Annotated in this window: 59 protein-coding genes (1 of these 59 cut by a window edge); 31 read left to right on the forward strand and 28 right to left on the reverse strand. The window is 70.4% G+C overall.

The window, feature by feature from the left end; all coding sequences use genetic code 11:
- Positions 1–92 precede the first annotated feature (92 nt).
- The 3 genes from ACFVS6_RS16390 to ACFVS6_RS16400 all read right to left on the reverse strand — a co-directional run bounded on the left by ACFVS6_RS16390 (position 93) and on the right by ACFVS6_RS16400 (position 1,602).
- Positions 93–452, reverse strand: a complete 360-nt coding sequence (locus ACFVS6_RS16390) for a hypothetical protein (RefSeq protein WP_389704365.1) — start codon at positions 450–452, stop codon at positions 93–95.
- Positions 453–542: 90 nt separating this feature from the next.
- Positions 543–878, reverse strand: a complete 336-nt coding sequence (locus ACFVS6_RS16395) for a hypothetical protein (protein WP_389704367.1) — start codon at positions 876–878, stop codon at positions 543–545.
- Between the two features lie 286 nt (positions 879–1,164).
- Complete coding sequence (locus tag ACFVS6_RS16400; RefSeq protein WP_389704368.1) at positions 1,165–1,602, reverse strand: hypothetical protein; 438 nt, start codon at positions 1,600–1,602, stop codon at positions 1,165–1,167.
- Positions 1,603–2,135: 533 nt separating this feature from the next.
- On the opposite strand from ACFVS6_RS16400, the gene ACFVS6_RS16405 reads away from it, so the two are divergent.
- The 21 genes from ACFVS6_RS16405 (at position 2,136) to mobF (ending at position 22,497) form a co-directional block, all read left to right on the forward strand.
- The gene (locus ACFVS6_RS16405; protein ID WP_389704369.1) at positions 2,136–2,882 is read left to right on the forward strand and encodes a DUF2786 domain-containing protein; all 747 of its coding nucleotides are present in this window, start codon (positions 2,136–2,138) and stop codon (positions 2,880–2,882) included.
- Positions 2,883–2,948: 66 nt separating this feature from the next.
- On the forward strand, positions 2,949–3,191 hold the full coding sequence (locus ACFVS6_RS16410) for a hypothetical protein (RefSeq protein WP_389704370.1): 243 nt from the start codon (positions 2,949–2,951) through the stop codon (positions 3,189–3,191).
- Between the two features lie 17 nt (positions 3,192–3,208).
- Positions 3,209–3,670 (forward strand): DUF6197 family protein, encoded by a 462-nt coding sequence (locus tag ACFVS6_RS16415; protein WP_389704372.1) that lies wholly within the window; start codon positions 3,209–3,211, stop codon positions 3,668–3,670.
- Between the two features lie 99 nt (positions 3,671–3,769).
- Positions 3,770–5,716: a ParB N-terminal domain-containing protein gene (locus ACFVS6_RS16420; RefSeq protein WP_389704373.1), complete on the forward strand. Its 1,947-nt coding sequence runs from the start codon at positions 3,770–3,772 to the stop codon at positions 5,714–5,716.
- A gap of 70 nt (positions 5,717–5,786) precedes the next feature.
- Entirely contained in the window at positions 5,787–6,209 is a 423-nt protein-coding gene (locus ACFVS6_RS16425) for a hypothetical protein (RefSeq protein ID WP_389704375.1), read from the forward strand.
- Between the two features lie 137 nt (positions 6,210–6,346).
- On the forward strand, positions 6,347–7,564 hold the full coding sequence (locus ACFVS6_RS16430) for a hypothetical protein (RefSeq protein WP_389704376.1): 1,218 nt from the start codon (positions 6,347–6,349) through the stop codon (positions 7,562–7,564).
- A 374-nt stretch (positions 7,565–7,938) separates the two neighbouring features.
- Positions 7,939–9,084 (forward strand): hypothetical protein, encoded by a 1,146-nt coding sequence (locus ACFVS6_RS16435; RefSeq protein ID WP_389704377.1) that lies wholly within the window; start codon positions 7,939–7,941, stop codon positions 9,082–9,084.
- A gap of 60 nt (positions 9,085–9,144) precedes the next feature.
- The gene (locus tag ACFVS6_RS16440; RefSeq protein WP_389704378.1) at positions 9,145–9,399 is read left to right on the forward strand and encodes a hypothetical protein; all 255 of its coding nucleotides are present in this window, start codon (positions 9,145–9,147) and stop codon (positions 9,397–9,399) included.
- A 472-nt stretch (positions 9,400–9,871) separates the two neighbouring features.
- Positions 9,872–10,504, forward strand: a complete 633-nt coding sequence (locus ACFVS6_RS16445; protein WP_389704380.1) for a hypothetical protein — start codon at positions 9,872–9,874, stop codon at positions 10,502–10,504.
- 66 nt (positions 10,505–10,570) lie between these two features.
- Entirely contained in the window at positions 10,571–10,930 is a 360-nt protein-coding gene (locus ACFVS6_RS16450; protein WP_389704381.1) for a hypothetical protein, read from the forward strand.
- A gap of 126 nt (positions 10,931–11,056) precedes the next feature.
- Positions 11,057–11,935 carry a hypothetical protein gene (locus tag ACFVS6_RS16455; protein WP_389704382.1) on the forward strand — a complete coding sequence of 293 codons (879 nt, stop codon included), beginning with the start codon at positions 11,057–11,059 and terminating at the stop codon, positions 11,933–11,935.
- Positions 11,936–12,057: 122 nt separating this feature from the next.
- Complete coding sequence (locus ACFVS6_RS16460) at positions 12,058–12,456, forward strand: DUF6409 family protein (RefSeq protein WP_389704384.1); 399 nt, start codon at positions 12,058–12,060, stop codon at positions 12,454–12,456.
- 329 nt (positions 12,457–12,785) lie between these two features.
- Positions 12,786–13,862, forward strand: coding sequence for a DUF3560 domain-containing protein (locus tag ACFVS6_RS16465; RefSeq protein ID WP_389704386.1), 1,077 nt, complete (start codon positions 12,786–12,788; stop codon positions 13,860–13,862).
- Positions 13,863–13,935: 73 nt separating this feature from the next.
- Positions 13,936–14,634, forward strand: a complete 699-nt coding sequence (locus tag ACFVS6_RS16470) for a hypothetical protein (protein WP_389704387.1) — start codon at positions 13,936–13,938, stop codon at positions 14,632–14,634.
- 59 nt (positions 14,635–14,693) lie between these two features.
- Positions 14,694–15,122 (forward strand): DUF6197 family protein, encoded by a 429-nt coding sequence (locus ACFVS6_RS16475; protein ID WP_389704389.1) that lies wholly within the window; start codon positions 14,694–14,696, stop codon positions 15,120–15,122.
- Positions 15,123–15,164: 42 nt separating this feature from the next.
- Positions 15,165–15,566: a DUF6181 family protein gene (locus ACFVS6_RS16480; RefSeq protein WP_389704391.1), complete on the forward strand. Its 402-nt coding sequence runs from the start codon at positions 15,165–15,167 to the stop codon at positions 15,564–15,566.
- Positions 15,563–16,168: a DUF6349 family protein gene (locus ACFVS6_RS16485; protein WP_389704393.1), complete on the forward strand. Its 606-nt coding sequence runs from the start codon at positions 15,563–15,565 to the stop codon at positions 16,166–16,168. The genes ACFVS6_RS16480 and ACFVS6_RS16485 overlap by 4 nt, the downstream gene beginning before the upstream one ends.
- Positions 16,169–16,370: 202 nt before the next feature.
- The gene (locus tag ACFVS6_RS16490) at positions 16,371–16,649 is read left to right on the forward strand and encodes a DUF6211 family protein (protein WP_389704395.1); all 279 of its coding nucleotides are present in this window, start codon (positions 16,371–16,373) and stop codon (positions 16,647–16,649) included.
- 38 nt (positions 16,650–16,687) lie between these two features.
- Positions 16,688–17,344 (forward strand): hypothetical protein, encoded by a 657-nt coding sequence (locus ACFVS6_RS16495; RefSeq protein ID WP_389704397.1) that lies wholly within the window; start codon positions 16,688–16,690, stop codon positions 17,342–17,344.
- 2 nt (positions 17,345–17,346) lie between these two features.
- Entirely contained in the window at positions 17,347–17,520 is a 174-nt protein-coding gene (locus ACFVS6_RS16500; protein ID WP_389704398.1) for a hypothetical protein, read from the forward strand.
- Between the two features lie 534 nt (positions 17,521–18,054).
- A complete protein-coding gene (gene mobF / locus ACFVS6_RS16505) occupies positions 18,055–22,497 on the forward strand; it encodes a MobF family relaxase (protein ID WP_389704399.1) in 4,443 nt (1,480 codons plus the stop codon).
- Between the two features lie 19 nt (positions 22,498–22,516).
- On the opposite strand, the gene ACFVS6_RS16510 is transcribed toward mobF, so the two are convergent.
- From ACFVS6_RS16510 to ACFVS6_RS16565, 12 genes are all read right to left on the reverse strand, one after another.
- Positions 22,517–22,924, reverse strand: a complete 408-nt coding sequence (locus ACFVS6_RS16510) for a hypothetical protein (protein ID WP_389704401.1) — start codon at positions 22,922–22,924, stop codon at positions 22,517–22,519.
- A 392-nt stretch (positions 22,925–23,316) separates the two neighbouring features.
- A complete protein-coding gene (locus ACFVS6_RS16515; RefSeq protein ID WP_389704403.1) occupies positions 23,317–24,264 on the reverse strand; it encodes a thiopeptide-type bacteriocin biosynthesis protein in 948 nt (315 codons plus the stop codon).
- An 11-nt stretch (positions 24,265–24,275) separates the two neighbouring features.
- On the reverse strand, positions 24,276–25,421 hold the full coding sequence (locus ACFVS6_RS16520) for a lanthionine synthetase C family protein (protein WP_389704405.1): 1,146 nt from the start codon (positions 25,419–25,421) through the stop codon (positions 24,276–24,278).
- Positions 25,418–28,360 (reverse strand): lantibiotic dehydratase, encoded by a 2,943-nt coding sequence (locus ACFVS6_RS16525; protein WP_389704407.1) that lies wholly within the window; start codon positions 28,358–28,360, stop codon positions 25,418–25,420. Before ACFVS6_RS16525 ends, ACFVS6_RS16520 begins: the two co-directional genes overlap by 4 nt.
- A 175-nt stretch (positions 28,361–28,535) precedes the next feature.
- Positions 28,536–28,727, reverse strand: coding sequence for an FxLD family lanthipeptide (locus tag ACFVS6_RS16530; protein WP_389704408.1), 192 nt, complete (start codon positions 28,725–28,727; stop codon positions 28,536–28,538).
- Between the two features lie 76 nt (positions 28,728–28,803).
- A complete protein-coding gene (gene fxlM / locus ACFVS6_RS16535; protein ID WP_389704410.1) occupies positions 28,804–30,018 on the reverse strand; it encodes a methyltransferase, FxLD system in 1,215 nt (404 codons plus the stop codon).
- Positions 30,019–30,230: 212 nt separating this feature from the next.
- Positions 30,231–30,446, reverse strand: coding sequence for a DUF5999 family protein (locus ACFVS6_RS16540; RefSeq protein ID WP_389704411.1), 216 nt, complete (start codon positions 30,444–30,446; stop codon positions 30,231–30,233).
- On the reverse strand, positions 30,443–30,835 hold the full coding sequence (locus ACFVS6_RS16545; RefSeq protein WP_389704413.1) for a roadblock/LC7 domain-containing protein: 393 nt from the start codon (positions 30,833–30,835) through the stop codon (positions 30,443–30,445). Before ACFVS6_RS16545 ends, ACFVS6_RS16540 begins: the two co-directional genes overlap by 4 nt.
- 651 nt (positions 30,836–31,486) lie before the next feature.
- On the reverse strand, positions 31,487–32,164 hold the full coding sequence (locus ACFVS6_RS16550; RefSeq protein WP_389704414.1) for an HAD-IA family hydrolase: 678 nt from the start codon (positions 32,162–32,164) through the stop codon (positions 31,487–31,489).
- Entirely contained in the window at positions 32,161–33,363 is a 1,203-nt protein-coding gene (locus ACFVS6_RS16555; RefSeq protein WP_389704416.1) for a helix-turn-helix transcriptional regulator, read from the reverse strand. The genes ACFVS6_RS16550 and ACFVS6_RS16555 overlap by 4 nt, the downstream gene beginning before the upstream one ends.
- Before the next feature lie 141 nt (positions 33,364–33,504).
- Positions 33,505–34,032 (reverse strand): DUF397 domain-containing protein, encoded by a 528-nt coding sequence (locus ACFVS6_RS16560; protein WP_389704418.1) that lies wholly within the window; start codon positions 34,030–34,032, stop codon positions 33,505–33,507.
- On the reverse strand, positions 34,029–34,889 hold the full coding sequence (locus ACFVS6_RS16565) for a Scr1 family TA system antitoxin-like transcriptional regulator (RefSeq protein WP_389704420.1): 861 nt from the start codon (positions 34,887–34,889) through the stop codon (positions 34,029–34,031). Before ACFVS6_RS16565 ends, ACFVS6_RS16560 begins: the two co-directional genes overlap by 4 nt.
- A gap of 221 nt (positions 34,890–35,110) precedes the next feature.
- On the opposite strand from ACFVS6_RS16565, the gene ACFVS6_RS16570 reads away from it, so the two are divergent.
- The 10 genes from ACFVS6_RS16570 (at position 35,111) to ACFVS6_RS16615 (ending at position 43,494) form a co-directional block, all read left to right on the forward strand.
- Positions 35,111–35,563: an ATP-binding protein gene (locus ACFVS6_RS16570; protein WP_389704422.1), complete on the forward strand. Its 453-nt coding sequence runs from the start codon at positions 35,111–35,113 to the stop codon at positions 35,561–35,563.
- 157 nt (positions 35,564–35,720) lie between these two features.
- On the forward strand, positions 35,721–36,155 hold the full coding sequence (locus ACFVS6_RS16575; RefSeq protein ID WP_389704424.1) for an NUDIX domain-containing protein: 435 nt from the start codon (positions 35,721–35,723) through the stop codon (positions 36,153–36,155).
- Between the two features lie 32 nt (positions 36,156–36,187).
- Positions 36,188–38,065, forward strand: a complete 1,878-nt coding sequence (locus tag ACFVS6_RS16580) for a radical SAM protein (RefSeq protein ID WP_389704426.1) — start codon at positions 36,188–36,190, stop codon at positions 38,063–38,065.
- The gene (locus ACFVS6_RS16585) at positions 38,062–38,691 is read left to right on the forward strand and encodes a hypothetical protein (RefSeq protein WP_389704428.1); all 630 of its coding nucleotides are present in this window, start codon (positions 38,062–38,064) and stop codon (positions 38,689–38,691) included. The genes ACFVS6_RS16580 and ACFVS6_RS16585 overlap by 4 nt, the downstream gene beginning before the upstream one ends.
- Positions 38,688–39,416 (forward strand): hypothetical protein, encoded by a 729-nt coding sequence (locus ACFVS6_RS16590; protein ID WP_389704429.1) that lies wholly within the window; start codon positions 38,688–38,690, stop codon positions 39,414–39,416. The genes ACFVS6_RS16585 and ACFVS6_RS16590 overlap by 4 nt, the downstream gene beginning before the upstream one ends.
- A gap of 5 nt (positions 39,417–39,421) precedes the next feature.
- Positions 39,422–40,066 (forward strand): hypothetical protein, encoded by a 645-nt coding sequence (locus ACFVS6_RS16595; RefSeq protein ID WP_389704431.1) that lies wholly within the window; start codon positions 39,422–39,424, stop codon positions 40,064–40,066.
- Positions 40,063–40,929 (forward strand): protein kinase, encoded by an 867-nt coding sequence (locus tag ACFVS6_RS16600; protein WP_389704433.1) that lies wholly within the window; start codon positions 40,063–40,065, stop codon positions 40,927–40,929. The genes ACFVS6_RS16595 and ACFVS6_RS16600 overlap by 4 nt, the downstream gene beginning before the upstream one ends.
- 105 nt (positions 40,930–41,034) lie before the next feature.
- Positions 41,035–41,166 (forward strand): hypothetical protein, encoded by a 132-nt coding sequence (locus ACFVS6_RS16605; protein WP_389704435.1) that lies wholly within the window; start codon positions 41,035–41,037, stop codon positions 41,164–41,166.
- Between the two features lie 112 nt (positions 41,167–41,278).
- The gene (locus ACFVS6_RS16610; protein WP_389704437.1) at positions 41,279–42,187 is read left to right on the forward strand and encodes an aKG-HExxH-type peptide beta-hydroxylase; all 909 of its coding nucleotides are present in this window, start codon (positions 41,279–41,281) and stop codon (positions 42,185–42,187) included.
- Positions 42,184–43,494: a serine hydrolase domain-containing protein gene (locus ACFVS6_RS16615; protein ID WP_389704439.1), complete on the forward strand. Its 1,311-nt coding sequence runs from the start codon at positions 42,184–42,186 to the stop codon at positions 43,492–43,494. The genes ACFVS6_RS16610 and ACFVS6_RS16615 overlap by 4 nt, the downstream gene beginning before the upstream one ends.
- Before the next feature lie 555 nt (positions 43,495–44,049).
- On the opposite strand, the gene ACFVS6_RS16620 is transcribed toward ACFVS6_RS16615, so the two are convergent.
- The 13 genes from ACFVS6_RS16620 to ACFVS6_RS16680 all read right to left on the reverse strand — a co-directional run.
- On the reverse strand, positions 44,050–44,478 hold the full coding sequence (locus ACFVS6_RS16620; protein WP_389704441.1) for a hypothetical protein: 429 nt from the start codon (positions 44,476–44,478) through the stop codon (positions 44,050–44,052).
- Positions 44,472–44,945 carry a hypothetical protein gene (locus tag ACFVS6_RS16625; protein ID WP_389704443.1) on the reverse strand — a complete coding sequence of 158 codons (474 nt, stop codon included), beginning with the start codon at positions 44,943–44,945 and terminating at the stop codon, positions 44,472–44,474. The genes ACFVS6_RS16620 and ACFVS6_RS16625 overlap by 7 nt, the downstream gene beginning before the upstream one ends.
- Positions 44,942–46,384 carry a type IV secretory system conjugative DNA transfer family protein gene (locus ACFVS6_RS16630; protein WP_389704445.1) on the reverse strand — a complete coding sequence of 481 codons (1,443 nt, stop codon included), beginning with the start codon at positions 46,382–46,384 and terminating at the stop codon, positions 44,942–44,944. The genes ACFVS6_RS16625 and ACFVS6_RS16630 overlap by 4 nt, the downstream gene beginning before the upstream one ends.
- Before the next feature lie 31 nt (positions 46,385–46,415).
- On the reverse strand, positions 46,416–46,667 hold the full coding sequence (locus ACFVS6_RS16635; RefSeq protein WP_389704447.1) for a hypothetical protein: 252 nt from the start codon (positions 46,665–46,667) through the stop codon (positions 46,416–46,418).
- A gap of 8 nt (positions 46,668–46,675) precedes the next feature.
- Positions 46,676–46,996 carry a DUF6238 family protein gene (locus tag ACFVS6_RS16640; RefSeq protein ID WP_389704449.1) on the reverse strand — a complete coding sequence of 107 codons (321 nt, stop codon included), beginning with the start codon at positions 46,994–46,996 and terminating at the stop codon, positions 46,676–46,678.
- 62 nt (positions 46,997–47,058) lie between these two features.
- Positions 47,059–48,495 (reverse strand): ATP/GTP-binding protein, encoded by a 1,437-nt coding sequence (locus ACFVS6_RS16645; protein WP_389704451.1) that lies wholly within the window; start codon positions 48,493–48,495, stop codon positions 47,059–47,061.
- On the reverse strand, positions 48,492–50,018 hold the full coding sequence (locus tag ACFVS6_RS16650; RefSeq protein ID WP_389704452.1) for an SCO6880 family protein: 1,527 nt from the start codon (positions 50,016–50,018) through the stop codon (positions 48,492–48,494). Before ACFVS6_RS16650 ends, ACFVS6_RS16645 begins: the two co-directional genes overlap by 4 nt.
- Before the next feature lie 3 nt (positions 50,019–50,021).
- A complete protein-coding gene (locus tag ACFVS6_RS16655; RefSeq protein ID WP_389704454.1) occupies positions 50,022–51,833 on the reverse strand; it encodes a hypothetical protein in 1,812 nt (603 codons plus the stop codon).
- Positions 51,814–53,124: a hypothetical protein gene (locus tag ACFVS6_RS16660; RefSeq protein WP_389704455.1), complete on the reverse strand. Its 1,311-nt coding sequence runs from the start codon at positions 53,122–53,124 to the stop codon at positions 51,814–51,816. Before ACFVS6_RS16660 ends, ACFVS6_RS16655 begins: the two co-directional genes overlap by 20 nt.
- Before the next feature lie 3 nt (positions 53,125–53,127).
- Positions 53,128–53,466, reverse strand: a complete 339-nt coding sequence (locus ACFVS6_RS16665) for a hypothetical protein (protein WP_389704457.1) — start codon at positions 53,464–53,466, stop codon at positions 53,128–53,130.
- Between the two features lie 49 nt (positions 53,467–53,515).
- Entirely contained in the window at positions 53,516–54,493 is a 978-nt protein-coding gene (locus ACFVS6_RS16670; RefSeq protein WP_389704459.1) for an NlpC/P60 family protein, read from the reverse strand.
- Between the two features lie 10 nt (positions 54,494–54,503).
- Positions 54,504–55,109: a hypothetical protein gene (locus ACFVS6_RS16675; RefSeq protein ID WP_389704460.1), complete on the reverse strand. Its 606-nt coding sequence runs from the start codon at positions 55,107–55,109 to the stop codon at positions 54,504–54,506.
- 472 nt (positions 55,110–55,581) lie between these two features.
- Positions 55,582–55,678 carry the end of a hypothetical protein gene (locus ACFVS6_RS16680; protein ID WP_389704462.1) on the reverse strand. Its footprint extends 446 nt past the window's final position, so 97 of the gene's 543 nt are visible here — the last part of the coding sequence; its start codon lies beyond the right edge, outside the window; the stop codon is at positions 55,582–55,584.

Genomic DNA, 55,678 nt, shown 5'->3' on the forward strand with positions numbered 1-55,678 from the left:
GGCGAGGACCGATCGGTCCTCGCCCACGGCACTGTCTGTAACCGGTGGGCGCCGCGACCCGGCTAAGCCGGCCCGCGGGGTGTCCGTCAAGCTCAAGCCGCAGGGCGGCAGGGGGCCGTCCACAGCGCGGCAGCGACCTGAGTCCAGCCGTGATCCCTCTTGCTGTCGCCGCGCGCCTCCTTCGCCACCACATAGCCGTGCTCCTCCAACTGCTGCACCGCGGCCTCCCGGGGAAGGACAGGAACTTCCTTGCCGTCGAGGTCGATCAGGTAACGGCCCGGGTCATCCGGCTGGGGCACGACGAGGGTGTCAGCGGGGCCGAGGTCGACCAGCCCGACCACGACTTCGGGGCCCGGCGCGACGATGTTCAACTTCCACCGTCCGCGGAAGGCCGTGACCTCGGCCATGTAGAGCGCCGGGAGACCGATGTGGTCAGGGTGGGCTTCGGACACGGGGACTCCTCTGGCGCAGTCAGGACTTCTCGCCGACCGTAACGCACGGGTGCGACAGCGCCCTGTCGGTGAGACTGCTGGGCGCGGTGGTCACCAGAGGCTCAGCGGACGGCCGTCCGCGATCACCGCTTCGACCCGTGCGGCGATCTCCGCTTCGGACTCGCCAGCTGCTTGGCCGGCGCGGATGGCGGCGCCGATCGCACGGGATCGTCCGGCGGGGCCGCGCAGATCCGACAGGGGACTTCCCGGATCGCGCCGCCGGGCCACCCACTCGGCTCGGTTCTCCGCCGCCGTGCCCAGCCGGAGGTGCGCCGGCTGCTGGCATGAGTGGGAGTCGCAGGTGTGGCAGACGGTCAGGTCGGTGCCCCAGCCCAACCGCGGGATGACGCCGTGCGCGAGCTGGTACCCGTACAGGTGCGCGGGCACCGTGCCCCGCCGAGTCCGGCCGGGCCGCGAGGTGGCCCGGAACGTGGCGTGCCCGGTGCTGGAGATCCCGCCGGTGAAGAACCAGCACCCGGTGGCCGGGGCCCGATAGACCTTCGCCCAGTAGCGGGCCTGAACAGACTCGTCGGCTAGCCAAGCGGCCCATTCAACCGCCGCTATTCGAACCGGCGTTGGGTCTCCGAGAAGGGAAAGCTGCTCGTCAACTGGAGCGGGCCCGGACCCCTTCACCGCAGTGAGCGGGAAGAGCCCGGGCCCAGGGTCACCGTGATCAGCCGGCATCGGCCAGGCTGCCCTCCATCGCGGAGTCCGGGGCGGAGCCGGAAGGATTCTTGGCTGAGGCGCCGGCCTTCCTGGCGCGGCGAACCGGGCGCGGGCGCTCGGCGCGGGCACGCAGCTCCTCGATCACCTCCTTGGCGCGAGCGGCGGTAACAGGCTTCGCCTCGCGTTCCAGCTCCTCCGCCTCGACCCCGAGCAGCTGCGCGACCAACTCGGCGTCGTTGTTGAACAGCCGAAGGACGGCTGCCGCAGCCTCCCGCGCCGCGACCTCGGCGTCATCCTTCGCCTTCGACGCCTTCACCGCGGCCTCTCGTGTGGTCAGGGCGTTGGCCGCAGCGAACTCCCGTGTCCGCGCCTGGATCTCCTCGACGGCGCGCACACGCCGCTTCAACTCCGCCGAGGTCACCGTTGCTGTCGATGTCGTGCTCATCCGTTCCCCATCCCCGCCAGATCCGTGCTCATCGCGCGCACCGTAAGCACGAGTCCGCGGACACCTCAAACTGCGGTCGAAGGTGCCGGCGTCAGAGCTTCTGTGCCTCCGGCGGGTCCTCTCTCGGAGGGGGTGGGGGCGGGTTGGTCGGGTGCGGGCCCGTGGTGGTTGGGGTGGTGGGGGCGGGGTTCCCTCCTCGGTCGGACACCCGGAGGGCGTACCAGGGCCCCGGGCAGGGTGCCCAGGCCGAGCCGCTTCGCGGTCGCTTCGCGAGCCTGGACACCCCACCCGGAACCCTGGTGCGGCGGAGCTGTCCGACCGAGGAGGGAACCCCGCCCGGGGCCCGTTGTGGCCGGGCCCGGCCGGGCGGGTGTGGGTGGACGCGGCGGGAAAAGAGCAGGTCAGGTGGGTTTCCTGGCTTGACCCGACATCAAGAACATGGTTTAATTAGTGATGTCGGAAGGGGAGGGCAACACCCCAGCCGGCCCGGAGGCCCACCGGCCCCGGCACCCCCTCTCACCAGGAGAAGAACTGTGACCACCCATGCGGACGCGAACCCCAAGCTGGCGACGATTCGGGCGCTGCTGGCCAAGGCTGAGGACCCGGCCACGCCGGAGGCCGAGGCCGAGCTTGCCCGGACCCGGGCGATGGAGATGGTGGCGAAGTACGGCGTGGATGAGGCGCTGCTGAGCGACGGGCAGCCGTCGCGCGACGGGATCACGGACAAGTACATCGACCTCCCGAACCCCTGGTCGATGTCGCGTGTGCGCCTGATGTCCTTCATTGCGGAGGCTGTCGGCTGCCGGGCCATCTACATGGGGCAAGAGGTCGCGGGCGGCGGCCGTCGCGTCCACATCATCGGCTTCGAGTCCGATGTCCAGCGCGCGGAGATCCTCTACACCTCGCTCCTGCTTCAGATGCTCAACGGCCTTAACAGGCAGGTCGTGCCGTACGGCGTGCGCAGCGCGAAGGCGTGGCGCAACTCTTGGCAGCTCGGATTCATCGAGCGCGTGATTGAGCGGCTGGAGGCCATCGAGAAGGCCGCCCGAGCCGCTGCCAGCGGGGAGACGTCCGCCTCCGGCCGCAGCGGTGAACTTGTTCTGGCCGACCGTGCCGCGATGGTCCGGGCGGCGACCCGCAAGGACCACCCGCGCACGCGGGGCCAGGGCGGGACGTACAGCGGCAGCGGTTACGGCGACGGGGCCGCCGCAGGCAACCGCGCGGACATCGGCGGAACCCGCCGCATCGGGGCCAGGTCCGCCGGATCGCTCGCAGCCTGATCCACGCCCCCGCCGGGGCGGCGGCCCGCCGCCCCGGCCCGCCCCGCGCGTCCCCGAGGAGCCCGCGTGTTCATGGACTGGATCAGGTTCCACAGGACCGACGAGAACGGTCGCCACTACTTCCAGGTGTACAGCGTTCCCCAGGCATGGAACGCCGCCGCCCCGAAGATCCCCGGCACCGGCCGGATCAGCGAAGCCGCCGCCCGAACCTTCGCCAGCACCAGCCCGGCCGGGCACCGGTGGCGCACCCCCTGCTACTGCACCGGCTGCACCATTGCCGCCAAGTCCGTTGAAATCGATGCACCTTGACCGCCCAGGAGACCGCCATGCCGTCCCGGCACCGCGCCACCCCCGCCCGCATCCTCACCGCCGCCGCCGACCACATCGAGCGCGTCGGCCTGTACCAGGGTGACCACCTCTGGCAGCCCGGCCGGATGGGCAACACCGCCCCGTGCAACCTGCTGCACGCATGGGGGCGCGGCGTGCGCGCCGCCCGGCCCCGCTGGACCGAGCGCGGGGAGGCGTGGGACATCTTCCAGCGGTCCCTGTTTGACTCCCTGGTGGTGCTCAGCAACCACGCGCACGGCAACCCCGTGTCGCCCGTCCGGTGGCGAAAGCTGGGCCTCACCGAGGACGCTTACCGCCGCACCCTCCTGTGGTGCTGGACCGACGCCCCCGGCCGGACGACCGCCGAGGCCGCCACCCTGATCCGCTCCGCCGCAGCCCCCTACCGGAGTGACGCCGATCACACTGTCCCCGGTTGTCCGACACTCCAAAACGTGGTTTAATTAAGCATGTCGGAAGGGGGAGGGCAACACCCCCGACCGACACCCCCCGCCGGGGCCGACCGGCCCCGGCGGCACCTCTCACCAGAAGGTAGTACGACGATGACCACCCAGACCCAGGCCGGCGTCCAGACCGCTCCCGCCCCGTGGCCGACCATCAGCACTGCGGAACTCCTCGCGCACTCCGGCAACGTCCGCTCCGTAGAGGCCCCGGCTGATCTGCTGGCTGACGTGAAGGCCAACGGCGTTCAGGAGCCGCTGTACGTGGTGAGCACCCACGGTGGGGTGCCGCAGATCATCGACGGGTTCCAGCGGCTCGCCGCCGCCGTCGACGCGGGGGTTGAGGCCCTGCCGTTCACGCCCCGCCCGGTGATCCGGATTGATGCGCTCACCCCGCACCCGGAGAACGCCCGTGAGGATCTCGACATCAACGCGCGGTTCGTGGAGTCCTTCCGCGCCGAGGGGTGCCGTATCCCCGTCAAGATCCAGCGGCTTGAGGGCGGAGTCATCCAGGTCAATGACGGCCACCGCCGCTACTTCGGCGCACAGGACGCGGGCCTCACCCACCTGCCGTACGAGTGGGAGGACGACGACCGCGACGCCGCCGGGCAGTTCCTCGACATGATCACCACCTCCGAGCAGCGCAAGGGTCTGACGAAGCGGGAGATGGACCAGGCGATGTTCAGCGCCGCCGAGGCGGGCGCGCAGGTCGGCCGCATCGCCAAGGCGGCGGGCGTCAAGCAGAAGGACGTGCGCACTCTCGTCAAGGTCCGCAACAGCGAGACGCTCAGCGCCGCCATCAGCGCCGCGAGCGGCTACACGTGGACGTTCGAGAACATGGCCGCCCTCCAGGAGTTCGCCGACAACCCGGAGGCACTTGCCGCGATCACCGAGGCCGCCGCCGCCAAGGGTGCGGACGAGGCGAAGGTTCAGTGGGCCATCGAGGTCGAGCGGGTCAAGCGCGACAAGGCAGCCAAGGCTGAGGCCCACCGCGCGGAGCTGGAGACCGCCGGGCAGAAGATCCGGGGTGCTGAGGAGCTGTCCGAACGAGCCGTGAGGGTGTGGCGGCTGAGCGGGGTCAGCAAGGAGGAGCACAACGGGTGCAAGGGTCAGGTCTGGGTGTTCGACGAGCAGCGGGGCGACCGGTACGAGCCCTACTGCACGTCCCCCGGACTGTACGGCCACGTCGCGCCGGACAGCGCCAAGGGCAACGGGACCGGCACGCTCAGGACCGCCGCCGAGGTCGAGGCCGAGCGCGCCGAGCGCGCCGCCGTCAAGGCGGGGAACATCGACTGGGACGCCGCCGAGGTGATCCGCCGGAAGTGGCTCGCGGACCTGATCAAGTCCCGCAGCCTCCCGAAGGCCAGCACCAACGCCCTGATCCGCCACGTCAACGAAGCGCTTCTGAGTGGCACGTGGGGAATCAGCGACGACCTGAACAAGGAGCCCACCACCGCGATCCTGGCCGCCTTCCTGGGGCTGAACGCCCAGCAGGCCAAGAACCGCAGCGCGTTCGCCGAGCACGCCGCCAAGGACCCGCGCCGGGCCCCGCAGCTCCAGTTCGCGGCCATCGCCGCCGTGCGCGAGAAGTGCGCGAACCGGTCGGCGTGGCGGACCGACGGCCAGCGCGCCCCGTGGACCCGGACGCCCACCGCTGCATGGTTCCGCGTGCTGGAGTCCCTCGGCTACCAGCTGACGCCCATCGAGCGGTCCGTGGCGGAGGAGACGCCGTACGACCCGGCGAAGAAGGAGCAGCCCCGCGCGTCCCTTCTCGGCGGAGGCGAGCCGGAGGCCGAGCCGGACGCGCGACAGGACGAGGGCGGGCAGGGTGAGGAGGAGCCGGAGGCCGAACCCGGCGAGGACGAGGGCGAGCAGGCCGAGGGTGACGCCCAGCCGGAGCAGGCCGAGGAGGCCCCGGAGGTCGAGCCCGAGCCGGAAGCCCCGGCCGAGGGCGAGGGCGACCAGGCCGACACGGAGCCGGAGAGCGCGGAGGTGGAGCCGGACGCCCCGGCGGCCGAGGAGTCGAGCGCCGAGACCGAAACCGCCTGATCCTCTCCACCGATCCGACGCCGGGGGCGGGAATCCACCCCGCCCCCGGCCACCCCCCAGGAGCCCCACCGTGACCCGTGCCGTTCTCTCCGAGACCTACGCCGACGACCACTGCTGCGGATACGCCGCCGCGCCCGCCGAGCCCAACGCCAGCGTCGCCGCCGACCTCATGCAGGCCCGCGCCATCGCGGGCGGACTCGCGGAGTTCGGCATCGGGTCAGCCCGCTGGTCGGCCGCCTACGACCCCGAGGCCGCCGCCGTCGTCCTGCGCGTGGACACCCCGCGCGGACTGTACGCGCTCACCATCCCCGAGCCCGGCCAGCCGTTCGCCGTCCGCCACCACGGCGCGCGCATCGGGGCCTTGGACTCCCGCCGCACCTACGGCACCCCGGACAGCCTCACCGCCGCACTCTTCGCCGCTTTCCTGCGCGACCGCGCCGCACTCGACATCCCCGGCCGGGACGTTTGCCCCAGCCGTCAAAACATGGTTTAATTAGTGGTGTCGGAGGGGGAGGGCAACACCCCCTCCGAGCCACGGGCCGTCAGCCGGCCTCGACCCGACCCCGGCCGCACGCGGAGGGCAACCCGCCCGGCCGGGGGCTCGATTTCTCTCACCAGCAGGAGCACCCGATGACCAGCGCAGCCATGCGGTTTTCCGTCCCCGCCAACGCCCAGGCCCGCGTCCGCCAGCTCGTTGAGGCCACCAACGCCCGTGCCGCCGTCCACCGCCTCAGCCCGTACGCGCTCGACATCTCCGCCCCGTTCCTGGCCGACTACCGCGACGTGGACGGCCGCGTGATCGGCAAGCGCCCCACCATCACCGTGACGATCAGCGGTGACCTTCCCCGTCACCAGGGCTGGACCGTCATCGCCCGCCTGGACCACGACGAGGAGGGCGAGACGATCACCAGCCTGTTCCCGGGCCTTCCGGAGCGGGACGCCGAGGCCGCCCGCCAGCACCGCGCCATCGAGAACTACTGCCACGGGTGCGCGGTCGCCCGCCACCGCACCGCCACCTACCTCGCCCGCCACGAGAACGGCGAGATCAAGCAGCTGGGCACCACGTGCGTCGAGCCGTACACCGGCCTGCCGATCAAGGGCCTTGAGGCGCTGTGGCGTCTAGGGACGATCAAGGACTCCGACTGGGACGGCAACGAGGGCGGAGTCCCGGCCGACTTGCGGGTGCCGGTGGACGAGGTCCTCCGGGTGGCCGCCGCCGTCGTCGCCCAGGACGGCCGCTTCTACAGCCGCTCCGAGGAGTGGAAGAACCGCGTACCGACTGCCGATTCGGTGGACGCCTACTTCTTCGACCGCAAGGTGTCGCAGGAGTGGCGGGCCGGAATCGACGCCGAGCCGGACGCGGCGAGCACCGCCGCCGCCGTCCGCGCGTGGGCCCTCCAGGGGTACGGCAGCCTCTCCGAGTACCGCCACAAGGTGGGCCAGCTGGCCAAGGGCGAGACCGTCGCCCCCCGTCACCTGCCGACGCTGGTCTCCGCCGTCGCCGGGTGGCATCGAGACCAGGAGAAGGAAGCCATCGAGCGGGCCGCCCGGAACAGCAAGCCGCAGGGCACCAAGGGGGAGCGGCTCACGGTCCCCGCCACCGTGACCACCGTGATCGAGCTGGAGGAGCGGCACTACGGCTACCACGCCCAGCGCCGCAGGCTGGTCAAGTTCCAGGACGAGGGCGGCAACGTCTACGTCTGGTTCAGCAGCGCCGCCACCGTCCCGGACAAGGGCGACGAGGTCGAGCTGACCGGCACCGTCAAGGAGCACAGCACCTACGGCGAGACCGCCCAGACCGTGCTCACCCGGTGCCGAGTCACCGAGCGCGAGCCGGTCGCCGCCTAGGAGGGCCCGGCCGGGCGGAGACCACCGCCCGGCCGTCCCCCGGCCGCCGGACCGTGGGGCCGGGCGGCATCGAGCCGCCCACCCCCACGCTCGCCCACCGCCCGCCACGGTGACCCCGGTCCGGCGGCCGGCCGCCGGACGGCCCCGACCGAAAGGGCGTCCCTGCGGGACGGCGCAGCCTGGCCCGGCTCGCAGCCGGCCGGGACGTCCGGGCCGCAGGCGGCCCTCCCGCCCCGCCCGGACGCCGGGCCAACGGACGTGCCCTGCGGGCACGACAGCACTCTCCGTCGCGCTCCGCGCGACCACGGCGGCACCCCGAGGACGGGGGCGCCGCCCGCCCCCGACCGCGCCGCCGAACCCACCGAGGACGACCCATGCCCGAGCCCGTGCGCGCCGCCGCCCCGTTTGGCGATCCCTCGCCGCAGACCTGTCTGCAAGTCGCAGGGGAAGCCGCCCTGCTCGCCGTCATCGCCGCGGACGACGCCATGGCCGCCGTCTGCCGAAGCCGCTCCGGGGCCGCGAAGCTGGAGGCGGCCATGCACGCGGCCCACCAGGAAGCCGTCGAGGCCGCCCGGCACGCCGACCACGCCGAGCAGTACGCCGACGACCCCGAGATGCCCGCCAGTGCGCTCGCCTACTGTGCTCGCCAAGCCGTCCACCACGCCGTGCTCGCCCAGGCCGCCGCCGGAGTCGAGACCACGGCCGCCGGCCTGGGTGCCGAGCTGGACCGCGTCCTCACGCCCGCGGAACTGGCCGAGCGCGAGAGCGCCCGCCGCCAAGAGGAGGCCGAGCGCGAGGCCGAGCAGCAGGCGGCCACCGGCATGGACCGCCCGAACCGGGAGAAGGCCGCCTCGAACCTCTACCTCGCCGAACGCCACGTTGCCGAACTCGGCTGGACCACCGGCCACCTGAGGGTGATGGAGGCCGCCGCGACCGGCCGCCTGTACTGGCGCGGCAGCCGTGCCCGGCTCGCGGCGCGGAACGGCGAGTGGACCGGCGGGCGCCGGATCAGCCAGGAGAGGACGCAGGCACTGCTGACCGCCAAGTTCCTCACCGCCGCCCAGAACGGCGACGGCACCCACGTACTCACCCCAAGCCCGATGGGCAACGTCGCCTTGGACCTTGCCCGACTCCACCAGGACGGGCTGCACACCAGCGACCGCGCCGCCTACGACGCACGGTTCGCCCGGGTCCGCCGCCGACACAAGCGCCGCGACGACCAGAAAGCCGCCGCCCGACGCCTGCCCCCGCTCGACCGCAGCGCGCAGAAGCTCTACCAGAAGCCGGTCACCATCGCCGAACAGCAGGCGCTCGACAGCCAGCAGGCTCCCCTCGACGCCGTACCGGCCACCCCGCCGGAGACCGGCGCCGAACCTCTCCCCGCCGCCGCCCCGCCGCAGCCGGCACCCGCACTGGCCACGACACCGCGAGCCCCAGCACATGGTCCGTACAGGCCCCTGCGCAGCAGGCCGCGGACCCGGGTGATCCCCGTTTCCCCACTCCAGCCCACCCTGTGGTGACCCTGCCCGAGGTACTCCGGGCCAGCACCCTGTGACACCCCTGAAAGGCATCATCAGCCCATGGATGAGATTCACAAGATCACCAGTCTTGACGCGACCTGGAAGCCCGGCGACGTGGTCTTCGACGCGGAGGGCAACATCCGAGTCCGGTCCGACCACCCGAAATGGGTATGGGACTACCCCAACGAGGGAAGCACTCGTACCGTTTTCGGTGACCCCGCGGTTCCGGAAGGCGGTCTGGAGGAGAAGGACGTTCCCCGGCCGCTGATCCTTCTCGTACGGGACGGTCACGCCGTCAACGGGCAGCCCGTTTAGCCGAGCGTCCGACCGGTTACGGGTGCTGGCGTTAGAGCTTCTGTGCCTCCGGCGGGTCCTCTCTCGGAGGGGGTGGGGGCGGGTTGGTCGGGTGCGGGCCCGTGGTGGTTGGGGTGGTGGGGGCGGGGTTCCCTCCTCGGTCGGACACCCGGAGGGCGTACCAGGGCCCCGGGCAGGGTGTCCAGGCCGGGCCGCTTCGCGGTCGCTTCGCGAGCCTGGACACCCCACCCGGAACCCTGGTGCGGCGGAGCTGTCCGACCGAGGAGGGAACCCCGCCCGGGGCCCGTTGTGGCCGGGCCCGGCCGGGCGGGTGTGGGTGGACGCGGCGGGAAAAGGGCAGGTCAGGGGGTTTTCTGGCTTGACCCGAACCCAAGAACATGGTTTAATTAGTGATGTCGGAAGGGGAGGGCAACACCCCAGCCGACCCGGAGGCCCACCGGCCCCCGGCACCACCTCTCACCAGGAGAACACGATGAACCAGCGGCTCACCGTCGCCGATCTCGCCCACCCGATCGCCCTCGCGCTCGGCGGGAACTGGCGACCGCAGCAGGTGCTGCACGGCGTCCGGGAAATGCCCCACGCCGCCACCCTTACTCACTTCGACGGGCGGCAGCTCCACCTGTCCGAGCGCTTCGACGACCCCGGTTACCTCACCGTACGTGGCCTGTTCCCCGCCACCGACTACTCGTTCGGCCGAGGCGAGACCGACAGTGTCCGCGTCGCCATGGACGAGGCCGCCGACTCTATCGCCGCTTTGATCTCCGGCGAATTCATCGCCAGGCACGACGAGGTGCACCAGCGCGTGCGGCGGCACAACAGTCAGCAGGCCAAGGCGAGGCAGGCAGTCGAGGAACACGCCCGCACGGTCGCCGCCCTTCTCCCCGGGGCCCGGACCCGAATCGAGGGGACCACCGCCTATCTGTACATCGACCTTGACCCCGGAACGGTCCGCATCGGCATCGACGGCGAAACCGTCAATATCGTTCTCAACGACGCGCCCCCGATCATTGCCGACGCCGTTGTGTACGCGGTGAGCCGATTCCTTCCCCATAACGAGACGCCAGAAGAGGAGTTCGGCCAGCCTGACGAAGAAGTGGACTTCTGACTTCCCGGAAATCCGGGGCGGCGCGCACCCGCAGCGCGCCGCCCCTCCTCCCAGCGAAAGGCCGCCATGAGCGCCGACCTGTTCGTCATCACCCCGAAATGGACCGTCCAGGCCCCGCACCTTCGGTGCATCCTGAAAAGGGCACTGGCCGTCCAGCCCGCACAGCAAGTGTGGTCCGGAGCAGAGCACATCAACAACGCCGGGGCGATGGCCTATGGCGGAGAACTTCCCGATTCCGGCCCGTGGCACCTCGACCGCTCCCAGCTCTGCACGCTCAAAATCGCCATCGAATGGCGCAGGGCCAAGCGCCAGGCTCACCCCCAGAACACCGCATCGGACATCCTCGAACACTGGACGGAAATAGAGGACGAGGTCATAGCGGCTTACCGGAATTCCTGCCACGCGGAAGGGCTGTACTGGATGTGAGGGCTTGACCAGCAGCTAAGAACATGGTTTAATTAAGCATGTCGGAAGGGGGAGGGCAACATCCCCGACCGCCATCCCCGGCCAGCCGGCCGCAGACCCGCGAATTCTCACCAGGGAGACCAGGAAATGCCCAGCAAGCCCAAGATGACCCAGGACGAGCGATGCGCCTACAGCGCCCGGATGCGCGGCGAACTCGAATCCGTCATGGACCGCGCTTATGGCGCGATGGTCACCGACGAAGGATTCTGGGCCGCCGTCATGCGCACGGCTGCGAACCTGACCCACCCGGACCGCGACGACCGCAGCCCCGTCAACTGCATCGCCATCGCCGCCCAGTGCCCCCACGCGACCCGTGTCCTCAGCTCTGGCGACTGGCGCAAGGCCGGACGTTTCCCCGCCAAGGGCTCCACGTCCATTCGCATCTGGACCCCGATCCGGCGACGGACCGACGAGGCCCCGGCCGCCGCCGAGACCGGCCCCCGGGAAGCCCCCGCCGACACCGCCGAGGGGGAGGGGCGCAAGGTCTCCGGCTACAAGGCGGGGCCGGTGTTCGACATCAGCCAGACCGACGGCGACGCCTACGAGCCGCCCGCCCCCGCCCCGCTCGCCGCCGAGGCCGTCCGGGACATCCTGCTCGCCCAGTACCGCGACTGGTACCACGAGGACCCCGAGCAGGCCGGAGGGTTCGACTTCACCCAAGAGGACCCCGACGCCGCCGTCCGCATCCTGCTGTACGGCCATGCCTGGCGACGCCTGCCCGAGACGGACGCCGCGCTCCCCGGGCAGCACGCGGCCGAGGTCGCATCCGCCGCCCACGTCGCCGCCCTGATCCTCGGCGTCGCCCCCGGCCCGGCCGTCATGCCTCCGCTCGCGGGCATCATCACCCAGGACAAGAAGCCCCCCGTGCACGAGTCCGCCGTCCGGGCCATCGAAGCGGGCCGCCTCGTCGCGCGTGCTGTCACCGCCGCCACCGAGCGCCGCCGCGAACTCGTCGCAGCCGGTTGACCTGAGCCCCAAAACATGGTTTAATTAAGCATGTCGGAAGGGGGAGGGCAACACCCCCGACCGACACCCCCCCGCCGGGGCCGACCGGCCCCGGCGGAACCTCTCACCAGACAGGGAACGACATGCTCAACACCCAGGCCCCCACCGTCCAGGACTTCCCCACTGCCACCCTCGTGACCGCCGGACCGTGGTTCCGGGGCCACCAGCTGGACCCCCGCCCGGCCATCGTGGTCTGCCCCTTCGGCGGCCCCGAGTTCGCCGACGAGGCCACCATGGTCGTCGTCTGGTACTTCACGATCGGTGCCCCGAAGCCCGGGGACAGCGTCCAGGCGATGTTCCCCCACGAGCTGACCCCGCTTGACGACACGTTGACCACCATGGACACGGCCACGTTCTGCGACATCGCCACCAGCCTGCCGCTCGGACGGTTCGCCTACGGCGACGGAAACGACCTCATCGCCGCCATGAACCGCGCGGTCCGCGAGCGGATCGAAACCGCCCCGGCCGCCCACAGCAGCTGACGCAAGGCCCCGCCGGTCCGGGGGAGGGCAACACCTCCGGACCGGCGGGCCACCACACCCCAGCGGACACCCCTTCGGGGCGGCAGCAGCACGGTCCGGTGCGTTCACCGCCGCCGGCCGACTCCGCCTAGCGGCTCCGCCGACCGACGACGGGCACCGGACCGCGAAGGACGCGCCCCGCAGGGGCGCGGCAGCCCCTGCCGTCGCGCGGGGCGCGACGGCGCGGACCGCTCGTCCCTCACGGCCCGCCCCGGTGGTGCCGCACCGCTTACAGCACCCCGTCCGCCTTCCAGGCGGACCAAAGACTCTCACCAGAAGAGACCAGTTCAATGACCATCCAGATCACCCACACCCGCCGGGAAGGCACCCTGATCGACGGCACCAGCCGGAGCGACGGATCGGCCAAGATCCTCAAGCTCCGCCAGTACGGCCGCACCCTCCGCCAGCCCTTCCGCTGGAGCAGGAACCTCGACTGCTGGTACCTCCCGCACAGCCGCGACCACGCCGCCTACACCCCCTCCCTCGAACTCCTTGCCCAGCGACTGCGGGACGCCGGCCTCGACACCACCCTCACCGTCGACAACACCGACCGCCGCACCTTCGCCGAGGCCGAGCAGGACAGGGAAGACCGCGCCGAGGCCCGCGCCGACCGCTTCGCCGGGTACGCCGACAACGCCGCCCGCAACTCCCAGGCTGCGTGGAAGTCCGCCCACGAGATATCCGGGCGGTTCGAGTTCGGGCAGCCCATCCTCCGCGGACACCATTCGGAGCCCCGCGCCCTCCGCGACCGGGCGCGCATGGACACCTCGATGCGCAAGAGCATCAGCGAAGGCGACCGTGCCCAGCACTGGGCCGACCGGCAGAAGGCCGCCGCCAACTACGAGCAGTTCCGAACCAACCCCGGCCGGACCCTCCGGCGCCTGGACAAGCTGCGCGCCGACCTCCGCGCCGTCGAGAAGTGGCAGCGCGGCGAGTCCGCCAAGGGATACAGCCGCAACCCCGCCGATCCGGAGCTCCCCATCCGTCACGAGGAGCTGACCGAGGAGATCGCGCACTGGGAGCAAGTCATCAACGACGCCGAGGCCAAGGGCTTCAAGGTCTGGTCGAAGGTCGATTTCACGCGCGGTGACTTCGCGCTCTACCGAGGCACCTGGTACGAGGTCCTGCGCGTCAACCCCAAGAGCGTGACCATCCGGCACATCTTCAACAGCACCGGCAGGACGGTCGTACGCGCCACCGACGACGGATACGACGGCTGGACCTCCACCGCCCCCTACGACGACGTGTCCGGCCGCAAGAGCGCCGCCGAGATGCAGCAGCCGTCCCAGGTCGAGGCGACCGAGCACCAGCAGGAGGCGGCCGAGCACTCCCCGTGGGTCAGTGCAGCCCTCGCTGCCGCCGCGTAAAAACCCGCCGTGCCCGCCCCGGCGGCCGAGCGCCCCGGGGCGGGCCCCTCTCTCACCAGAACAGGGCCCCACCATGACCACTCAGCTCCTCGAACGACCCGTAGCCCTCACCCGCCCCGCCACCGAGCCGGACGACCAGCACCCCGCCTCCCCGGAGCAGCCCGACCACCCCACGGCCTCCGCAGAAGCCGCGCCGTCCGCCGCCCACCAGGCCGCCATGCCCTACCGCATCGGAGCCCCGGACTCCGCAGGCCGCTATCCCGTGATCATCGGCCAGGACCTGGTCATCGGCCGCGCCCACCGGTGGAACCGGGACTGGTGGGTCGAGACCAGCACGGGAGAGACCAACTTCGGCCGCCCGGACAAGGGCGTTCCCGGCGTCGAGATGGCCGCCGCCCGTCTCGCCGAGATGTATGCCGCCGGAGAGATCACCGCCATCCCGCTGGACCAGATCCGCGCCGAAGTGCTCCGGCCGCTGACCGGACCCGTACCGCTGCTTCACCCGCGGATGCCCGTCAGCGACCGCAACGGCAAGAGCGCTCTCACTGCGTTCGCCGGGCTCGCGAACCTCCAGTGGCGAGCGGTCCTCACCGGATTCCCCGGCAGTGACAACCACTGGGTCCTGCTCTGCGAGCTGTGCGGGTGGGTGGGGCCGAAGTTCTGGAGCCACCTGCGCGGGAGGAACGGCGGACTGCCCAGCCTCCACCGCCACGAGGGCGGATGCGTCGGCCCGGACCGCGTCCGCGAACTGATCCCCGCCTACCAGCAGTAGGCCCGACCCCCGGGGGCGGCGGCCCGCCGCCCCCGGGCAGCACCGAGACGGACACGACCATGCAGATCCGCTACAGCCCCGAGAGCATCGTCATCGCCGACACCCCGGCCGCCATCCTGGAGTGGGCCGCCCACCACATCGAGCACGTCGGCATCCACCAGGGCCCGCACCTCTTCGACGGCCCCGGCCGAACCACCCTCTTGCCCTGCTGGCCGCGCGGCGCACTCGAAGTCGCCGCCGGCCGAGCGCGGGGAGCCGCCGGCCGCAGCTACGACTGGCCCCGCATCAACCAGGCCCGTGACGAGGCGTTCGCCCTCCTCGCCGAGACCCTCACCGGCAACCCCGTGGACGCCGCCGACACCGCCGCCGCAGACACCGTCCACCGGGACGCCATCGACCGGTGGAGCGCCGAACCCGGCCGCACCGCCGCAGACGCCGCCCGCACCTTCCGCGAAGCCGCGGCCCGCGCCGACCACGCGCTGTTCTGACCAGCCCCGCCCCGCGCACCCGACACCCCGAGAGCCACCACGATGGACCAGACGACCACCCACCGCAGCACCACCGGGGCACCCGGCCGACGAGGCGCCGCCACCCCGAGCAAGGACGGCGTCCACCGGATCGGCGTACCCCTCCAGCCCAGACTCAGCGCCACCGAGCTGATCCGCGTACTCCTCGCCGCCCCCGCGGAGACCGACCTCCACATCCTCGACCCCATACAGGTCCGCGCGCTCATCGCCGACGTGCTCACCCTGCACGGCTACGAGGTACTCGATCGGTCGCCGTACGACCCCGGCCGCAGCCGCCACCAGGACGCCCGCCGGGCGATCCGCCGCGCCTACGGCCAGCGCTTCCAGGGCTCCCCAGCAGAGCAGGCCGTACTCGCCGACCCCCTGCGCGAAGTGCTCGCCGCCACCCCGGACGGTCGGCCGTGACCACGACCGTCACCGAGCCGGCCGGGGCCCGGGCACGGCAGACGCACTACTGGCGGGTGCGCAACGGGCGGACGCCGGAACCCACGGACAGCACCCCGCGGACGTGGCACATCCGCCCCGGCCACCCCGGCGGCGAGTACAGCGACCTCGGCCACGATCCCGTCCCGCCCGAGCACCACGTCCCCACCCTGCTCACCCGCAGCCGGCGAACCGGCCGCCGGGAATCGGAGGAGTTCCGGGGCGGGTGTCTGACCTGCGACTGGGAAGGCCCCGTCCACCCGGGCGACGGGTACGGCGACGGCGACAACCCAGCAGTCGAGGACGCCCACGATCACGCCTTCCCCGGCTGGCGCGAGCTACCGCCCGTCACCTCCGTCGAGGACCGGTGGGCACTCCCGCGCGACCGGGGGCGATGGACACGGCTGATCTCCCGCTACCCGCCCGGGTGGCTGGACCAGGGCGCCCCGCTGGTCGCATGGCGCCGCCACCGCCGTGAACCGCATGCACCCCCGCACGACGGACGCCCCCGCTACGAACTCCGCATCGCCCGGCCCCCGGCCACCCGACCCACGGGCACCGTCAATCAGGAAGCCCTCTTCTGATGAACGCCGCGCTCCGGGCCAGAGCCCCGCCACCCAGGCGCAAAGATGGTTCAATTACACCGCCGTCGGCGGAGCGGGCAACCTCCGCCCCGGTGGGTGCCGAACCGGCACCCACAGCACCAGGACAACAAAGGACGGCCAGCACACAAGGGCAACAAGGTGCTGGCCGTCCGGGTGTTCTCTCACCAGAAAGAACCACACCATGCTATGCGATCGGCACGCCGACTGTCCCCAGCCCGGCGACACCGTCCAGCTCAAGAGCGGTAACAGCATCGGTGCCAAGGCCACCGACAGCTACGTCCTCGTTGACGACTTCCCCCGTACCGGTCGGCACCTAGTGCTCAACCTACCCGCGGGCCACCCCGCCCACGACGACTGGGCCGCCGCCGTCCCGCTGGAGGAGATCGCCACCCTCACCCGGCTCGAACCCGCCGGCAGCCGCACCTGGACGCCCGTCCCGGATCCGGACGAGCCCCGGTGACTCCGCCGAACGACCACGACCATGAACAGGAGGCGACCGTGGCCAATACCGGCCGCACGCTCCACTCCCGCGCAGACCTGCGCAAGGTCCACGGCCTCAGCGCCGCCACCCTCCAGAACCTCTGGACCGACCGGAAGAACAACGGCCACCCGCCCGTGGCGGAGACGATCGACGGCGTCATGCACTGGGACGGCGACGTCTGGCCGAAGTGGCACCACGAGCTTCAGCGCCAGCGTGCCGCCGCGAACACCACGAACGCCCCGAAGCTCGACGGCGACCCGGAGGAGGAGGTGGGCCCGGCCGAAGCGGCGAAGGTCTGCGGGTTCACCGACTCCGCCACCGTGTCCCACTACGTCAAGAACCCGCCCGAAGGCTGGCCCGAGCCGGACGGCTGGGACGAGCTGCCGACCCGCCGACGGCCGAAGTGGAAGCGCTGGCGCCTTTGGCAGTACCTCGCCGACCGCAAGGGCCGGGGCCACGCCGGCGGACGCCCCACCGGCCCCCGCGCCCGGGTCGCCTACCCCTATCAGGGGGACGAAAGACTCACCCTCGCCCGCCAGGCAATCGCCGCCAACCCCACGGCGACGAACGCCGAGCTGATCCCCCAGCTCCTGGAGCAGACGGAGAAGACCTACTCCCGGCCGACCTGGAACAACATCCTCAAGTCGGCCCGCGAGCACCCCGAGGAGGGCTGACCTTGCCCGACCCCCGCTGTCCCCGCTGCGGCGGCCCGCTCGGTGAACGGCCGGCACGCTCCCGGCTGACCACCGACCGGGACGTCCTGATCTGCACGACGTGCGGCACCGACGAGGCCGTACGCCAATCCCAGCGCCAGGCACCCGTACCGCCCGGCGAGTGGCCGCTGAGGTAGTCCACCAGCACCCAGACGTCACCCGGTGGCACCGGAAGGTCCCCCGCTCCAGCTGTCGGAGCGGGGGACCTTCCCGTATCCCCGGGCAGTTACCGCCCGTGTGAGTCCGGCTCCGCCCGCGGAGCCGCCGTCTTCGCCTCGGCCCCGGACCGACCAACGCGCGGCCGAAGGCACCAGACCGGCCCCGCGCCCCGCCGGCCGAGGCCGCCAAGAGCCGCACACCGAGCCCGAACCCGCGAAACACCGCCCGCCGCCAGGCCCCGGAACGTCCTCTCGCTCACTCACCCTGCCGAGCATGGAGCCCTACCCCCCACGGCCCTCCCCGAGGTAACAGTCCGACAGCGCACCGGACCGGATCGAGCCCGATCCGCAGCAGCGATCAGGCCCCCGCGAGTGCCCGACCTTCCCCAAGCTGATCATGATCTTGAATTTTGAGGACCAAGGTATCGTCGCTCCGCGACGATACAATCAGCCAAGACGACCGGATCTGGCCGGAAGAGAGCGGGGGTGAGCGGGCCGATGGCGTGGGTGACCATGATCGGCCCCTCTGACGAGCAGATCGAATACCGCCTCACCGGCGGCCACGGCTGCGGGAAGTCCACCACTGTCGACGCCGCGCCCCTCATCGCCGCCATCGAGGCGAAGGCCGAGGAAGCCGGGACCACCGTCGCCGCCCTGCTCGGCACCACCGAGGCCAAGAAGACGTTCTTCCGCACCCGCACCCAGCTGCGCAACGGCAAGCCCGCACGGCTCACCGGGTTCGACGCCGTCGAAGTCGCCACCGCGGCCGGACTCAACGCCAGCGACCTGTACGGCGCACAGGCCCTTCCCCGCCCGACCGCCGACGGACAGGTGGACTACCACCTCGACGCCAGCGAGCGCCCCCTGGTCTGGATCGGCGGCGGCCTCAACGAATTCGGCATCACCCCCGGCAGCATCCTCGACCCCGCCCAGTTCCAGGCCGCCCGACGGCTCATGCACGGCGAGGACCCGAACACCGGCAAGACCCTGGTGGAACCCAAACTCGCCATCGCTCCGGCCGCGAAGCTCTCCGCCGCCCCGCTGGTCCGCGCCATCCGCCGCACCGCCGCCGAACGCGGCGTCACCCCTGCCAGCCTGCTCGACTCCAAGGCCAAGCGTGACGACTTCCGCCGGATGGAGAACCAGCTCCAGCGGTTCGGCGAATCACACCGTGTCCCGGCCTCCACCCTGCTCAAGCTCGCCGGGGCCGTAGGTGTCGATGCCGTCACCCTGTATGGCGAAGACGCCTTGCAGAAGGCCATGGCCGCCGAGGGGGGCGGCCACCTCGACGCCCGCGCGCTCCTGCGCGCCGTCGAGGCCCGCGCCACCGAGACCGGGCAGGACCCTGCCGACCTGTTCACCACCGCGACCATGAAGCGCCGGTACGGCCAGACCGCGGGCGAAGGCCGCCGCCGCCTCCGCGACCTGCCCATGGACGTCCGCGAAGCCATCGCCATGGCCAAGGCCGCCGGACTCGATCCCGAAGAGGTCTGGGACGCAGAGGAGATCAGGGCTGCCCTCCTCGAAGGGCGGGTGCAGGTCGGCCGGTTCGGCGCGGACGTCACTCTCGACCTCGCCAAGTCCAAGTCCGCGTTCCTCGCCTACGCCCCCGCGGAGATCGCCGCCCAGGTCGAGGGCATCTACACCGCCGCCGGCCGCGAGTCCATCAGCGCCCTGGAGCGGTGGACCGCCTACGCCATGCGCGGGCGGCACGGTGATGGCGCCGAGGCGGAGACCATGTCCACCAGCGGCTTCTCCGGCTGGATGATGGTGCACCGCGCCGCCCGGCCCGTGAACGGCGCCCCGTACGGTGACCCGCACTTCCACCTTCACTTCACCCTCGCCAACATGGTCAAGGGCGCCGACGGCCAGTGGTCCACCGTGGCCGGCGGCGGCCGTGACCTGCACCGGCACGCCCGCGCCACCCAGGCCCTCATGAACGCCCGCATCCGCCGCGAGCTCACCGACACCTTCGGCATCAGCTTCCGCCGGGAGGAACGGACCGGGGCATGGGAGATCGCCGCGATCCCCGAAGCCACCATCCGCCTGTTCAGCAAGCGAGACAGCCAGGTGCGTGAGCTGCTGAGCAAGCTGGGCATCGACTACGACAGCGCCACCACCAGGGAGCGCACCGCCGCGTCCTCCGTGTCCAAGGCCGCGAAGAACGGCGAAGCCGCCGGGGTCGAGGACGACGTCCTGCGCGCCTACTGGCAGGCAGAAGGCCGGGCGGCCGGTGATGACCCCGACGCCATCGCGTCCAGCGCCATGCAGCAGGAACAGACAGGCCAGAACCCCGGCCTCGACCAGCTGTGCGCCCAGGTCTTCGACCCCAAGACCGGCCTGACCAGCCACAGCAAGGACTTCACGCACGCCGCCGCCATTGCCGCGGTCTTGGACGCCCTCCCGTACGGCGTGGCGGACGCAGAGGAAGCCGAACAGCTCACCACCGCCGTCCTGCGGCACGCCGGGTACGCGGTCAAGCTGAATCCGAAGGGCGCCCAGCACTTCACCCACGCCGACCGGTACACCACGGCCGACGTGGTCGCCGCCGAAGCGCTCATCGCCACCGAGGCCACCAACCGCCTCAACGAGCAGGCAGCCGTCGTCAGCCGCGACACCGTCGCCATGACACTGTCGGCCGTCGAGGCACAGCACGGCGGAGGGTTCGAGTTTTCCACCGAACAGCGCGCCGTCTTCGAACGGCTGCTGACCGCCGGCCACGGCATCGACGCCGTCGAAGGCGTCGCCGGAGCGGGCAAGACAACGATCATGAACACCGCGCGGCAGGCGTGGGAGGCCAACGGACTCGTCATCGCCGGAGCCAGTACCGCCGCCGTCGCCGCCGCGAACTTGAAGGCAGAGGCGGGCATCACCTCCCGCACCCTCGCCTCATGGCTCACCGGCATCCGCACCGGCGGCCCCGGCCTCAACGGCGTTGATGTGCTTGTCGTGGACGAAGCCGCGATGTGCGATGACCGCGACATCGCCGAACTGCTGGCCCACGCCGCGATGACCGGCACGAAGATCGTCGCCGTCGGCGACCCTAAGCAACTGCACTCGCCGGGCATCGGCGGCAGCTTCGCCGCCATTCACAAGATCGTGGGCGGACTCAGCCTTACCGAGAACTTTCGGCAGCGGGACACGCAGGAGCGTCGGGCCCTCGCACTGTGGCGCGACGACAACCGCACGGACGCGCTCCGCACCTTCGCCGGAACCGGCCGCGTGCACGCCTTCGCGGACAAGGACGAGACCCTCGCCGCGATGCTCACCGTCTGGGCCGACAAACGAGGCGCACACACCGACGACCACACCGCCGTGCAGCAGCTCCTCATGCTCGCCTCCACCAACGAGGTCGTGGAGGAACTCAACCTCGGCGCCCGCGCCATTCGCCGGGCCAGCGGCGCCCTCACCGGCCCCGACCACCTCTTCGCGCTGGCGGGCGGCGGCGAACTGGCACTGTCCGTCGGCGACCAGGTCCTCCTCCGCGCCAACGACTACCGCAGCAGGCGAACCCGGGGCGAGAGCGAAGACGTCCTCAACGGCTTCCGCGCACTCGTACGCGCGGTGGACGAGGACCGCCGAGTCCTGGTCGAGTGGCGCGCGAAGACCGAGGACGGCGGCCACCGCGACGCCGCCGAATGGGTCGACGCCGACTACATCGCCCAAGGCGGCCTCAGCCTCGGCTACGCCATCACCGGCCACAAGAGCCAGGGCCTCAGCGTCGAGGAAGCCCTTGTCTACGGCCCCGGCGCACAGGCCAACGCGCTGTACACGATGATGAGCCGGGACAAGAAGGAGGCCCACCTCTTCCTGCCGCTGTCCGTTTACGAAACCGAGGTCGACCGTGCCCGCGCGGGCACGGCGACCACTGAGCAGGAACAGCTGGACCGCGCCGTCGCAGGCCTCATCCGAGAGATCGAGACCGGCACCGAGGAACGCATGATCCTCACCGAACTCCCGCCGGCCGCTGTCCCCGCCCACGTCCGGCACATCGTCCCCGACCTGCCGACCCCCCACGCCCCCGGCACCGGTGATACCGCCGAACAGGACGACATCGAGGAGACCACACCGAAGCACGGACCGCGACGCACGACCGCCACCCCCAACCGGGTCTCGGCGGCTCCCGCAGTCCCGGAGCCCCGGCCCGCGTCCGGCAACCGCCCGTACGCCCACCTCAGCAACGAGGCCCTGCGCGACGCCGCGCGCAAGGCCGCCACCGCCGCCCGCGCCACCGCCAAGGCCGCCGAGAAGGCGGAGACCACCGCGGACCGCGCCGAGCAGCACGCGACCACCGGAACGGGCCCCAACGTGCTCGCGCTCAGCAGTCGGCACCAGGACCTCGCCGAGCGCGCCGTAGCGATCCGCACTGTGCGCACGCTGGAAGAGGCCATCGCGCGGCACACCGCCCTACGGGACGACGCACACGCCCGCATCAGCGGGATCGAGGAGAAGCTGACCGCCACCGGACGGTTCGGTCGCCTGGCACTGCGCGGAGACCAGCGGACCGCCGCCGAGGCAAAATGCCAGGACCTCGTAGAGACCCGACAGGCAGCCGAACACGAGCTGGAGAACGCGAAGGAAAAGCTGCGCGAAGTCGCACACCAGGCCGGGCCCGCCGGTGAGTACGAAGCCGTGCTCACCGAAGCCGACCTGTCGCCGGACAAGAAGAACGCCCTGCGGCGACGCGCCCAGGACAAGGACACCGAAGCGGCCAAGTCCCTCCGCATCGAGGCGACCCGCGCACGCCGTACCGCGCGGACCGCAGACGGCCGAGAAGCCGGCCTCCGAGCCGAACTGACCCTCCGGGCCGACCGCAGCCGACAGCCCGCCGAACCGGCAGAAGCAGCAGCACCGACGCCGGCGCGCCCTGAATCCCCGTACAGCAACCGGACCACAACGGACTACCCGAACAACAGCATCCCGCCGGACCCGGCGCAGGACGCACTGCCCGTCTAGAGCAGCTGGAGCGGGCCCACTAGGTCGAGACGAAGGCCGCGTTGTCGGGCAGCTGTTCGCGGAACGCTGCCGGGATGGTGCCCATCAGCCAGAGCGAGGGCGCCACGTGCACCGTGCCCGTCGGATCATCCAGGAGCTGGAACCGGAGCCCCGACCTCCCCATGTGGCCGATCTCGGGCGGGAGGCCCTGTTCCTCGGTCCACGTCAGGTAGTGGCGACCAGCGACACGTAGCACGCGTCGGCCGTCGGGGTCGCGGTCTCCGAGCATCGCGTACCCCAGGCACGTCAGCCACCAGTCGCACGAGCTGCACACCCTGTACGCGGCCATCCGCGCGCCGACACCACGGATCTGCTGGTTGGTCCCCGTGTTCGGACAGAGCTTGCACTGGAACTCAACGTACCCCTGGCGTGCGGGCGGTCGTCTCATGTGCCGACCCCACGCCAGACGTGCTTGCACTGCACGCCTCGCTCGACATCCTGAACCGTGGGCCTCCGAGAGGCCCCGCAGTCGATGCAGGTACTCGGCCACGGCATTGAGCGGGCGCCGGGGTATGGCACGTCCGGCTCGTAGCCGGCGTCGCGCATCAGCTCCTCGTACTCGTGCTCCTCATCCTGGATCGGCGCAGGTGCACGCGGCAGCGTCAATTCCTGCGACTGAGCGTCTACGTAAGCGGGGGTGTGGCCCCCGAAGATCAGTCCGAGGCTCACCCATCGCTTCGGCTGCGGAGAAGTGGTCACAGCAAATCCCGTTCTGTCCGTTCTGATCAGATGACTAATGAGAAGCGCGCCGTGGGGCCAGTCGAGGAAGCGCCCTGCGGCTCAGCGTCCGAGGACTGCTTCCCGGGCTGCGCGGGACCAGATGGACTGCTGGCGGAGCGTGAAGCCCATCCGGTTCCAGTGGAAGAGGACGTGACGCGCGAGGATTCCGCGCATCCCAAGGTGGAGTTGCCCGGCTGCCGCTGCCTGCTCCAGCGCCCGCCCGTTGGCCTCCAAGCCGCTGATCCACGGCTGGACGCGAGCGAGCGCTTCGGATGCGAGGAGGGGTTGAGCGTCCGCGAGGAGGAGCCGGCTCATGGGCTCAACCATTCCGCTGACCTGCTCGGAGGCGATGTCGTCGGCGAGCGGACGCCGTGCTTCGACCAGTCCCCAGACGTCGCCCTGTTCACCGAACTCCAGGCCCGCAGCGCGCATCATCATGGTCATGGCCAGAAGGGAAACTGCTTTGGCGTCCAGCCCTGCCTGCTGGTCACCCGCTGCTGCCTGGTAGTTGATCACGCCGATGCTGTCGACGCGGAACAGTTCGTGCGCGAGGACCATCCCTTCCGGGCCACCGAAGGCGGTGACCTCAGGTTCGTACGGAGCGGGGCTCCACTCTGCGGTCACGTTCCAGGAGACGGAGCTGTCGAGCGCCTCGGCGACGTGGCGCACGGCATCCTCGGCGGTGGTGCCCAGAGCGGGGAGGTAGCGCAGCCGCCAGTGAGGGTGCTTGCGAACGAACCACCAGCTACCGACGGGCCCGGTGCCAAGGGCTGGCAGGAGGTAGGCGCGGAAGATCTGGTGGCCGGCCGGGTAGTCGGTGAAGCGGATGTTCGCCTGCTGCCAGCCGGACGGTTCGGCGTCGAGCGCCGCCCGCCCGGCGTCCTGGTAGCGCTCGATGGCCTCGGACAGGAGCGTGGGCTTCATGTCCGCGGTTCGGGCGGTGTCTGCGACGGACGCCCCGCCGAGAACGGCCAGGATCGCGTCCTCAAGACGGTCTGTGCGGCGCACGGCCGGACTCCTCACGTCAGCAGGAGGCAGGCGTCCCACTGCCCCAGGGGGGTGGCGCCGACTTCTGCGTCCTGGAAGGCGAGGGCGGCTCCCGCCTTGCCGACCAGGAGACCGTTCTCATCGGGGGCCGGAGCGAGCGTGAACCGTCCGATGAGGAAGTTGAACCGGTGGCTGTAGTCGGCCGGGGTATCGGCGTCTTCCGCAACGCGATGGACCACCCGTAGGACACCACCGAAGCCGTGGCAGAGCCCACGGTCGGCGATAAGGCCGCTCTGGTGAGGGTCGGCGAGGCAGTACAGCAGGGCGCGCTCGGCCATCCGTTTACGGTCTGCATCCTCAAGCACAATGGCCGCGAGCTGTTGTGCACGAGCAATTCCGGGGGTGCCGTAGCACCAGCCCGGGGCTGCTGCATGCCCAGGAGCGGCGCCACGGTGGCTGATCCACCGGGGCCAGCGAAGTCCGTGAGCATCGGTCTGGCGGACTTGGTCGAGCCACCGGCAGATGCGTTGGATGGCCGCTTCGTGTCCGTCCACGGTGACACCAGCGCGAAGCGCCAGGGAGAGGAGCGCGAGCGGTCCCGTGATGCCATGTGCCAGCCCGGCGTTGGCGTGGCCGCCCGGCGTGGCGGTCTTGTCGCTGGCAGGGGCGTGGCCGACCCACCAGCCAGGGAGGGGCCCGTTCGTCGCGTCCGCGAGGGGCTCGCTCAGGCGGATCAGATACTCCAGGACGCCCTTCATCTCAGGGCCGTGGGGTTGTCGCCGCAGCAGCAGGGCCCCGATGCCGGTCAGACCGCGGAAAAGGTCGTACTCCGCGAACGAGGGGCGTCGGCCGGCGTCGATCCGGGCGTGTGCGGCGGACAGCCGCTGGCGGGTGTGCTCGGCCACGATTCCGTCGAGGGTATGCAGGGCGCCCGCGTACCGGTCGGTGCCGTCGGCGGCGAGGTGCAGGACGAAGGCCATCGCGGGGGCACCGAGGAACAGGTTCGCCTCCGGGCCGTCGGCCAGGGGGCCGATCCCGGCGAGGGTGCGGTGGACGTCTCGCCACTCTCCGGTGCCCCGCCGGGCCCGTTCGATCTGGAGCATGGCGGTTCCGAGTGAGCCGTGGGCGAGCGACTGGCGGGGAAAGGTGTCGGCTGCGGCCGTCGTCGTGGTCGTCATGCCACAGCTCCTTCCGGGCGCTGGGCACTGGCCAGGGCTATGGCTATGGCTCTGGCCATCCGGCGACAGGTCGCCTCTGCGGCGCTGTCGATTCCGGCGACCCGGTTGTGGTGCATGTGGAGGAGGGAGGGCAGCACGCTCTCCGGGCTGCTGCCTGCCAGCGTCCGGCGGTAGCGGTCCAGGGCTTCGCCGCGTGCATCCCAGGCGGCGATCACCGCCTCCCCGCCGTCCAGGGCGGCCAGGCCGTTTTGTCCGGCCGGGTCCGAAAGGCGTAGCGCGAGGGCTTGCAGGTCGTGCGGGACGGCTGCGCCGTCGCTGCGCAGAAGGTGCTGGAGCAGCCAGGTGCAGCCGGCCTCGCGGGAGCCGAGGAAGGTGGAGGCGATGTTGACGAAGGACGCGGCGGTGACGGCGGGCCGGACTGCGGCCGGCACCCTCAGCGCCAGCTGACTGATGGCTGCTGTCGAGTCCGCGACGAAGTAGTCCTCCGCCCCCTCCAGCGCCAGGCCGGTGCCGTAGCGGCCGGTCTCGGGGTGGTCGGTGTCCCACTGCATCCGCTGGATCAGACCCTCTCGCCGGAGGTCGGCCGCCCAGCTGGCGACGGATTCCGCCGCAGTGCCGAACGCTCCGGGTTCCGGCAGGCGCAACCGGAGGCGGAGGTGCGCGTCAGGGTCGGCGTAGCGGATGAACCAGGTCGCAGGAGGCATGTCCCACCCCTCGTTCAGGAGGCGGGGCAAATGTGCCGTCAGCACTTCGGGCAGGCGAGCCGTGCTCCCGTAGAGCTTCATGTAAGCCCAGCGCGAGGTCCCAGGCATGCGGACCGGGGCATTGTTGGTGGAGGAGCGGACCGCAGGTGTGGGAGTGGGCTTCTGATCGGAGGCGAGCGTCACGGCGACCTCGTGAGCGCGTCCGATCCAGCCGTAGGCCCGTTCTTCTGGAGCTTCGCGCAGGACGGCCGAGTCCTGTCGTCGGAGTTCGGCCCGAAGGATCTCCTGATGGACCGGCTCGTCAAGGTCGAGGCGCAATCGCTGGTCGGTGACACCGACGAACACCGTGCGCGGTACACCGTAGGCACAACGCCAGTTGAAGAAGCGCTCCATCCAGTCGTCCCCGTCGCCCAGGTCCCTCAGCCGCAGGCGCCACTGGGCCTCGGAGAGGATGGTGCGGCCTACGCGGATCTCAGGCAGGAAGGGCAGTCGGCTGGCCGCGCCCCAGAAGAACGGGATCAGGACGGCGGTGTGAGAGCGGGCCAGCTCGCAGACGAACCGGATCATCGGGTGGGTGCCGCTCGACAGCTCGACGGCGTTCATCACCGTCGGCTCGATGACGCGCCCGGTGGACATCGACAGGAGGTAGAAGCGGTTGGAGTCCGCGACGACGCCGAGGTCATCGAGGTCCAGGGTGGCACCGGGGTTGTGCTCACCCACCGCCACCAGCTCGGACGCGATGACGGGCGAGCGGCTCACGTTGTTGACCGGGACCTTGAGCGGCGGGCCGGAGACCTGCCCCCGGACGGCACCTTCGGTCAGCGTGGGCAGAGCGGCGTACACGGCGGCCACCCGATCGAGGTCCGCTCGTTCGAGCGTGGGCAGGAACCGCCCGGTCGTGATGCCAGCCGCGAGGGAGAGCCCGACGGTGGAGAGCGTGAAGCGGCCTTCGTCCAGCGCCTGCCGGGACTCCGCCAGCACGGTGAAGACGAACTCGGCGTGTGCGGGGACCTGAGTCGGCGTTCCGACTGAAAGCGCCTCGATGTCCTCGTCAGTGAGGACGATCTCCCGGCGAGAGGTCAGAGCAGCGTGCTGGGCCATGGCCAGGAGATGCTCGTCGCGGGGCGTCGTCGCCAGGACGGGCCGGGGCAGGACGGTGCCGCGGTAGCTCACGGGGAAGCCGAGGCCGGTGTCGGGATCGGTGAGTTCTCGCACCGGGACGACCGTGCCCATGCTGTACCGCTCCAGAAACCGCGTGAGGTAGTCACGCCAGGCCGGGGACCCGTTCGGATAGGGCGTGATGCGGGCGGCGATGTCCAGTGCCCGGGCCGCCTGCTCGGCGACCTGGTGCGGGAGGACGATGTCGCAGTCCGGTCGCAGGTTCACCGCGAGGTTCCCGTTCCCTACGCGGGTGAGACGGTTCATCGCCGCCACCGCCACTTCTCGGAGGCCGGGCTGCTCATCAGGGTGTGCACGGTCGTGCTGGTGGAGCATGCGGTGGATGCCGCGCAGTTCCTCCGCTTTCACCTGGATCACGGGGCCCGAGGCCCCGGCGCGCTGGGCCGCGTCCAACTGGGCCACCAGGTGGCCAAGGGCGTCGTCAACGGTCATCGGGGCGTGAAGGTTCGTGAGGAGGACCCGGTGGGCGACCAGGCTGCGCACCATGTCCTCGATCACGTACACGGAGGTGTCGGGGTAGTCGGCTTGGAGCGTCGCCACGATGTCACCGAAGGGGGTGGGCGACTGCGCCAACGAGAGCGCCAGATCCGAGGCCCGGGTGCGGCGAAGGGTGGTCTCGGTCGGCCCCTTCTCACCGGGCTGATGGGCAACCGCGATGTGCCGGCCGCGAGCGGTGTACGTCGGGTCGCTGACAACGTGCAGGTGCCGCAGCACGTCCAGGTCCTGTTCCAGGGAGGTGATCACGGAGTGGAGCCACGTCGCATCGGCCCTAGCGAAGGTGGTGTGCTCCGTTCCCCAGCGCACGGCGCTGGACTCGCCGAAGCGCAGGGGGGCTGGGCCGGCAAAGGTTCCGAACGGGGTCGCTCGGTACTGCATCCGCAGGAGGTATCGGTTGAGCGAGAGGGAGGCTCGGCGCATGCGCGAGGGCCGTACGTCGCCGCGAAGGGCCCGGCGGATGGTGGCGGCGAGCACCGGCGCGGCGAGCTCGATGGCGCTGGCACGGGGCTTGTCGCTCCAGACCAGCTCGATCCACCGGCGGCAGTTCTCCGCATCCACGACGGGATCAGAGACGGCGGCCGGGCACGGCGCCAGCGAAGCCGACAGCGGAAACGCCGATGCTCTAATCATGCTCGCGTCAACGACTCGGTACATGGCCGTTCCTCCTTCGCGGGTGTGGTGCCCGGCGTGGGCGGACCGACAGGCGGTCCGCCCACGCCTTGTGGGGACTGGATCAGCCGATGCAGGTGCTGTTCGAGCACGCGGACTGGCAGGTGGCCCCGCAGCCGTCGCCGGTGTCGTTCAGCAGCGAGCTGGCCACGGGCAGGGCCGAGATCGTCTCGATGTTCAGATCGAAGTCGGACCCGGAGTCCGCCGTGAACGGCGTCGCGGTCTGCGGCAGGGCCGAGGTGTTCTGCTGTGCCATGGTTCGTCTCCTCGGTGGGGAGGGATCAGTGGACTGTGCGCACGTGCTGGTGGAGCCACCTGGCGACGACGGAAGGTCAGGGCCAGGAGATGGTGACCCGCGTGTGCAGCCGGTCGATGACCCGGCCCGCGGGAAGCTGGTCGTCGGGCGTGCCCGCCGGGAAGACCTCGATGTGCGCGCGGTCGTCGCGATGGCCGTCGTTCCACGCCTGGATCTCCTCGACCAGGCGCTCAGCGACCTTCTCGCCGTTCGGCCCGTGACCGATGGCGCCGAGCTCGTAGCGGTCCTCCTGGTCGGTGGGACGCGAGCGGCGGTAGGCGAAGCTGTCGCCGTCCACGAGCGTCGGCGTTCCGACGGGGGAGGCGACGGCCACGACACCGCGCTGCCTGGCCCCGATCTTGGCCGCCATGAGGGGCAGGTTGTCGAGGGCGGTCGTCAGCCAGAGGTCGAGGTGTTCCATCGACTCCTCGCCGCCGACGGTGACGCCGGACCACGCCTCCACCCGCGGAGAGCGCAGCGCGGAACGCAGCGCTTCGGTGTCGGGCTCGGGGTGCCCGTCGAGTCGGAGAGCGACCTCGGCGCCTTCCTCGTCGTGGAGGACGGCGAGACGCATCCGGTTCTCGCCCACGCCGCGGATCGGGACGAAGCCGCACTGCTCGAACCCGTCGCTGACGAGCTGGTTGCCGTCGCGGACGAACGCGACCGTGCGCGTCATGCTGCGCATCCGCAGCGGTACCACGAGCCGGCCGCCGTCCTTGAGCTGCGCGGTCCAGGCGGGCGCGATGTCCGCGGACTGCACGGTGACCACGATGCGGTCGAAGGGACCGTGCTCGGGTGCGCCGTGTTCGCCGTCTCCGGTGAGGACGATGATGTTCTTGTAGCCGGTGCTGGTGATGAACCGCTCCGCCCGAGCGGTGACATCGGCGTCGATGTCCATGGTGACGACTCGGCCGGTGGGGCCGGTCATCTCCGCGAGGTAGGCGGCGTTCGGACCACCGGACCCGATCTCCAGCACCGTCATTCCCGGCTGAATGTCGGCCTGCTCGATCTGCATGGCTTGAATCCGGGGCGCCGACACCGAGCTGATGTCCACGCCGTTCTCGTCGGTCTTGGTGATGGTGGCGGTCTCCACCTCGTACGTCTTGGCCGCGTCCACTTCCGGGGTAGCCAGGTGCCGGGGAACGGCACGGAACGCGGCGACGACACGCGGGCCGCGGGCGGCCCCGACCTCAATGAGTCTCTGGACCATGGTGTCGCGCAGCTGCTGATCCGTGGTGGGGACGTCGTTCATGCAGGTTCTCCTCTTCGGCGAGTTTGCGCCGGGCATGGTCGAGTGGGTTGGTGGACCGGCACGGAGTGCGAAGACTCGCGAGTCAGGGACGAGGCGACCGCCCGCGCCGGGGTGATTAACCGCCCGACGGCTCGGCCCGTAACATCCGGACCGCCGGGCGGTCGCCTATATGGGGCGCGACAGACGGTCCGATGCCACGACCCCGGAGCAGGTCATACGGCGCTTCCTGCCGAAGTCACCAGCGGCCGGCTCGGCGCGATAACGGTTCCGTCCGGCAGCAGTTCGCCGGTGTCGTCGAAGATCAGCACCTGGTTGCACAGCAGGCTCCAGCCCTGCTCGGGATGGTGTGCGATCGGCACCGCAGCGTCCCGGTCAGGGGCAGCGGCCGGCGGGCACGGCGGCTTGTGCCAGCACGGCTCGACAGTCACGCCGCCACCGACGCGGGGAGGCCCTGATCCGCGATCTCGATCATCCGACCCACGATCGCGCCAAGGTCCGCGTCCTTCGCACCGACCACGGCGAGCATCGAGTGATCGGGGGCACCCACCAGGATGAGCGTCTGGCCGTGCCGGTCCTCCACCACGCTGTGCCCCCACGGGTATCCACCGGAGGTGAGGTCACCGGCGATGTCGAGGCTCCTGCCGCTCACGGAACCCAGTGCCGCCATCAGGGCCGCCCACTTGTCCGCTTCGTCACGAGCGACCCCGGGCGAGGTACCCGCAACGAGGCCCTCGGGACTGACATGGATGGCCGCGACGGCACCGGTGGTTCCGGTCACCAGATCGCGGAGGAAGGGCGGCTGCGGATGTGGCTGCACGATTTGCTCCTTGGCCAGATGGCGGAGTGGAGGAAGGAACGGCTGGACGCTGGGGCGGCCTTCACAGGCCCGGGTCGCTCCCAGACTTCGATCGCGTGACGCCTGCGCCGGATGCACGCCGCGCCCCCGGGCGGCGCCCCGTGGGCAGCTGCTCAGTCACGGACCGTCCGTAAAGGGACTGACCGGGGGTGTCGAGCGCTCCGGCCGTGAGGAACCAGCCCAGCGCACCGACGCCCGCCGCCAGGCGCTCCCACGCCTCGGTGCTGTCGGCCACCATCGAACGAGTCCACGTGACTACTCCCCGCGCTGTGCCCTTCGTGAGGGCTTCTCGCACGGCCAGCCAGCCCACCCGGTCCTCCAACGAGGGCGCCTGCCCCGTGTCGGTGAAGACCGCGGACACCACCCACTCGCGGGACTCTGCAAACTGCCGGCAGCGGGTCTCCAGCATGGCGTCCGGGTCTCCACCCGGTGAGGCAAGGTAGATCGCGACCGGGACACGGCCCGGCGATCGAGGTACGTCCGAGGGCATGACACCACTGTCACAGCAGCGTCGCCCTGAGTGAACCTGCGGCCCGTACGACTTCGGAATATCGCCTGAGGGCGAAGTCGTATGGGCCGTACGAGTTCACGCGTTCCAGCCGCCTGGCAACGTCAGCGGGACACTGCCGTGCTCGGCTCCACCGGGTCTAGGTCCAGCAGCCTGGCAACCCGAGATGCGGTTCCGGGCCCGTCGGCGAACACGGCCGTGATGCCCAGCGCCTCGGCGGGCGCCAGGTTCGGCCGGTGGTCGTCCACGAACACGCACTCGGAGCCGGCCAGCCCCATCCTCTCCAGTGTCCGCCGGTAGATCTCGGGGGCAGGCTTAGCCACGCCCTCGACTCCGCTGATGACCCGTACGTCGAACAGGTCCCAGATTCCCGTCTTCTCGTACGGGTTGTACGGGGCGACGCCGTACGAGTTGGACAGCAGGGCGACGACGATCCCGGCGGAGCGGGCACGCTGCGTCAGCTCCACCATCTCCGCCTCAGCGCGCACCTCGCCGTGGGCCCGTCCCATCAGGTTGTCGCCGGAGACGCCCATGAGCGCCGCAGTCCGACGGTTCCACTCGACCTGCTCCATGCGGCCCAGCTCCAACTCCACGTACAGCGCTCGGCCTGCGGGATCGTCTTCCAACGTGCGCCGCCAGGTGTCGGCCGGCAGGCCCTCGCTGGCACACCACGCCCGCGAGGACTGCCCGATTGGAGTGGTCATCACTCCCGCGAAGTCGAGTATCAGGCCGCGGTAGGACAACGGGCTCTCCCAGGCTGAGGATTCGGACCAGCGACTCACCGGATGGTCGGCGAGGTCCCCAGGATCTCAGACAGCTTCCGAATCCGGGCGTTCCCGGCTCGACCGGCCCGCTGGATGATCACCCCGGGGATGGCCTGATGTTTGGCCCACTCAGGGTGCGCCGAACAGACCTCCAGCAGCGTATCCAGAGACGTCTCCCACTGGCGGGCATCGGCCTGCGCGAGCGCGATGTCCAGCTGCATCCTGCTATGCGCGGCCTGAGTCAGCCCCGACGGATCGAAGCGCCGGGAGAGGTCGATCGCCTTGCCGGTGTTGCCGAGGGTGACGTTGATACCCACGGCTTGGGCCCCCGCGTAGGACGGCCCGAACTGCATCCCGTTCCCGAAGACGTCCCGCCCGAGCCGCGCAGCCACCGCGTGTGCCTGTGAAAGCAGGTCTGCGGAGCGGTCGCCGTCGCCGAGCCGGGACGCCGCGACGGCCGCGAAGATGATGTTCTTTCCGTATGCGGCCAGCAGCCCGGTGCCCTGCTCGGAGAACCTCGGCTCAGCGCGGGCCGCCGCAGCCTCGGCCTCCCGCAACGCCTGCTCGACTCGTGCGTCCCGCAGGAGCACCCGCGCCCGTGCGGACCCCAACATCGACATCCTTACCGGGTCGGCCGCCAGCTCCGCGTACCGGAGAGCGTGGCCGACCGAGGCATAGGCCAGATCCCTCGCGCCGAGGAAGTTGGAGATCAAGCCCGCCGCTCGGTAGGCGTCCGACAATAAGCCGTTGGCGACCGCCTCTTGACCGGTCGGCACCGCTTGAGCGAACAGCGCCACCGAGCGCAGGAACGGGGCAACCAGCGAGCCGGCCTCGGCGTACGCCCCGCGCCAGTAGACCCGCCACATCCGGTCAGCGGCCTCGGCGAGATCCGCCTGACCGGGGGCCGCCCCCTCAGCGGGATCTGCCAGCACGCCCGCCGCCGTGTCGTGGACTGTCCGCGAAAGCTCCCGGAGCATGGAGCGATCGTCGCGCCCCATCCCGCGCCGTGGCGCCTGCTGTCCCAGGATCACCGACACATCGGAGTGCAGGGCCTCCGCGAGACGAAGCAGCGTCGGCAACGAGACGTTCTTGTCCTGCTCGGCCTTTTGGATCGTGTGCTTCGACAGCCCGGACCGTTCAGCCAAGTCGCTCTGGGTCTCCTTTCCCCTGAGCATCTTGATCCGCTCGCCCGTCGTGAAGTCTTGCCACTGACTCACTGGTCTCCCCTTCACTGCTTCGTTTCTGGACGGTGCCCGCGCGGTCACCCCGCTGGCAGATGTTCCTCGGGAACGGCCTCGTGTGGAGCGACGCGGCTGAATGATCACGAAATGGAACCCTCCGGTGCCCCGGGACGCCGCTCAGTGAACGAGCGCCAGAGGGGCCGGAGAGCTGTGTGTCAGGTCCTGCCTGCGGTAGAACTTGCCGCTTCTGATGCCCTCATAGAAGTCGCTGATCTCCGAGTCAGCGAAGACCAGGACGTGCTGCTCCTGAGTGCTGTCCGGCCCGCGGAACACGGTGACACCACGAGGAAGAAACGTCACGCCGATGCTCTCTGGCCCTGGGAAGTGCCATCTAGCCTCGGTGAGTTGCCCAGCCAGCCAATCGGGAGGGAGGTAGTTCTTGGCGGTCGCCGTGATCGCGTCCGCGTCGAGCGGCTTCGGTCCCTGGAGCAGGCCGCCGAGAATGCCGACGGTGAACGTCTGGAACCCCCTGTCGGTGATGAGTAGCGGCTGCTGCTCAGGGTTGAGCGAGTCGCGGAACGCGACCATTCCGCTATCCAGGAAAGTGACCTCCACGCAGTTGGTGCCGCCGCTGCTGGCTGTCTGCCACTCGGCTCCGGCGAGCTGGTCTGCGAGCCGGGCGGCGTCGAGGTCGGTCGTGTTCATGCTGCGAGGTCCTTGGCGATCGTCTTGAGCAGGGACAGGGATTCCTTCTGGCCGAAGGCGTCCGACTTCAGGTGGTTGCTGGTGGTGCGGTAGACCTCCACCGACTCGTGGTCGGTGAGGTGGAGACGTGCGCGGGTCGCCTCGATCGTGACGGTGTCACCGCCGGTGGCGAACGACATCAGCATGAACGGTCCGTCCATACCCGCGTGCGCGCCGGCACTCAGTGGCAGTACCTGGATGGTGACGTTCGGATCGCTTTTCAGCAGGTCGATCAGGTGCTCGACCTGGGCCCTGGCCACGGCCCGTCCGCCGATTTCTTGCCGGAGGAGTCCTTCGGGGATCACGGACCATATCTTCAGCGGCGGGTGACGGTTGGCCATGGCCAGTCGGTGCTCAGCGCGCATGGCGATGAAGCGTTCGATGTCCTCGGCTGTGGTCCAGGCCCGGCTGCCCTCGATGACGGCCCGCTCGTGGTCCGAGGTCTGGAGCAGGCCGTGCAGCGAGCCGGAGTTCCAGTGGAACAGTTCGAGGGCCTCTTCGATCTCGGTCAGGTAGTCGCTGAGCGGGTCGTCAACGACTCCTTCGTAGCGCTGGTGCCAGTCAGGCTCGCCTGCCCGGCGGACCAGCTCGCGCCACTGCTCGCGCTGGGCCTCGTTCTGGATTTGTAGAACCTCGAAGAAGTGCGCGAGGGCTTGGAGCTTGACCCCCTGCGTCCCGTTCTCGATCTTGCTCACGGTCGACAGCGCCCTGTACCCGAGTCGTTGGGCAGCCTCGTCCAGGCTCCAGCCCAGTGCTTCGCGGGCCCGGCGGATCTCTGTTCCCAGGCGCCTCCGGCGCGGGGTCGGCTGTACGGGCATGACACCTCCTCGCTCCGGCACGGCTGTTGCCCCTGGGAAAGCGTAGTACCCGTGCCTGCACGTGCATATGACAGATCGCCAAAAGGAAAGGTTTTCCTCATTGGGCATCTTGCCCTTCTGCCACGGTCGGGTCATCATCGAAGCTCCACCAAGCGCAGAGTGCCCCTTTCGGCACGGAGCGCAACGGTCAGAGGTGTGTCCGCAGCCATCTGGGAGGGTCCATGCCCGTCGGGACTGTCGATCATTTCGGTGAGTTCCGACTGGTCATACCCGTGGTCCGGCCCGAGTCGATGGGGTGCGTGCGCGAGATCGTGCGCGCCCAGCTGCGGATGTGGCGCAAGAGCGAGTTCAGCGACTTGGCCGAGCTGGGAGTCACCGAGCTGTTGACCAACGTCCTCCGTCACGCCGGTGGTGGGGGTGAACTGCTGGTGAGTGAGACCGCAGACGGTATCCGCGTCGGAGTCACCGACTTCCACGGTCGGCTGCCGGTGGCCGGCAAGCCGACACGGGAGGCCATCGGCGGGCGGGGGCTGTATCTGCTCGCTCACCTCGTGAACGAGGTGGGGACCCAGGTCCTCCCGCAGGGTAAGGAGGTCTGGTTCGACCTCCGCTCCGACTGCGGTCGTACACGGGTATCGGAGCGTGGCCGGGGCTCGCGTCGAACGCCTGACTGAATGGTCTATTGCCTCTGGCTGACTGGCAGTTGGCGCTGTATCAGCAGAACTAGACTCGTGGGTTGCCCGCCTCCCGTCCGGAGGCCGGACGAGTCGCTGGAGCGCCGCAGGCCCGGGGCATTCCAGCTGATCATTCCCGAACGTGGAGGTTGTTGAGATGCCCCAGAAGGTCACCAAGGAGAAGGTGCTGGTCTACGTCGTGCGCGATGGGCGGCTGCTGGTGTTCCGGCACACCGACTACGGCTACGAGGAGGTCGGCATCCAGGTTCCGGCCGGCAGCATCCGCCCGGGGGAGACCCCGGAGGACGCCGCGCTGCGGGAAGCCCGGGAGGAGACCGGCCTGGCCGATTTCAAGATCGTGCGGAAGCTCGGCGAGACCGAGTACGACATCAGCCCGTACCGGTTCGAGATCCAGCACCGGCACGTCTTCCACCTGGAGCTCACCGAGTCCACCCCGGAGCGGTGGATGAGCCAGGAGGACCACGACGGCCAAGGCGAGCCCACCCACTTCGAGTGCTTCTGGATTCCGCTGGAGGCCGCGCACATCCTCCAGTCCGGCCAGGGCGCCCTGCTGGGACGCCTGTCCGACTAACCACCCGGCCACGGCAGCATGGGAGGCAGCCGATGTACCGCACCACCGAACAGCACCACCCGATCGACCGGCTCTACCGGAGCCTGGAGCCCGAGGACACCCGTACAGCGGTGTCGGTGATCGTGAAGCTGCGCGGGGAGACCTGCGACATCGACTGCCTCTACTGCTACGAGAAGCGCAAGGCCGCGCCCGGCGGAGCCCGGATCGGCGCCGACCAGATCGGACAGCTGGCCCGCCTCTTCCGCAACCGCCCGCTCACCGTCGAACTCCACGGCGGGGAGCCGCTCACCGCCGGCCGCGAGGTCATCGCCGAGATCCTGCGCGAACTCGCCGCCCTCCCGCAGGTCGTACGGGTGTCGATGCAGACCAACGGTGTCCAGCTCGACGGGCAGTGGCTCGACCTGTTCGACGCGCTCTACCCGCAGTTACAGATCGGCATCTCCCTCGACGGCGACGCCCAGGGCAACACCTGGCGCGTCGGGTATGACGGCGAGGCCGTCTACCCGCGCGTCGCGGCGGCCCTGGAGCTGCTGGGACGGCGGGGCCGCAAGGTCGGCGTCATCGCCGCGGTGACCCCGGCGGTTCTGGGCCGGGCGGCGCCGGTCCTCGACCACCTCGCCGGGTTCGAAGCGGTCAACGCGGTCAGCTTCGTGCCGTGCTTCGACAGCGCCATCCGCCGCCCCACGACGGTGCGGGCCCGGCGCATCCCGGCAAGCCGCCTGCTCCAGCAGGCCGCACTCAAGAGCGACGGCGCACCGACCTGGGCGATCCACCCGGACGAGTACGCGGAGTTCGTGCTGGCCGCCACCGCGCACTGGATCAGCTCCGGGTACTTCACCCGCCTCAAGCTGGAGCCGGCCGTCTCCACGATCCGGCGGCTGCGCGGCCTGGGCACCGGCTTCTGCCACTTCTCCGACCTCAAGTGCGACCACGTCTTCACCCTCTACCCGGACAACCGGTTCGGCAGCTGCGACGAGCTGCCGTGGCCCCAGGCCCGCCTGACCAGCCTGGACGAAGTCACCGACGAGCACGAACTGGTCGCCCTCCAGCAGGGATCGCTGCTGCTGGACCAGGGCAAGGCGCTGATGGCCAAGTGCACGACCTGCGACTACCGCGACACCTGCGGCGGAGGCTGCGTCGCCACCCGGTGGCGCCAGGACCCGGCCGCGGCCGGAGACGCCTACTGCGACCACCGGATGCGCATGGTCGACGGCACCGCCGCCCTTCTCGCCCAGCCCGCGAACCCCGAGGGCAGCTGGTGCCGGACACTGCGCTGGCACCCCCGCACGCCGAACAGCATGCGCGACGTGAACGCCTTCACCGCCCGCTGGGACGACCCCGCCGCGACCCGCGCGGAGGTGAGGCTGCACGCCAGCGTGCACGGCAACATCAACACCGTCGGCCTGCCCGGCGTCCACGAGGCCGACGACCTCGACCCCGCCCACCCGAAGTGGCGCGAGGCGATCGAGCCCCGAGTCTGGCCGCTGGCCGAGGTCCTCACCGCCCGCTGGGGCCTGATCACGTATGACAGCTGCCAGGGCCACCGCTACGACGGTCTCGACCTGGAACCCGCCGAACTGCGGGTCGGCCTGCTGCCCCGTGACCGCGCCGAGTATGCCCGCACCGCAGCGGCCCTGTGCCGCGCGGCCACCGCCACCGCGCTGCCCGAAGGCATCGAGGTGCGCGTCACCCGCTCCGAGCTGACCTGCGAGACCTCGCGCAGTACCGTTCCGGTCCTCGACCTCAGCCTCCGCCCCGACAGGCAGGGCTGGGACACCTACTTCGCGCACCTGGACGCCGCCGCCCGGGCGCTCACCGACACGCTGACGGCCGAGGACCCGATGGGCACCGCGTGCTCCTGCCCGCTGCCTGACCATGCCGCCGAGGTGTACCCGGCGGTGACCGCATGAGGCCCGAATGGCAGGTGGCCGTCCACCAACTCCTGGGACGCATTGTCTACTTCCACGCCCTGTTCATCGAATCCGCCTTCGCGCCGTCCGCTGCCGCCGCCGGTCCGCCGTGCTGCAACCACCGCTCCCCGCCGACAGGCGTGCGGCCGGAGGTGGGCGCACTGCTGGCCGACAGCGCGTGGGCGGTCCTCGATGAGGTCGCCTCCGAACTTGGCGAACCCGCCGGTCGGTGCCCGTCACACAGCCCGGGTTGTTGTGCGACGTGCCGCGTCGCCTACTCGGCCGCCGCCGTCGCCGAAGCGTGGCTGGTCACCGAGCACCGCGCCTACCGCCGGCCGGGGCCGCACGAACGGACCCGCGCCGCGTGCCGGGACGCTGCCGCCACTCGGATGACCCGGATCTTCGTCCGGCAGCACCGTGCGCCTTGCCCCGCCCAGGCCCCGGCCGAGACGGCCGGTGCCTGGCTGCTGCCCGGCCCGGACGAGCTGCCGCTGACCGGCGAACTCCTCGCCCTGTGGCGCGACCCCCTGTCCGCTGGCGGCAGCCCGGTCGTGAGCTGGCTCAACCACTGCACCGACCTGGACGACGTCCGTCGCGTCCTCGAAGCAAGGAGGCCCATCCCGTGATCCACATAGCCGAGACCGTCGGCGTCGGCAGCATAGAAAGCTTCCTCGACCCGGCCGAGCGGCTCCGCCTCGCCGCCCTGATGCACGGCATCGTCGCCGACGACGGCGCACGCTTCGGGGACGAGCGCCGTACCTCCATCCACGAGATCCCCGGCCACAGCCACGAACAGGCGATGGCCGTCTACGAACCCGCCGGCCGCGTCGAGATCCCCGGCATCCCGGACGCCGCCGAGAAGATCCTCCAGGCCGCGTTCGACCGCGCCCGCCCGGCCCTGGACCGGGTCATGCCCTCCATCACCGTGTGCCGCCCGTGGACGTACGTCGAGTACGGCCCGGGTCAGCACATCACCAGCCACCTCGACGGCATCGCCCCCGACCCGCTCGCCTGGCCCCGCCAGATCGCCGGGATCAGCGTCGTCATCACCCAGCCCGACGCCGGTGGTGACTTCTACGTCGAGACCGCCTCCGATGACCGCCTCTGGTACCGGCAGGCCCCCGACGCGGCGGCCAACGGCTACGCGGAGGGCATGTGGCTGGCCCACGACGGCGCGGACAACTCCGCGGCCTGGTTCCAGCAGATGCCCCGCACCCGCTGGTCCGTGGCGCCCGCCCCGGGCACCGCTCTGCTGTACGGCTCCCAGCTCGCCCACGGCACCCTGCCGGTCACCGCCGGGCGGTGCGCGAAATTCATCAGCTGGCTCGCCGCCGACGAACCGGGGAGCTGACACCCTTGCTCATAGCCCTGGAAGGCTTACCCGGCGCCGGAAAGAGCACCCTGCGAGACCGACTCCTCTCCGACGCCCGAACCCGAGGCATCCACCTCGACCACACCGGCCAATTCTCCTGGCTCTCCCTCACAGCCACCCGCACCCTCGTGCGGCTGCGGGCCGGACAGAGCGCCGACATCCCCGAGGAAGCCACCGAAGCGGCCTGCCGGGACCTCGCACTCCACGCCCGCTTCAACCTTGCCCCCGCCCTCGTGCGCGGCCCGGTGATCGCCGACCGGCTCAGCCTCTCCACCGCCTGCCTGCTCGCTCTGGTCCAGCGGCGCCCGGTCGCCGAGTACGTCGAGCGCCTCGCACAGCAGCACCGCGCCCGGCCGCAGCTGACCGTCCTGCTGACCACCGAGGCCGACTTGTGCCAGGCCCGACTCGCCGGCCGGGAGACCGCCCCTCGCTTCACCGACCACCCCGACACCACCGCACGCCTCGCCGACCTCTACCGGCAAGCGGCCACTGTCTGGAGCCGCTGCACCGGCCTGGAGGTCTGGCAGCGGCCCTGCGCCACCAAGGCCGACCTCGACCAGCTGGCCGTCGCCTGCCTCACCCACCTCGACTCCACTCCCTCGACCTCGACCACGGAAGCGAGCCGATGAACCTCAACCCCCTCCACCCCGCCGCCGCGGTCTTGGACCAGCTCCGCGCGGACGGCTGGCAGGTGCTCGACCTGCTCGCGTTCACCCGCGCCAGCACCCTGGCCGCCGCCCGCCTCCCCGGTCGGCAGCCCGTCGTGGTGAAGGCCGGATTCGGCAGCAACCACGTCCTGGCCGAACTCCCCGCCGAGCAGCGGCCCGCCGCGTACGGCTTCTACTGGTACGCGCAGCTGTCCGACGCCGAACGCGCGCTGACCCGGGAGGACTTCCGCCACGAGGCCGACCTCACCAGCGCCGCCGCCGGTGCCGACCACGTCGTGCCCCTCCTCGACCAGGGAAGCGGCGAGCGGTTCGACTGGTACACCATGCCGCTGTGCGACGGCGGGAGCTTCCGCACCTTCATGACCTCCTACAAGGACACCGGTGAGGGCCTGGACATCCTCGCCGACGTTGCCGAGGGTCTTACCGGCCTGCACCAGCGCGGCATCGTCCACCGGGACGTCTACCAGGAGAACATCCTCATCCACCAGGGCCGGGGACTGATCACCGACCTCGGCGCCGCCCGCCGACTGTCCGCCAAGCGCGGCCCTGAGCACCGCAGCCCCGAAGTCCATTGGCCGCCGGAGTACATCACCGGCTACCACCAGGCCACTGCTGCCGCCGACGTGTTCAGCCTCGCCGTCCTGATCTACCGCTACCTGTGCGCGGACATCCCCCGCCTCGGCGGCCACGCCAACCTCGCCCTCATCCCCGCCGTCCTGCGAACGCTGGTCGTCGCCGCACTCGCCGACCAGCCCGGTGACCGCCCCGCCATGAGCGACCTCGCCGCCGCCCTCCGCACCGCTGCCCGCACCGTCCGGCACTGAACCCGGGGAGGCCACCGTGCCAAGGGCGAGATCACCGCCCGCTGTCCGAGCACCGACGCGACGGGCATCCAGCAGCACCACCCCGACAACCAGAGGGATCACGACATGGACCGCATCACCGAGTTCCTCGACGCCGTCGAGGAACTGCGCGGCGAGGACGAGGACGTCCGCACCACCGCCCACACCTCCAGCGTCTCCGCCGAGGGCTGGCCGGCCGCCGAGGGCGACGCCGCCTGAACACCCTTGACCACCCGGCGCACTGAACGCCGACGGTGAACAACCCGGGGCCGGACCCGACCGCGGCGGGCCCGGCCCCGGCCCACTCCAGCACCCGAACAGGAGCCCGTACGTGGAACACGACGCCCTCTTCGGCTTCCCGCCGATCAGCCGCCTTCACCAGGACCGCACCCGCAAGATCCACACGATCCTCAACCCCGACGCCCGGCCCCAGCCCTCGGGCCTCGGCATCGCCGCCGACTACAGCCTGGCCCACCACGCCCTTGAAGGCGCCGAGAACGCCGCCCGCTCCCACGAGCGGGACACCTTCGACTGGTACACCGCCAACCCCCACACCGGCGCCGCCACCAACTCCACCTCGACCGTCCTCGGCCCGCGCGTCATCGTCACCCCCGACCTCACCGACCTGCCCCGCTCCCCGATCTCCGAGACCCCCTACTACGTGCTTGGCCCCGGCACCGAACCCGCGCCGGGCCCCCTGCGCACCCTGGCGGCCGACGCGTTCGCGACCGCCGAGGCCACCGGCTTCGGCGAACTGCTCGCCGCCCACGCCGTTGTGGTGGTCCTGCTGCGGACCAAGCAGCTCGGCCAGACCCTGGACAGCTGGACCATCACCCGCCTGCCCGGCAGCGTCTTCCTCGACCACGTCGCCGACCCGGCCGTCCTGGGCCGTGACCTCATCCACGAAGCCGGACACAACTGGCTCAACGACGCCCTCACCGCCACCGGCAGCAAGATCGGCGACCAGGGCGAGTTCCACTCCCCGTGGAAGCAGAGCATGCGGCCCGCCTTCGGCTTCCTGCACGCCTGCTGGGCCTTCCCCCTCACCATGATCTACACCGCCCGCGCCCTGGAGCACGCCGAAGGCGACGTGCGGCGCTTTCTGGCCGCCTACCTCGACCAGCAGCGCGCCCAGCTCGCCGCCACCGCCGCCGACCACCCGCGCGCCCTCGAACTCGTCAGCGACGAGGACCTCCGCGAACGGCTGGCAACCGTCCACCAGCAGGCGCTCACCCTGTGAGCACCGACCGCCCGGACGCCCCGGGCCTGACCCTGCTGGTCCACCGCCCCGGCGAGAACCCCGTCCTCTGGCACACCGGCCTGGCCAACGTCGAACACCACGTCCCGATCGGCCCCGCCACCGCCTTCAACGCTGGCTCCGTCGCCAAGCAGATCACCGCCCACCTGGTCCTGCTCGCGGCCCGCGAAAGCCTGATCCACCTCCATCAGCCGGCCGCTGACCTGCTCCTGCGTCTCCAGCTCACAGACGTCACGATCGCCGAGCTGATCACCCACACGTCCGGCCTGCGCGACGCCGAATCACTGCTCTCCCTCGCAGGGATGCGCGACCTCGACCACTACACCGCCGATGACCTGCGGACCCTCGCCTACCGCCAGCGCGAACGTGCTGTACCGGAAGGCCAGTTCCTGTACAGCAACACGAACTACCTCCTGCTCGCCGAACTCCTCGAAACCGTCCACGGCATCGCGCTGCCCGACCTCGCCCGCCGCCGGATCTTCGACCCGCTCGGCATGAACGCCACCCGGTACCAGGCCGACCCTCGCGACATCGTCCCCGACGCCGCAGCCGCCTACCGGCCCGCCGGCGACCGCTGGCGACACACACAGCCCCCCGTCGCGCTCCCCGGCCCCGGCACCCTGTTCACTACCGCTGGCGACCTCAACCGCTGGCTTGGCTATCTCCACGAGCAGTGGCAGCAGGGCAAAAGCTCCCTGCCGTACGGGGGAGAAGTCGACTACCAGGCCGCAGACCACCAGCCGCACCTGTACGGACCCGGTCTGTACGCCGACCTCCGCCCGGGACGCACCGCCGTCTTTCACTACGGCCACGAACACGGCTTCTCCGCGGCCACCCACCTCACCCGCGACGGACAGCGGGTCGTCTGCCTGGCCAACACCACGGATCTGGCCGCAGGCCACGCCGTAGCCGCCGTGCTCCGCCGACTGGACGAGCACCCCGGACGCGGCCTGGAAGAACTGGCGCCTTTGGCCGCCGCCGAGTCCGCGCGCCGCCCGACCGAGGACGCCGAAGAAGGCCGCGAAGCCAGCGAAGGCCAGCCTCACCGCGAGATTGGCCGCTTCACCTGCGACCAGGTTCCGGGAATCCTGCGGCTCACCCGCACCGGCAGCATGCTCCACCTGTGGCGCCGCGGTAGCCCGGACCACCTTGACTCGGCCGGTCCGATCACCTGGACGGGCAACGGTTACACCCTCACGCTGCCGCGCGACACGGTCGAGGTGGAGAGCTTCACCCTGGACCTCGACCGGGCGCCCGGCTTGACCTACATCCGCCTGCGGCCAACCTGACGGCCGCAGGCGCATCCGGCAGCCGTGCCCGACAACCCGACCACCCCGCGTGGTCGCCGACTGGAGAACACCCAGTGCTCGACCTAGACGTGCTCGTAGTCCCTGGAATCATCGCGTACGCCCAGGGCGACGCTGGCGGCCCGTGGGCCGAGGGCTTCTGCTGGCTGTACTGCGGCCAGCAGTGGACCCGTGTCCTGTGGATCGGTCCAGCGGCCGTCGGGGAAGTGCAAGTTCCCATGTTCGCCTGCGGCCCGTGTATCACCGAGCTCCGGGAGCGGGTCTGGACGTCGGTCCTTCTCGGCGATGAACGCGCGGAGCCCATCACCGATGTGGGGCAGGCCAGGGGCGAAGTTGAACTCTCCCCGAGAGCTGGTCAGCTACCTCGGGGCCGGCACCGTCGCCCTAGGCTTCTTCGCCGGGCAACACGGCTCCTGAATCGGGTGGCCGAGTCTGAAGTGTAGATGGCAGTGGCCCGCTCCCACCCGAGGATTTCGTGGAGCAACAGGCCCAGCGGGCAGCACTCGTGTGATTGCTGCCCGCCGGGCTGACGTGCACCTAAACCGGCGGTGCGCTCGGGGTTTCCAGCCTGATTGCTTCAGTATGCGCGGATTCGCCGTACGCCGCGTACGGGCGTCTTGCCGGTTCCGAGACGGGCGCGAAGTCGTTGTGCGGTTCGACGGCCCCCTGCGTGGTGACGGTCGTGAGCACCTGTTCTGCGCGATCCAGGGTCAGCCGGACTGCGCCGAACCGGCCCACTGCGAACCCCGTCCGGTACCCGTGCAGGTGGAGCTGTTCCACGGCCTGAACTCCGGCGTCGACGTCCGGGGTGTCGGTGGGCGGGACCAGGGCGTGCAGCTCCTCCTGCCACTCCCACCCCAGATCGCGGAGTACCGCGCGGGCCTCCACCTGCTCCCAGCCGCTTCTGGCGAGCAGGCCGCGCTGCGGGTCGATGTCGAGGACGACATGGGAGGCCGAGGTCACCATGTGGAGGCTCCGGTGTTCTCGTCGGTCCAGGCAGCGAGCTGGAAACGTGCGGGCCGGTCGTCGTGGCGTCCAAGGCGGCACTCGTCGCCGGCTTTGCCGAGGGCCTTGTTCATGCGGCTGAGGAACCGGTCGTACTGCTCATGCCAGACGATCGTGGAACCCGCGTCCGCGTAGGCGTCGTCCCGGGCGAAGGCCAGGGCGGCGATCTCGTATCCCAGCCCCTCATGCTTCTTCCAGCAGGGCGGGATCACGTCCTGCGGCTGCCAGGCGTATGCCTCGTTCAGCCAGCGGCACACCGCGTCCAGCCAGGCCGGCATCGGCTCGATCAGCTCTGCCGACAGGGCGCCGAGATCCCACGGCGGGGGGCCGTCGACCACCGACTCCTCGGCGCTCCGCTCCGCGATGTACTCCAGGATCAGCGCGGGTGGCTCGGGGAAGGGCTTGAATCGCGCGAGTGGATTCGTCACGCGGCGGCTCCCTTCGCGGCCCAGGCGGCGGCGTGGGCCGCGGCCTGCTTCTTCTTCGTAGCGGACCGCCGACGGCGCTCCAACTCGTTCGCCTCGCGGAGCTGGCGGACGTGGGCTTCGATCTCCGGCCAGGACTCCCAGGTCCACATCCCGTCGAGACGGGTGATCACCGGCGGCAGGTTGTCGGCGAGCACGAGCGCATGGCCTTCCGGCAACGACCTGATCTCGTCGCCCCGCAGGACCGGCTCCAGCGCCATGTGGGTGGCCGTCGAGTGGCTCCCGCGGTCGCCGCCGCTGGTCGTCTTGGTGGTGCGCTCGCGTTCGACCTGCCCGCACAGGTCGGACAGGTCCCTGAGGAAGCCGGGGTCCTTCGTCCCGCCGAACACCACGACGTTGTTGGTGAACGAGGCCAGCTCGTTCGCGGTGTCTTCGCCGAACCGGGCGATGGCCGATGCCCAACCCTGGAGACCGATGATCACGGTGATTCCGCGTCCACGGCCGTCGGCGACGCGCTGCCTCAAGCTGGGGATGGGGGCGATGTTCGGCGCCTCGTCCAACCCGGCAAGGAGTGCCGGGTCGAGTCGGCCCGCAGCAGAGGCGATGGCGTGCGCCTCGGCGATGTCGAGCAGGTCTTCCGTGATCGCGGTGGTCAGCGGGGCAACGCTGTTGACCTCGGAGTCTTTGCCGAGCAGGTAGACGGTGCCGCCCGCGTCGAGGAGTTCGGTGAAGTCCGTAGGGGCCTCGCCATCCCCCAGCAGGGCCTGCACGACCGACTCGTGCATGAGGGGTTCGAGGGCCGCGTCCAGAGTGCTCGCCGTATTTCCGACGGTGCGGCTGTCGCCGGTGGTGGCGGTTCGCAGCATGTCCGCCCAGCCGGGGCCAGCTCCGGGATGGGCATTCAGGATGCCGATCGGCGCGGGGTCGGTGAGCTTCCGCGCCCACTTCAACACCCATTCCAGGCTGGCCCCGTCGAGGGCGGCGGCGTGGAAGTACGCCGCGAGGATCTTGGCCGCCTGCCCCTTGTAGAAGGCGGCGCCCTCGCTGCTCTGGGCAGCTGCCCCGGGGGTGCGCGAGCCGGCGATGAACGCCTTTGCCCGCATCATCGCGGTCTCGGTTTCGGCGGCGCCGGTGATCGGTGTCCACCGGAATCTCGGCACGGAGGGCGCGATGTCCTGCGGGTCGAAGGCCAGGACGGGCCGGTCGCCGATTCGCCGGGCGTCGAGGGTCAGTTCGACCAGGTCGGGCTTCGTGGAGGTGGCGAGGACGGGCCCTGGCCACCGGCGGATGGTCGGGGCGAAGAATCGCAGGGTCTTGCCCGAGCCCATGGGACCGATGACCCGGCACGCCTTGTCGGCGCGGGAGAACAGATCCACGCCCTTCGGGCGCTGGGAGGCACCCAGCGAGTAACCGAAGTCGTACGGGGAGTGGGGGTGTTGCATGACGTGCTCCGAGAAAGGGGGGAAGGAGGGGTCAGCGGGCGGCGGATCGTTTCTTCGCCAGATCCACCGCCGGGCGGCGCGGGCGGTCGTCACCGCGCGTAAGAGAGGGCCGGATCTCCGTGGCCTTGAGGACGGCCGCGGCCGACAACTGCCGCTTGAGTAGGCCCTTGTCCGCGAACCCGGCGTTGCGGGTGGCCCGCTTCATCACGAGCCAGACGGCGGCCATGGTCACCGCGCACACCGCCGCGATGGCGTACAGGGCCACGGAGACCCCGCTGGGCATGATGTCCACTACGCGGCCCGCTGTCCGGCCCGGGCAGCGAGGTAGCGCATGCGCCGGCCGCAGAGCTGGGAGATCGCCGCATCGGGCCCGGCGCATCGAGGCGGGGACTGGTGGAACGCCCGGTGGAGGTCCTCGGCCGCACGCCACAGGTGGGTGACGGCGCTACGGACGCGACCTCCGGCCGCGGAGTAGTCCCCGTGATCGAGGACCGTGGCCAGCGCCTTCGTGCGCCGGGCGAGCGCGAGGGCATCGGCGTGCAGCTGGTCGATGTCCCGCCGCACCGCGTGGTGGTCGGCCGGAACCGGCGTCCCGGTGTTGGTGATCATCATGGAGCGTGTCCGTTCCGGATCTGCCTGGACGGGGCCAGCGGCGAAAAGGTGACGGGAGCCGTTCATGCGGCGTCCGGGTAACTGGAGGAGACGTCGGTCATCGAGCCGGAGGAGAAACACAGGTGCTGCTCGGCCACCACCAGCAGATGCTGTACGGCGGGATAGATAACCTCTCCCACCACCCAGAGGGCGATACCTCGACGCAGACGCACAATGTGGTCCGCCGTCCAGGATGGCAGCCCCAGTCTGGATACTGTGGCTTCCGCTTCGGCCTTTTTCATCGAGTAAATGACCACGGTATCGGCCATTTTGAGTGCCGCCTGCGTCTCGGGCGAGTCGTCAATATCTGACAGGTGGTGGACAATGAAAATGCACGACAATCCCAGGCCGCGTGCGAATTTCAGGAACTTTTCGAGCAGGGCGGCCAGCTGCGGGGTGCCGAGAATGTGCCACGCTTCCTCAGCAATGAGAATGCGCTTGCGCTGGCTGTAGCGGCGGCACCCCATCGCCGGGTTCGGCCCCACCTCCCAGGCGCCGGACTCCGAGTCGACCACCACGCGCTCGTGCTGGCTCGGCTCGGTACCGCACTCGCACAGGGGACGCAGCCAGACCTCTTCGAGGAAGACGGAGATCACCGCGACGAGGATGGTCATGGCGACCCCGCCGGACGGGACCTTGGTGAGGTCGAAGACGACCATGTCGCTGTCGAGGCCAACGCCGAGGCTGGTCGGCCCGTCCAGCATGCCGACGAGGTCGCCGGTGGAATCCTGCTCACTGCCGCACAGCCGGTCAAGCACGTAACTCGCTTCGAGGCCGTCGGCGAGCAGTTCGTCCCGCGTCCGCTGCTTCGCGACGGCGTCGGACTCCTCCGGCGCCCGGAGCGCATCGGCGACGTCCGCAAGAACGGGCGTGCGGCCGAGGGAGTCCGCCCGGTAGTGGGCCCGGCGGATGGCGATCCGCAGGGCGGAGCCGGCGAACTCGTCCAGGGTCTTGCCCAGGCCAAGCTCAACGATTGTTCTGACCAGCTCCGTCTGCCTTTTGCCCGAGATGGCGGGGTCCATCGGGTTGATGCAAGAGGCGCCGGACCCGCCACCGGGAGCGAACTTCACCGGCGCCTTGCCGGTGAGGGAACGTCCGAGGGCTGCCCATTCGCCCTCCTCCCGCTCCTTCTGTTCCTTCGTATCCAGTACGACGACTTTCCGGCCGAGGCGAATTTGCCGAGCGGCGTAGGTCTTGGTGAGGGAACTCTTTCCGCGTCCGGTATCCCCCATCACGATCATGTTTCCACCCGGCAGGCCGTCGCCGAATGCGCTGAAAGGACAGTAAATAAATGCTTTTCCGGAATACAGTTCGCGGCCGATAATCGCGCCCGCGCTGCCCAGGGTCGGCGGTGCCACCGGCAGGTACAGGGCCTGGCTGGTGGTCGTCTCCGTGTAGAGCGGACGACGCACGGTCTGGTGCATCGGGGAGAGCGGGGCGAGGTTCAGCAGGTCACTCACTTGATGCCTCCGGCGAGGGGCAGGGTGTTCGCGAAGGCACGGGCATGTTCGAGGTCGAGCCACTCGATCCGCAGGTTCGAGTTACGGGCACGGCTCGCGGTTGTGCGCTTGGTGCGCTCCAGTTCCTCGATGCTGCGGGCGGAGATCGTGATGTAGCCGACGACCGCGGAGCCGGCCGCGCCGGAGGCGGCCAGTGCCATGCCCCGGGAACCAGTGGCGTTCGCGGCGATCTGGTCGCGGGGGTCGATGTTCCTGCCTCGCTGACGGTCGCGGTGCATCTCCGCCTGGTTGTTCGTGTCCTCCGCCAACATGCGCTCCACCGCCTTGTCGTTCGGCTCCAGCTGCTGCGTGATGGCGAAGGTGCGGATCACATCGGGCATCCCGATCAGCAGCGGCGACAGGAAACCGGGGCCGACGGGCGTGGTGGGCCAGCTGATGACGTGGGCCGTGGCGTGGTACCAGCTCTCGGTGCTCCCCGCTGCGCGGGTGGCCACGTGGGCGCCCTGCCGGACATCGACGTTGCGGGGGAAGGCGTGGGCTCGGGGGAGATCGGTGTCCCAGATCGCGTGGTCAGGGTCGTACGAGTTGCGGATGAAGGCCGTCATTCTGCCCTCGTCCAGCGGGGCGACCACCGAGAGGTCGGCATCTTCCGAGCGGGACCACAGCTCGTCCAGGTAGATGGCCATCGCGGCGGCGATCCCGTCGTCACCCGTTCCCCGGGCGGAGCCCTCGGCCGCCAGGTCCCGGGTGAACTTCGCGTGGATGGTGATGTAGTACCGGTGCTCCTCGGCGCTGGTGGACACCGCGTTGGCCAACTCGTCGTACGAGTCCTTGAGCCACTGCGGGGCGTTGGCCGTTGCCGCGGACTGGTCGCGCTGCGCGATGAAGCGCTGGTGGGCGAACGGGTCGGACTTCATCTGCCGGGCGAGCACCTGGATGCGCTTGACCGGGTGTTCCTCGACGTTGCCGAAGGCGTCGAGTACCTCGCCCCACCGCTCCAGTGCGACAACTTGTTCGCCGACGTCCTTGCCGCCCAGGCCGGGAGAGGTGACCTCCAAGGCGGCGGTGACGCAGCCGGCCTCCGGCTGGAGGATGACGACGGCCTGCTGCCCGCGGACCGTGACCGGCACCCAGGTCATGCCCGCGATGCCTTCGGGCTCGGTCAGAGCGGCGTCCGGAGGAGTTCCGTCCCTTCGCACACCGGCCTCAACGGCGGGCGACACCCAGACACCGCCGGTACGGCTGAGCGCCTTGCGGTGATAGCGGTTGATCCGCCACCACCGGTAGATCGAGCGCCTCTGGGACGTGCCCTTCGGCCGGTAGGGGGCGTACACGAGCGCCAGGGCGAGCAGGATGGGCAGCACGAGGCCAGTCGCCGCCAGGGCGGTGGCTCCGCTGAAGGCGAAGCCGAGCAGCAGACCGATCACGGCGCCGCTGCCGAGAACAACCTGTTCGCCGAGGTCGCGGCGGCCCACCAGGCCCGTCGGGCGGTGTTTTCCGAACTGATACGTACGAGTCGACATGGGTCATCGGTCCTTGGTGGGGTCCGGCCGGCCGGGTGCCTGTCCGCCGGTCGGCCGCGAAGGCGGCGCGGGCGCGACGGAGGGCCCGGGGCCCGAGGTGGGTCGTGGTGCGGGGGAGGGAGAGGAGTGCGGTGCTGCCGGGCGGGTCGGTGCCGTCGGGGACGGGGCCGGCCGTGCGGTGGCCGGAGCAGAGGAGCCTCCGGCGAATGCGTCCCAGTTGAGCGCCATCCGGGACCGCGGCGCCGAAGACTGGGCCGGGGTCGGTCCGACGACGGGACCGGAACTCGTGCCCTGCGGGCGGGCGGTGGCCGGAGCGTCGGACACGCCACCACCGGAGGGTGCCGGGTCCGGGCCGACGATCGGGCCGGAGGTACCGCCGCCCTGCGAGTGGGCGGTGGCCGGAGCTTCTGACGCCGCGTGGCTGCCGGCCGCTGACCAGTCCGGGCCCGAGCCGACGACCGGACTGGAGGAGGTGCCCGTGGGGGCGCCCGGTGCGCCGGTGGGGCCGCTGTCCTCGGATTGGCCCGGAGACTGATCGGAGCCGAGGCCGCCGTTGGCGGCGTCTGCACCCTGCGCGCCGGGGGAGCCTGCGGCCTTGTTCTTCGCCATGTCGAGCCCGGCCTTGGCGACGGCCGCACCCATGGCGAGGGGCCCGCCAGCGGCGGCGGTTCCGCCGCCCATCTTGGCCCCGGCCGCCTTCGCGCCTGCGGACTTCCCGCCGCCCACGAGGGCATCTTGCACCCGGGAGTTCATCGCCCGGTTCGCGTGCTGTCCGGGGCCGTCGATCGCGGCGGCCGGGCCCGAGGACTGAGCCGTCTTCCGGTCATGGTGGAGCTGTGCCATGTGGTCGCCGAACTCCGGCAACCACTTGTACAGCGTGGCCGACGCGAACACTGCGAGCAGGAGGATCAGCGCGCCGACCAGAGTCTTGGAGACCTGGTCGGACATGGAGCCCGTTGTGTCGCTCAGGACGGCGCCACCCAGGCCGAGCAGGGCAAACAGAACGGGCTTCGACAAGCCGATGGCGAAGATGGCGCCGAACCACTTCTTGCTCTTGCCCCAGAGGTCCCTGTCGACCAGGCCCGCGTTGACGATGGGGCCGAGGGCGACGGCCACGTAGATCGAGGCGCTGCGGATCAGCAGCTCGATCCACATCAGCAGTGCGCCGGCCAGCATGATCAGGTTGACCACCAGCAGCTGCCCCACACCCTCGCTCGGGTTGGCTGCCATCACCGTGAGGACGTTCTCCAGGAACGGTTTGAAGTTCTCCGTCGCGTAGGGCTCGAAGACCGCTGTCACCTCATCGATGGCCTTGAGCAGGAGTGCCAGGGCCCCCGGCGTCAGCGCGTTGACGGTGAACTGGAGCAAGAGGAAGCCGATCGCCTCACTGATGGCGGTGGTGATGCCAACCCCGCGGACAGCCCGCTTGGCCACGGCGATCAGCCACAGCGCCACGGTCAGCAGGCAAGAGGCCGCGAAGATGATCGCGTATTGCTTCAAGAAGCCCGGGGAGGTCAGATCGATCTTGGTGGTGGCCTGGATCAGTTCCAACATCTTCCGCAAGAACCAGATGTTGGCTTCCGTCAGCTTCTGCAACAGGAAGCCGAGCGGGTCCTTGACGAAGTCGATCGCCGCCTTGGCCTCACATACCAGCGGGATGTAGCAGAAGGGATTCGCCACCGCGGAGGGGATGAAGACGAACCCCAGGACGACGTTAACCATGGCGATGGTCTGGAGCCTGCGTCGCCAGCGGCTCGGAGTGGTCCGTTCCACCCGCAGCAGACCGGGGGCGTCGTCACGCAGTCGCAGGCGCATTCCCGGCACCCCCCACCTCGGCGAAAGCGTCCGACGAGTCCGCCTGCTGCATCGCGGGCGGCGACGGAACGAGCGGCGCGGACGGGGTGACGGCGGTCGTCTTCCACGTGCCATCGGCCCAGACGAGATCCACGGTCATCCGTAGGAAGGCGACCTGCGGTCGGTGGGTCTCCTCCTTGCCCGCGACCCCGCCGGCCGAAGCGGTCCACAGCTCGATGCTCGCGGCCTGACTGGAGCGCGAGATGGTGCGGGTCGCCAGGACAGCCGTCCTGGTGATCAGCTCACTGCCGTCCGCCGACTTGCCGTCCGTGCCGACCCCGCGGTTCTCCGCGACGAGGCGGGCCGTCGCGTCGGAGTCCGACGTGACCGACTTGAGCACGCTCGGTGCTGCGGTGGCCACCAGCATTCGGTGCCGCCACTGCTCGTCGGTGAAGAAGCGCGTGTCGCCGTAGAGCATGACGGCGCTGACCGTAGCGGCACGAGCTCCCCGCTCGTTTTGCTCATAAGGCGCGGGGAAGCCGTCCGACCGGATCGCGCCGGTCACCACCGGATCGTCTGCGGCGGCCGGCACGTAGCCGGAGAAGTCGGCGGCGACGTTGGCCGCCTGTCGCGCGTCGATCGGCGCGACCAGCCCGGCAGTGCTCGCAGTGTCCTTGAGCTTCCAGTCGTTGGCCTCCCAGACGAGGGTGACCGTCACCGAGCGGTACCCCGCCTTCGGGGTTGCGTTCCCGGCGGCGCTGCCGCGGACCGTCGTGGTCCACAGTCGGATCATGGCTCCCCGGTCGTCGTAGCCCAGGACGCGGGCGGAGAGGATGCCGGTGCGGGCGATGGCCTGGCCGGCGGCAAGCTCCGTGGTGTCGCCGCGGAGAGCCGCGACCGCCTCAGCGGCGGCCAGGTCGGCCTTCTTGCCGAGCGCGTCGGTGGCGTCCCGAGCGGCCATGGCCGCCACGGCGCGGTGCCGACGCTCGCTGTTCGTGAGGAAGGCTGCGCGGCCACCGACCACGGTGAAGTTGGCCGCCGCCGCCTTAGCGCCGTCCTGCGTGTGCGGGTAGCCCACGGGGACACCGTCGACCGTGCGGGCGCGCTCCACGTTCACCTGCGGGGCCGCGTGGGTGGGTACGGGTGCCGAGGAGGCTGGTGTGGAGGGGGAGCCGGTGGCGAGGCTGACGATGACCCCGGCCGCGGTGACGACCGCGACCCCGCCGGCGGCGATGCCCGTGAGCTTCTTGGCGCGCCGGGGCGGTCGGGCTGCCCGGGGAGAATCGTTTCTCCTGTTGCGTTGGGAGGCCATGGGTCACACACCCATGCCATATGTGATGCCGACGATGGTTCCGAGCGACGCGACGAGGAAGATGCAGGCCATGCCGCCGACCATCATTCCCTTACCGCGGGAACTCTCCATGCTGGAATGGCCTTCACCGAACCAGCCCTTACTCTTCCCGATACCGATGAGGAATGCTCCGACGCCGATGGCCAGGATGACGGCGGCCACGACTCCCAGGATGATCTTTACGGTCCCCCCGAGCTTTCCGAAGGGGCCCCAGTCCGGCTTCACGCCCGTCACGACGTCGACCCCGGCAGCGAGGTTCATGTGGAGGGAAGGGTCGGCTGCGACAGACAGAAGATTGTGCATTTTTGGTCCCTTTTATATGTTTGGGCTGAAATGAGGGATTTTGTGGCGATCAGCCGACGTGTCGCATGGCGATGATCTGGGGCGTCCAGAAGCTGAGTGGCTTGATGCGGACCTGGAGGCCCGTGCGCGGGGCCTCGATCACTTCGCCGTTGCCGATGTACATGCCGACGTGCTCCGGACCGGACGCGCCGGGAACGCTGAACAGCAGGTCACCCGGGACCAGTTGGGAGACGCTGGCGACGGCCGTTCCGGCGTGCACCTGGTCGTAGGTCACCCTCGGCAGGTTCACGCCCGCAGAGGCCCAGGCCATCTTCGTGAGCGATGAGCAGTCGCAGCCGCCCATGCCCGTGTACGGCGACGAGCAGGAGCCGCCCCACTGGTACCAGGTCCCCAGCGCGGTCTTCGCTGCGGAGATCGCGCGGGCGGCTCCCTTGCCGGCCGGGAGGTTCGGCTGGACGGCGTCCGCCCACTGGGCCGCCAGGTCGCGGATAGCGCGGACATAGTTCCGGGTTTCTTCGTACGGCGGGATGCCGCCGTACTTGATCACGTTGCTGCCGCCGGCGTTGTACGCGGCGAGCATGTTCTCGGTGGAGTCGCCCGGTACGTCCTTGACGTCTTTGGCCAAGTCGCAGTCGTACTGCGCCTGCGCTGCGATGGCGTCGGCGGGGTTGCGGATGTCCTTGAGTCCGTCGCCGTCGCCGTCCACGCCGTGCTCGGTCCATGTGCCGGGCATGAACTGCGCGATCCCGACGGCGCCGACAGGGGACACAGCGTTGGGGTCGAACTTCGACTCCGTGTACAGCTGGGCGGCCAGCAGGCTGGCCGTCACCTGCGGGCACAGGCCCGCGTGCTTGTTGATGAGGTCGCGGACCCAGCCAGGAACGGGTGCGTCCGTCTTGATGCCGCCGCCTGGCCCGGTCTCCTTCGCGGAGGCGCTGTCGGCCCCGCCGAAGGTGGTCAGCAGGGCAACGCCGGTGACCAGCAAGGCGGAGACGAGGCCCAGGCCGAACTTCGAGCTGCTGTTCATCGAGGCCCCGTCACGCCCAGGGCAGGGCGGTGATCCGCCAGCCCTGGGAGGTGTGCTCAAGTCGCAGGGCGAGCTGTTCGCCGCTCTGCCGCGCGGGGCCGGACGCCGGGGTCGTGGTGAGGGTGTAGCTCACCCGGACCAGGGCGACGGCCCGGGTCGGAGCCGATGCGCCGTCGGGGATCGCGGTGGCGGTGATCTCGACGGTCTGCCGGGCCTGCTCCGTGCGGAGCGCGGCCCAGGCCGCTTCCTGGCCCGGGCGCTTCTGGCTGAGGATGGGCGCCAGGTCGCCGGATGCGAACTGCGCCGCCCTGACTCCGGCGTCGGCGAACGAGGTGTCCTTGCCGTCGCGGGCATCGTGCTCGGCGTAAGCCGTGGTGAACGCACGCGCGGTCTGTGTGACGTCCGCCGGCAGAGCCGCGTTCGGCGGTGCCGACGGCTCTTCTGTGGGCTTGACCGCGGTCGGCTTTGTGGAGCCCGCCGAGATGGTGTTCGACTGGGCTGCCGAGGAGCGGGGGGAAGCCTCCGGGCTGCTGGAACAGCCGGTCGAGAGCACGGCCAGTGCGCCGACGATGCCCATGGCTGTGGATATGCGTATGAAACGGCTGGATCGAGGCATGGGGAATCCACAATCTCGGTGCAGGGGGGATTTGAGAGAGCGGGTGTTGCGGCCCCAGGGGGGAGGCCGCAACACCCCTTCGCAGAGGAGGGGGATTGCCTCTGCGGGCTTTATCGGCGGTTGGTCGCCGTAGAATTTGCGGACCGGGGGCGGCTCTGCGCCGCGCCGGTCCGGTGGCTGTTCGCTGGTCTCACCGGCAGACCTTTATCCAGGTCAGAGGCCGTTCCCGGCGCCCGTCAGTCCGCGACATAGTCCAGGGGGACGGTGGGCGAAAGGCAGTCGCTCATATCAAGGCCATCAGCCCCTCTCGGAAAAAGGGGAGCCCGAATTTTTGGGGCTCCAGTGGCCGAAAACGCCTTGTGGCGTTGGCCGTGCCTAAATCCTCGCAGGGGTCTGCGGACAACTCGAATCAACAAAAAAGCCGGAACCTAATTCCAGGAATTAGGTTCCGGCTTCTCGGTGTGGGGCTGTGTTATCCGGCCCGGCGGATGTGCTCGATCGCCGCTCCGAGCCAGGGCGCGGCAGGCCCGGCGACCAGCAGGGGGGCGCACGTGCTGTACGAGAGCACC

It is taken from the genome of Streptomyces sp. NPDC057939 (assembly GCF_042887545.1).
Classification (GTDB): Bacteria; Actinomycetota; Actinomycetes; order Streptomycetales; family Streptomycetaceae; genus Streptomyces.

What these genes read in the sequence shown, in the direction of transcription:
- ACFVS6_RS16400 (WP_389704368.1), bottom strand. Translation starts at nt 1,602, where the DNA reads ATGAGCACGACATCGACAGCAACGGTGACCTCGGCGGAGTTGAAGCGG.
- ACFVS6_RS16415 (WP_389704372.1), top strand. Translation starts at nt 3,209, where the DNA reads ATGCCGTCCCGGCACCGCGCCACCCCCGCCCGCATCCTCACCGCCGCC.
- ACFVS6_RS16420 (WP_389704373.1), top strand. Translation starts at nt 3,770, where the DNA reads ATGACCACCCAGACCCAGGCCGGCGTCCAGACCGCTCCCGCCCCGTGG.
- ACFVS6_RS16430 (WP_389704376.1), top strand. Translation starts at nt 6,347, where the DNA reads ATGACCAGCGCAGCCATGCGGTTTTCCGTCCCCGCCAACGCCCAGGCC.
- ACFVS6_RS16435 (WP_389704377.1), top strand. Translation starts at nt 7,939, where the DNA reads ATGCCCGAGCCCGTGCGCGCCGCCGCCCCGTTTGGCGATCCCTCGCCG.
- ACFVS6_RS16440 (WP_389704378.1), top strand. Translation starts at nt 9,145, where the DNA reads ATGGATGAGATTCACAAGATCACCAGTCTTGACGCGACCTGGAAGCCC.
- ACFVS6_RS16445 (WP_389704380.1), top strand. Translation starts at nt 9,872, where the DNA reads ATGAACCAGCGGCTCACCGTCGCCGATCTCGCCCACCCGATCGCCCTC.
- ACFVS6_RS16450 (WP_389704381.1), top strand. Translation starts at nt 10,571, where the DNA reads ATGAGCGCCGACCTGTTCGTCATCACCCCGAAATGGACCGTCCAGGCC.
- ACFVS6_RS16455 (WP_389704382.1), top strand. Translation starts at nt 11,057, where the DNA reads ATGCCCAGCAAGCCCAAGATGACCCAGGACGAGCGATGCGCCTACAGC.
- ACFVS6_RS16460 (WP_389704384.1), top strand. Translation starts at nt 12,058, where the DNA reads ATGCTCAACACCCAGGCCCCCACCGTCCAGGACTTCCCCACTGCCACC.
- ACFVS6_RS16465 (WP_389704386.1), top strand. Translation starts at nt 12,786, where the DNA reads ATGACCATCCAGATCACCCACACCCGCCGGGAAGGCACCCTGATCGAC.
- ACFVS6_RS16470 (WP_389704387.1), top strand. Translation starts at nt 13,936, where the DNA reads ATGACCACTCAGCTCCTCGAACGACCCGTAGCCCTCACCCGCCCCGCC.
- ACFVS6_RS16475 (WP_389704389.1), top strand. Translation starts at nt 14,694, where the DNA reads ATGCAGATCCGCTACAGCCCCGAGAGCATCGTCATCGCCGACACCCCG.
- ACFVS6_RS16480 (WP_389704391.1), top strand. Translation starts at nt 15,165, where the DNA reads ATGGACCAGACGACCACCCACCGCAGCACCACCGGGGCACCCGGCCGA.
- ACFVS6_RS16490 (WP_389704395.1), top strand. Translation starts at nt 16,371, where the DNA reads ATGCTATGCGATCGGCACGCCGACTGTCCCCAGCCCGGCGACACCGTC.
- mobF (WP_389704399.1), top strand. Translation starts at nt 18,055, where the DNA reads ATGATCGGCCCCTCTGACGAGCAGATCGAATACCGCCTCACCGGCGGC.
- ACFVS6_RS16510 (WP_389704401.1), bottom strand. Translation starts at nt 22,924, where the DNA reads ATGAGACGACCGCCCGCACGCCAGGGGTACGTTGAGTTCCAGTGCAAG.
- ACFVS6_RS16520 (WP_389704405.1), bottom strand. Translation starts at nt 25,421, where the DNA reads ATGACGACCACGACGACGGCCGCAGCCGACACCTTTCCCCGCCAGTCG.
- ACFVS6_RS16530 (WP_389704408.1), bottom strand. Translation starts at nt 28,727, where the DNA reads ATGGCACAGCAGAACACCTCGGCCCTGCCGCAGACCGCGACGCCGTTC.
- fxlM (WP_389704410.1), bottom strand. Translation starts at nt 30,018, where the DNA reads ATGAACGACGTCCCCACCACGGATCAGCAGCTGCGCGACACCATGGTC.
- ACFVS6_RS16560 (WP_389704418.1), bottom strand. Translation starts at nt 34,032, where the DNA reads ATGAACACGACCGACCTCGACGCCGCCCGGCTCGCAGACCAGCTCGCC.
- ACFVS6_RS16565 (WP_389704420.1), bottom strand. Translation starts at nt 34,889, where the DNA reads ATGCCCGTACAGCCGACCCCGCGCCGGAGGCGCCTGGGAACAGAGATC.
- ACFVS6_RS16570 (WP_389704422.1), top strand. Translation starts at nt 35,111, where the DNA reads ATGCCCGTCGGGACTGTCGATCATTTCGGTGAGTTCCGACTGGTCATA.
- ACFVS6_RS16575 (WP_389704424.1), top strand. Translation starts at nt 35,721, where the DNA reads ATGCCCCAGAAGGTCACCAAGGAGAAGGTGCTGGTCTACGTCGTGCGC.
- ACFVS6_RS16580 (WP_389704426.1), top strand. Translation starts at nt 36,188, where the DNA reads ATGTACCGCACCACCGAACAGCACCACCCGATCGACCGGCTCTACCGG.
- ACFVS6_RS16585 (WP_389704428.1), top strand. Translation starts at nt 38,062, where the DNA reads ATGAGGCCCGAATGGCAGGTGGCCGTCCACCAACTCCTGGGACGCATT.
- ACFVS6_RS16600 (WP_389704433.1), top strand. Translation starts at nt 40,063, where the DNA reads ATGAACCTCAACCCCCTCCACCCCGCCGCCGCGGTCTTGGACCAGCTC.
- ACFVS6_RS16605 (WP_389704435.1), top strand. Translation starts at nt 41,035, where the DNA reads ATGGACCGCATCACCGAGTTCCTCGACGCCGTCGAGGAACTGCGCGGC.
- ACFVS6_RS16620 (WP_389704441.1), bottom strand. Translation starts at nt 44,478, where the DNA reads ATGGTGACCTCGGCCTCCCATGTCGTCCTCGACATCGACCCGCAGCGC.
- ACFVS6_RS16630 (WP_389704445.1), bottom strand. Translation starts at nt 46,384, where the DNA reads ATGCAACACCCCCACTCCCCGTACGACTTCGGTTACTCGCTGGGTGCC.
- ACFVS6_RS16635 (WP_389704447.1), bottom strand. Translation starts at nt 46,667, where the DNA reads ATGCCCAGCGGGGTCTCCGTGGCCCTGTACGCCATCGCGGCGGTGTGC.
- ACFVS6_RS16640 (WP_389704449.1), bottom strand. Translation starts at nt 46,996, where the DNA reads ATGATGATCACCAACACCGGGACGCCGGTTCCGGCCGACCACCACGCG.
- ACFVS6_RS16650 (WP_389704452.1), bottom strand. Translation starts at nt 50,018, where the DNA reads ATGTCGACTCGTACGTATCAGTTCGGAAAACACCGCCCGACGGGCCTG.
- ACFVS6_RS16655 (WP_389704454.1), bottom strand. Translation starts at nt 51,833, where the DNA reads ATGCGCCTGCGACTGCGTGACGACGCCCCCGGTCTGCTGCGGGTGGAA.
- ACFVS6_RS16660 (WP_389704455.1), bottom strand. Translation starts at nt 53,124, where the DNA reads ATGGCCTCCCAACGCAACAGGAGAAACGATTCTCCCCGGGCAGCCCGA.
- ACFVS6_RS16665 (WP_389704457.1), bottom strand. Translation starts at nt 53,466, where the DNA reads ATGCACAATCTTCTGTCTGTCGCAGCCGACCCTTCCCTCCACATGAAC.
- ACFVS6_RS16670 (WP_389704459.1), bottom strand. Translation starts at nt 54,493, where the DNA reads ATGAACAGCAGCTCGAAGTTCGGCCTGGGCCTCGTCTCCGCCTTGCTG.
- ACFVS6_RS16675 (WP_389704460.1), bottom strand. Translation starts at nt 55,109, where the DNA reads ATGCCTCGATCCAGCCGTTTCATACGCATATCCACAGCCATGGGCATC.